Source organism: Microvirga antarctica (assembly GCF_017921815.1).
GTDB classification, from domain to species: domain Bacteria; phylum Pseudomonadota; class Alphaproteobacteria; order Rhizobiales; family Beijerinckiaceae; genus Microvirga; species Microvirga antarctica.
On sequence record NZ_JAGEMM010000001.1, the window covers coordinates 1,468,688 to 1,515,739 of the forward strand.

Genomic DNA, 47,052 nt, shown 5'->3' on the forward strand with positions numbered 1-47,052 from the left:
GCCACAACAAACCCCATCGACCAGTTGAAGATCGTCGGCAAGCCCACAAACCGCATCGATGGTCCGGCTAAGACAACCGGCACTGCCACCTACGCCTACGAGTGGAAGCACCCTGATCTGAAGCCCGCCTATGGGCACGTGGTGGGTGCCGGCATCGCGAAAGGACGGATCGCGTCCATCGATCTGGGTGACGCCCAAGCCTACCCGGGGGTGCTCGCTATCGTCACCGCCGAGAACGCGGGCAAGCTCGGTAAGAGCAAGCGAAATACAGCAAAGCTGCTCGGTGGCCCCGAGATCGACCATTATCACCAAGCAATCGCAGTCGTCATCGCCGAGACTTTCGAGCAGGCAAGGGCCGCTGCTCAGCTGGTCCGGGTGGAATACATTCGGGCCGAGGGGTCATTCGACCTTGCCCGCAGCAGGGATTCCGCACCGGATGTACAGAACGCGGCGACCGGTGACTTTCTGGCTGCATTCTCCGATGCGCCGATCCAACTCGACGAGACCTACACGACCCCTGATCATTCTCATGCGATGATGGAGCCGCACGCTTCGCTCGCGGCCTGGGACGGAGATAAATTGGTCGTTTGGACATCGAACCAGATGATCGACTGGGGAAGAACGGACCTCGCCGCAACGCTTGGAATCAAGAAGGACAAAATCCAGTTCATTTCGCCCTATATCGGCGGCGGTTTCGGCGGAAAACTCTTTCTTCGCGCGGATGTGGTGCTGGCCGCGCTTGCTGCTCGCGCCGCCAAGCGACCAGTCAAGGTGGCGCTCACGCGACCCTTCATCTTCAACAACACCACTCATCGTCCTGCCACGATCCAGCGCATCCGTATCGGGGCCGGAAAAGACGGCAAGATCACCGCCATCGGCCATGAAACTTGGTCGGGCGATCTGCCGGATGGCGGCCCCGAGACCGCAGCAGAGCAGTCGCGGCTGCTCTATGCCGGGGCAAACCGCATGATGGCGACCCGGCTTGCTCTTCTCGATCTTCCAGAAGGTAACGCAATGCGTGCGCCTGGAGAGGCCCCCGGCCTCATGGCGCTCGAGATCGCCATCGACGAAATGGCGGAGAAACTGGAGATCGATCCGATCGAGTTTCGCATTCTCAACGACATCCAGGTGGATCCGGAAAAGCCGACGCGACAGTTCTCACAACGCCAGCTTGTTGCGTGCTTGCGGCAAGGCGCAGAGCGCTTTGCGTGGAACAAGCGAAATCCCAGGGCTGGACAGATTCGGGACGGCGAGTGGTTGGTGGGCATGGGCGTTGCTGCGGCGTTCCGGAACAATATTCCGATGAAGTCGGCAGCTCGTGTGCGTGTCGACAACCGCGGGATCGTCACCGTCGAGACTGACATGACGGACATCGGGACGGGCAGCTACACAATCATTGCGCAGACGGCAGCGGAGATGATGGGTGTCGGGCTGGACATGGTGACAGTCAGCCTTGGCGATTCGGCTTTTCCGGTCGCGGCCGGTTCCGGGGGGCAATGGGGCGCCAACAGTTCGACGGCAGGCGTTTACGCCGCATGCGTCAAGCTGCGTGAGGCGCTGTCGCACAAGATGGAGTTCGATCCGTCGGATGCGGTCTTTGCCGATGGAACGATCAGTGCGGGCAACCGGCGATTCACCCTCGCAGAGGCAGCCGGCGAGACGGGTGTCGTCGCCGAGGACATCATGGAATATGGGGACCTCGCCAAACGCTATCAGCAATCCACTTTTGGGGCGCATTTCGTGGAAGTGGGCGTCGACACCGCGACAGCCGAGATCCGCATCCGGCGCATGTTGGCCGTCTGCGCTGCAGGACGAATCCTAAACCCTAAGACAGCCCGCAGCCAGGTCATCGGCGCGATGACCATGGGCGCGGGAGCGGCGCTGATGGAGGAGCTTGTTGTCGACAAGCGTGTGGGGTTCTTCGTCAATCACGATTTGGCCGGGTATGAGGTTCCCGTTCACGCGGATATTCCACACCAGGACGTCATCTTCCTCGATGAGACGGACCCAACCTCGTCACCCATGAAGGCCAAGGGAGTTGGCGAGCTCGGCATTTGCGGGGTCGGAGCAGCCATTGCCAATGCGATCTATAACGCCACTGGCGTGCGCGTGCGCGACTATCCCATCACCCTCGACAAGCTCCTCGATCAGATGCCGGCGTAGGGATCGGGGATCCAAGGGAAGCCATTGACCCTGGCGACACTGAGTGCGGCGGTTCCATCAAGGCAGGCCATTCGGAGTGCCTTAGAATACTCTGTGCACCCAACCGTGGCCGTCGGCTGCGCGACTCCTTTGGATATCCACCAGAGCAGTGCGGAGTTCTTCGGTCTGCAAACCGGATCTGCCGTTTCCGATGGTGAAATCCCCCTCGTGCGACCGGACGGTTCCGATAGGCGTGAGAACCGCAGCTGTTCCGCAGGCGAAGGCCTCCCGAAGGCGGCCGCTGGCCGCATCGGCACGCCATTGATCCAACGAATACGGCTCCTCGCGAACGGTGATCCCCCGGTCCGCCGCAAGGGTGATGAGGGAGGCGCGCGTGATGCCGGGCAGGATGGTGCCGCCCAGGGGTGGGGTGACCATGGAGCCATCGTCGAGAATGAAGAAGACGTTCATGCCGCCCAGCTCTTCGACCCATTTTCTCTCAACGGCGTCGAGAAAGACCACCTGATCGCAGCCGTGACGGCTGGCTTCCGCCTGGGCCAGCAGGCTGGCAGCATAGTTGCCGCCGCATTTTGCAGCGCCCGTGCCGCCGGGCGCCGCGCGGGTGTAATCCTGGGAGACCCAGACGGAGACTGCATCCGCTGTCGTCTTGAAATAAGCGCCGACCGACGACGCGATGACGATGTAGAGATATTCCGACGAAGGTTTGACGCCCAGGAAGGGCTCGCTCGCGAACATGAACGGACGCAGATAGAGACTGCCGTCGCCATCCGGGATCCACGCGCGATCGACCTTGATCAGCTCATCCAGCGATGCGAGGAAAAGGGATTCCGGGAGGGCGGGCATCGCAAGACGGCGCGCCGACTCCTGGAAGCGCCGGGCATTTTCTTCAGGCCTGAAAAGGGTCGCTCCGCCATCCGCCGTTCGGTAAGCCTTCAGGCCCTCAAAAATTTCCTGCGCGTAGTGGAGAACGGCAGCCGCTGGGTCCAGGGGGATGGGAGCACGCGGTTCCACCTTTGCGTCGTGCCACCCCTGCCCGTCCGTATAGCGGATGGTCACCATGTGATCCGTGAAAACCCGCCCAAACCCAGGGTTGACGAGCAACGCTGCGCGATGCTCCGGCGAGACCGGGCTGGGATGCGGCTGGTGTGTGAACGGAAGCGGCAGGGGCTGGGACATGGTCTCTCGGCGAGGTTCTGATAGCGGCAGGCAGGTGACGCCCGCGGATGGGGTGACGATGGCTCTCGCCCGCTTGCCGGGTCGCCGTCAAGAGCTAGCATAGCGCTCCAGAAGACGATTCCAGGTCAGCCGGCGCTCTTGCGGGCACCAAATCCAGCAACTCTCCAGTCTATCGTGGCTCGGTGAAGCAGGAGGCTGGACCTTATGAACTTTGGGCTTCCCTATCAAGGTCCCGGGGGCCGACGGGCCCTCAGCCCGGCCTGTTCAACAAAACAGATCCCGTCCTTCACGGCGATCCGCCGAAGGCGCTTCCGCCTCCACAGGCGCAAGAGGTGAACGATGCGACGTCAAGATTGACGATCGCGCAGAGATCTGCCCACACGCCTGCGGAATGAGCTTGGGGTTTTTCGGACCGCCCGACCAGACGAAGGGCCGCATCCCGCCGCTCGGCGGCGGCTTTGGGGGTCGCCATAGTCTCCATCACGTCACCGAGGGAAGACGGTGCGTATGCGGCCTTGTCAAAGGCGCGGGTGAACACGTATTCCTGCCGCCACGTGGGAGCCGCGCCATTTTGCAGGCGATCGAAATCGGCAGTCTGCCAGGTTGAAAGATTGGTGGCCTCGCCGCTGTCGCGATCGTAGTCGATCATGTGAAACCCGGGATTGTTTCCGAAAATCGGGCTGATCGCCGGCGCAATCTTGTCAATCAAAACAGGCTTTCCTGCATCCATCACGAGGCGATAGCTGTCTCGGTGCGTGTGACCGGAATAGCTTGCCCGTATGGTCCCGGCGAAGACTCGCATGAGCGTCGAAAATTGCGACGCGAAAGGCTCCTTCAGAAATCCCGTCACACGCGCAGGGCATGAATCACCGGGATCGTGGCTCGAATCATACGAGTCGATGCCGACGGGAATGTGATGAAGGAGCCAGACCCGACCGCCCCTCGCGCGCTGTTCAACGAGGTGGCGCTCCAGCCAGTTCATCATGGCGCCGGCGGCCTCGAGGCCATTTTCGCCACAGGCATTGCGATAGTCCGCTGACCAGACCACATCGTTGAGGACAACGATGGTCGTGTTCGGCAGGGTCGGGTGACGCATGCTGTAGTAGCCGGCCGCGCGATAGGTCTGCTCGAAATCCTTGGCAACAAGATGCGCGCCCGCCAGCTCGCGCACGATGTCCAACGTGGCGGCGAGAAAAGCGCCTCCCGGTTCGATCCTGTAATCCCCGCAATCGGAATCGTTGTTTCCCAGCGCCACGACAACCGGACGCCCCGGCACAGCCGCCTGGAGCGATGTCCCGACATACGAAACCGTCTTGAGCGTGAGGGCCCTTATGTTCTCCGACGCGGGTGACGCCCCCACGGCCTTCGCGGCCAATTCCTCGAACTCATGGGCAAGAAAATCGCCCGGCACCAGGAGGAAATCGGCGTCTGCGGCCGCTCGTGACAATGCAGCCATGGCCGATTCGAGGAGCGCCGCGTTCGTGTCCTCGCCTCGGCGAGACAGAACCGAAATGCCAGGAGAGCCCAAGATGGCGCGCCACTTCTCAGGTTCGGAATTCGCCAGTGCCTTGGCCAGGGTTGGGGTGGCGAAGGGATTGAAATGAATATCCGAGACGACCGCAAACCGTCGGATCTCCGCTGCCGAGGCAGATCGGGGAGCTGTCAAGCCAAAGCCGATCAGGGCGGAAAGCAGCAGCGCGCCGATGGTGGGGGAGATCTGAGGCATGGAGATCCTGTACGGCATTGTCTCACCCAGCCCAAGCCCGTCCTAACGCTGATTGCTTGCCCCTGACGCCAGATCGTTAGTGACGGGCTCACGCCATCGTCTCTTCCAGAAACTTGAATCTGACGCGTACGGAGTTCAGGCTGCGATAGAAGGCAACAAGGTCATTCCAGGGCCGGGCCAGTCGCGTCAAGCCGCTCAGAGCGGCAACGACAGTTCCAACGTCAGTGTCCCCGTTGATGACCAACCAGCCACCAAGAACAAGTGTCCCGACGGTCCCGAATGCGGTGCAGGCATTGAGCGCCGATTTCATCGACAGTTTGAGGAGATGAAAGCGCTTCTTTGCTTCATAAACTCCTTCGAAGGTCGCCAGCACCTCATCGTCCTGCTCGATCCCGACCGCACTCACGGCAAGGTCGCCTCCTGCGCGCAGCAGTTCGAGATTGGTCCGAACGACACGGTTGATCGGCTTCTGAATTGCCACGATGATGAAGAATTGCGGAGCAATCACCGCCAGAATGAAGAGCCCGAGAATCGGCTCTCCAGCTCCGATATAGAGCAGGACGCTCAGCAGTGTTCCGATCTGCACGAGCGGCCCGGCAAAAGCGTCGCCGACGAAATGGCCCACCTTGTCGGCTTCCCCCGTCAGCATACTCACGAGCGTGCCTGGCGCGAGCTTGGGCGGCGCACCACTCGCGCGATGCTCCGCATAGGCGGTGTAGATCCTTCGACGAATGCGTCGAACGATCGACTCACCCAGCATCGCACTGCGGTACTTCAGAAGCCCTTTGACCAGAATCGTCACGACGATTGCCGAGGCATATTGCGCGCCAAGGAGCAGCACGGCACTGAACGAGATGCCATAGGTGAGACCGTTGACGAGTTCCTTCTGGAAATGCAACGGCGCAGCCGCAAGGGCGGAGACAATGATCGATAGCCCGATCAACGTCACCTGGGAGCGTCCCGAAAGCTGCCAGATGCGGCGGTAGAAACTCGCAGCCTCGTTGTTGTTTTGGTTCGGGTCATCCCACGGCAACGTCAATTCCTCATGGAAACTATTTCGATTTGACCAGTCCGGAGAAGCCCGCAACGGCGAGCAGACTCAGCGCCCAGCCGACAATCGTCTGGAAATAGAAGTAGTTCAGCGCGATCGGCCCGAAGGGCTTGGCCGGGTCCGGCCGCCAGTACTGCATCTGCCCGATTTCAAGAACGGGCAGAAGTGTGTCGAGTGAGTACATCCACGCATTGAACTCAGGATAGCTCACCGCCTCTGGCTGCTCATGGAAGCAGGATAACTGCGTCTGATCTTTTGCAGCACGCCCGCTGACGAAGCTCTCGGTGCCGGGCATGAAGCGCTGGTCAGATCGAGCGACCGAGCACATGGTCCATTCCGTGGATCGCAGGACAACTGGACTGTTCGGTTTGAGAGCGCTTTGCCTTTCAGCGACACTGAACACAATGACCCCGAGGCTCCAGAACATTGCCAGCCACAGGAATGCCATCAACGGTTGGCGACCGTACCGGACCGTGATCGCCAGCATCCCGTCTTTTGCAGCCAGCAACCATCGCCAGACGGAGCTCTTTGTGCGCGCCCGGCGCGCGCGGCGCTGCAGTCGCTCCTTTGTAATCAACACGGCGCGCGCGTCGTCGTCGTGGCCCATTTCCCGAAACACCGCCGAGAGCTGCTCATAGGGCTGCGGCCAGAAATCCTCGCCCCACCGCTCCGGGACTTGAAGCCCCAGCCAGTCCAGCCGGCTCGCGGCATCGACCGGCCCGCCGATGAAGGCGCCATAGCGGCAACGGTTCATCAGCAGATCGCCCTTCTGAGGCCAGCTCTCCCTGTCGTCGTCGATGGCGCCGATGGTTGCAGCGGTCAGGTTGATGGCGCCCTGCACGCTCACACCCCGCCGCAGGAAGAACGCGCCCTCGATAGTGGCGCGATTCAGTTTCAGCGCATCGCCATCCGGTTGCGCAAGGGTCGCACTCGAACAATCGACATCGCCACCAAATCGCGCGCCTTCCGCGCGGATTTCACCCATCACCGTCGCGCCGCGCAGGGCCAGATCCCCGCGCGCCTCGATCCCGTCGAGGTCGAGAGCTACCGCGCCCGGGCGCTCGATCGTCAACCCGACCCCGTCAAAATCTGACCCAAGCCTCGCGCCGGTGAGAGAAATGCCGCCTCTGAGCCGGGCGCCGCGCAGAAGGACACCCCCGCGCGCCTCAAGACCGCCGGCACCGATCGCCATACCGTCGGGCCATGCGATGGTCGCCCCGTCACATTCCAGATTTCCGCCAAGTCTCGCCCCGCGCAACCGAATCTCTCCCGAGACTGTCGCGCCGCGCAGCGAGAGGTTTCCGCGCGCCTCCAATCCCTCGCCCTCGAGCCCCGGGAATGCAGAGCCATCGAGGAAGATGCTGTCGATGATTGCCGAACGCAGCACTGGCGTCGCGTCGAAGCGACAATCCTTGAGACCGATGTCGTGGGCAATGCGACACCCCTCGAGATCGAGGACGCCCGTCACGAAGGCGCCGCTGACGCGAAGGCCCTTCTCGTGTGGCCGCGCTCCCTCCTCGCCCCCCAGAATGAGGAACCGCAAGAATTTCGCACGCAGCACACGCTCCGGGGTGGCCTCCTCCGGCCGCAGACCGTCGCCCAACCGATCAAAATCGCCGGTTCGCAGCAATGCGACGACTTTCTCTTCCGCCTGGCTCAAGGGCTGAAAGTCGGCAAGGCTGGACGCGGTCATGTGACGGCCGACTTGCGGAATTCAGCCGGCATTCGCAGCGCGCCCGCTGATGAACTCGCACGAGAGCGGTGCCGATCCTTCGCCACAAGGCGCAAAAGATGTGTCGGAGCCTGGTCGACCAAGGGCGGCAAGCCTGCCTGCCACGGACGCTGTTCGGGCAGGGAGCACTTTGACCACCTGGCCTGGATGCAGTGCCTGAGAGCCCGCAACCACAACGGTCTCGCCGGGCTTGAGCCCCTCGGATATCGTCACATCGCTAGGCCCGTATCGCAGCACCACGACCGGGCGGAGAGAAACCCCCATTGTCACCGGGTCGACCACCCAGATCGCTGGGTCTTGTCCCGATGCGGTCAAGGCGCTTGCCGGGACCGAAATCACGGTGGCAGAGTCGAGGGCCATTCGGCCGACAACACTCGCGCCCAACGCCATCTCACGCGGGGGAAGATCAAGACCCACCCTGACCCGGAACGTCCGGGTCGCCGGATCTGCCTGGGTTGCCACTTCGCGCAGGCGTCCCGTGGCCATCACGGCGGGGTCGGACGCCAGTGCAACCCTGACAATGGGATCCCGCGGAGTGGAGCGCAGCATGGCTGCCGGAACATCGAAGACCGCGTCTCGGCCATTTGCCCGTGCGACCTGGAGAATCATCTGTCCTGGCCGGACAACTTCGCCGGGTTCCGCCCCGCGTGCAGTCACGATCCCTTCCGCGTCAGCCCGCAACTCGGTAAAGCCGAGCCGGTCTCGGGCGGTTTCCGAGCGCGCTTCCGCATCATCGAGTTGAGCCTGCGCGGTCCGCAGGGCCTGTTGCGCCTGATCGAAGAGCGGGCGGGTGGTGAATCCCTGCGCCATGAGTTCCTCCTGGCGCGAGAAGGCATTGCGGGCCTTCGTGACCTGTCCGCGAGCCGCCGCCTCAGTTGCCTCGGCAGCCCGGACGTCGTTCGCTTCAGTTTGCGGATCGAGTCTCGCAAGGATCTGGCCGGCAGAGACGTGATCGCCAACATTAAGTGGCCGATCGAGCAGCTTGCCGCCAATCCGGAACGAAAAGGCGACCTCGTTCTGCGCCTGTATGTCACCCGAGAAGACGACGTCGTTATCAATCGTCCCGGGTTTGACAACAAGGACGTGAACAGGACGGGGCCCGGGTCGCTCGGCACCGGCATCACGCTCGCAGGCTGTCATCGACAGGACAGCAATCCCTATCAACCCCAGGCGGGACGCCTTGAGGCGCCAAACCCATCTTCTCCCGCCGTTCTCAGGACGGTCTTGTCTCTTGGCCGGGATCATGACGACATTGCCCCTTCCGGTCGGACGCCGGGAGCGACCTTCTGCTCCCGTGCCGACTCCCCTCGCTCGAACCAAGTGACGTAGAGCGTCGGCAGAAACACCAGGGTCAGAACCGTCGCCACAAGAAGGCCACCCATGATCGCAAACGCCATCGGGCCCCAGAAGACAGTCGGGGCGATCGGCGTCATGCCCAACACTGTCGAGATCGCCGTCAGCATGATAGGGCGGAAACGGGAGCTGCTCGCATCGACGGCCGCTTCCCGAACACTCTTGCCGCTGGCGCGCTCCGCGTCGATCTGACCGATCAGAATAACGGCATTCTTGGTGATGATCCCCAGCAGCGCGAGGATGCCGAGAAGCGCAACGAAGCCCAGCGGCTTACCAGACAGAAGCAACGCGCCGACAACGCCGATGATGCCGAGAGGGGCGACGCTCAGCACCATCAGAAGCCGCTGGAAGCTGCGAAGCTGAACCATCAGGACCGTCAGCATAATGAACAGCATGAGGGGAACAACGGCAACCACCGACGCCTGGGATTGCGCGCTCTCCTCGACGGTCCCGCCTAACGCCACCGCATAGGATGGCGGAAGGGTCTTGCGCAGATCCGCGATGCCGGCTGCGAGGTCTGCCACGACCGTCTCCGGCAGCTGTCCAGGCTTGACATCGGCCTGGACCGTCAACGTCGGAACGCGATCCCGGCGCCAGACCAGAGGGTAGTCCTGCTGATAGGAGAAGCTGGCGAACTGCGACAGTGGAACGGTGCGTCCATTGGGCAGAGCGATCTGGATCGTCTCGAGCGTCGATAGCGAGATGCGCTGCTCGTCGGTTGCGCGAGCGATGACATCCACGAGGTAGATATCGTCCCGCATCTGCGTGACGGAGGCACCCGAGACGACAGTGCTAAGCGCAGTGGCAAGCGCCTGCGAGCTGAGGCCAAGGCGCCTGGCTTCATCCTGATCGATGCGAATACCAAGCTCTCGCGACGGTTCGATCCAGTCAAAGTTGACATTCTCGGTATGGCGATCGCCCGCAACCACAGCGGCAAGACGCAGGGCGATATCACGGACGACTGCCAGGTCGGGCCCGCTGACCCGATACTGCACGGGCCAACCCACCGGAGGGCCGAGCTCGAGCGGATAGACGCGCGCGACGAGGCTCGGAAACTCCTTGGCCAGGAGGGCTTCGAGCTTCACATGCAAGCGGTCTCGTGCGGCAACGTCCTTGGCGACAATGACGGCCTGACTGAAGAAGTCATTCGGGAGCTGCGCATTGAGCGGCAGATAGAATCGGATTGCGCCCTGGCCCACATAAGTGCTCCAGCGCTCGACATCCGAATCATCCTTCAGAAGCGAATCGAATTTCTTGGCGACATTCTGGCTTGCGAAGATCGAGGCGTTCTGAGGCAAGCGAAGGTCGACAAGCAGTTCAGGGCGATCAGAGGCAGGGAAGAATTGTCGCGGAACCAAAGGCAATGCCAGGAGAGAGATAACGAACAAGGCAATTGTCCCGCCGATGGTCAACCACTTTGCGCCCATCGCTGCATCGAGAACGCCCCGATAGATCGCCATGACGCGGCCGGGCGATGACGGGCTGGATTTCGCCTTCGGGGGCCGGAGAAGCCACACGCCCAGCAGAGGCGAGAAGATGACAGCGACAAACCAGGATACAACGAGCGCGATGCCGACCACCGCGAACAGCGAGAATGTGTATTCGCCGGCCGAACTCGCCGCAAAGCCTATCGGGACGAAGCCGGCGATGGTGACGAGCGTCCCGGCCAGCATCGCGAAGGCAAAGCGTCGAAATGCGTACGTGGCTGCACGCTCCCTGTCATCCCCTGCCGCGAGACGGGTCATCATCGCGTCAGTCGTCGTCATCGCGTCGTCGACGAGGAGCGTCAGGGCAATGATGAGAGCACCCAGCGAGACACGCTGCATGTCGATGTCGACAATGTCCATGACGGCGAACACGACCGCCAGCGTCAACGGAATCGACAGGGCAACAACCAAGCCGGGACGGACGCCCAGGCTGATGAAACTCACGACCAGGATGATCGCGATCGACTGCCACAGGGAGGCCATGAAGTCCGCAATAGCATGCTCGACCGTCGAGGATTGGTTCGCGACCAGCCGAGCATCGATGCCGAGTGGCAGGTCCGCTGTGATCGCCGCCATGCTCTTTGTGATATTCTCGCCAAGCGCCAGGATGTCACCGCCATCCCGCATGGCGATACCCAGACCGATTGCCGGCTGCCCGTTCACCCGGAACAGGGGCTGGGGCGGGTCTGAGTAGCCCCGATGCACGCTCGCGATGTCTCCCAGGCGGATCACGCGGTCCCCCACTGGGAAATTGATGTTCAGGATATCGAGCTCGGATTGGAACGCACCGGATACCCGCAGAGAGATCTTCTCGTCATCCGTCTGAATCGTTCCTGCAGGCCGGACCGCGTTCTGGGCCTGAAGAGCGCCGAGGAGCGTTGCCCGGTTTATCGCGAGATTAGCCAGTTCCTTTACTGAGAACTCGACGAAAATCTTCTCGTCCTGCGCGCCAATGATCTCCGCTTTCGAGACATCCGGGATGAGAAGGAGCCGCGAGCGGATCTGTTCGACATGGTCGCGCAATTCGCGATGGGTGAACCCATCGGCAGTGAAACCGTAGATGGTTCCAAATGTATCGCCGAAGCGATCGTTGAAGCCGGGGCCGATGACGCCTGCAGGAAGGCGCAGGCGAATATCCGCCACGAGGTTGCGAACCTGATACCAGGTGTCGTGGACCTTCGCGGCAGAGGTGTCGCCTTTGAGATTCACGAAAATGGTCGTGACCCCAGGGCTGGTGTAGCTGCGGAGGAAATCGAGGTTTGGTGTTTCCTCGAGTTGCCGCTCGAGGCGCTCGGTCAACTGCTTCAGCGTATCTTCCAGCGTCGCGCCCGGCCAGGCCGCAGAGACGACCATTGTCTTGATGACGAAAGCCGGATCTTCGCTTCGCCCAAGTTTGAAGTAGGACGCCACGCCTGCAATCGCGACAACCAGCATCAAATAGACGACCAGCGAACGATGCTTGAGAGACCACTCGGACAGGTTCAGTGCCATCACAGATCCGTCCCGGACAAGCGCACCAGCTGGCCCTCCTTGAGAGAATTCACGCCTGCTGTGACGACCACATCGCCCGCAGTGAGGCCCTTGGCGACAAAAGCCGTGGCAGGGTCGACGCGTGCCAGCTCAATTTTTCTCAGCGAGACAGCGCGTGTTTTCGCGTCAACGACCCAGACGGCGGGCGATTGCCGGTCTGCTGTCAGGGCCGTCGTCGGGATCGGCAGCAGCTCACCGTCATCAGCTTTCATCGTAATGATGACTGTCGTGCCCAGACGGAAAGCTGCGGGCGGATCCGCGAGGCCGACACGGACTTGAAACGTTCGGGTGATGGGATCCGCCTGAGGTGAGATTTCGCGGACGCGTCCGGTTGCGATCAATTTGGGATCATCCGACAGATGAACCGAGACGGGAACGTCCGACAATGACGATCCGAGGAGCTGCGAGGGCACGTCGAAGACTGCATCTCGTCCCGCTGTCCGCGCCAGCTGAATGACCATTTGGCCGGCCTGTACGACCTCCCCGGGTTCGGCGCCGACAGCCGTGACGATCCCGGGCCCGTCGGCTTCAAGTTCCGTGAAACGCACCCAGTCCTCAGCATTCTGAAGCTGTGCCTTTGCAGCAACCACCTGCGAAAACGCCGCCTTTCGACCTTGTGCCGCGGCTTCAAAGTGAGCCTGTGACGTGACGCCGCGCTCCAGGAGATGGCGCTGACGGTCGAGATTATTCTCGGCCTGGGTCAGGACGCCTTCGGCCGCCGAGGACGCCGCCCGCGCCGAGCGAAGCGCATTGAGCTCGTTCTCAGGATCAAGCCGTGCCACGATCTGACCGGCCTTGACCTGTGAGCCCACATCAACGGCCCGTTGAGCAAGGCGCCCGGAGACGCGAAAAGACAGCGCGGGTTGATCCTGTGCCTCAATCCGACCTGTGAACGTTTGGGCGGATTGCGGAGATTGCTTCTGAACCGTGAAGATGCGAACGGGTCGCGAAACAGCGACTGGTGCGTCCGGTTCTTTTTGGCAGGCGGCCAGCAGCAAGAGGCCTGCAGCAGCGATCGCCACACGGGCCCGACCGCTCCGATCTGCGAGTTGGAATCCAGGCAACATCATCCCACCATATCCGATCGGACTTTGAGCAAGCCCACGGCCATGGCGATGTAGGCAAGACCGGCAACGGCCAAGGCGATCCCAGCCATGGCCCCGGGAGTCGTCACGCTTGTGAAGGGAAAGCGAAAGACGAGTGCCACGCTGATTGCGATCGAGATCAAACTGGCGGCGCAAAGCCAGCCCCAACCTTGCTCGCGCCGAACCCTAAGCGAAAGACCCAACAGCGAGAAACCCTGTGCCAGCACGACGATTGCCACCAGGAGGGTGACGGCAGCGGCGCCCTTCATGGGATTGAGCCAGATGAGAAGGCCACCCACAATCTCTGCAGCGCCGCACAGCAACTGCCAGGCAAACCCTGCCCATCCTTTGACCTGGAAAGTCTGGATGACGGTCACGGCACCGGCGATGGCAAGTGCGATTCCCAGCACCGTGCTGGTCGCAATGGTCGACATGGTGGGCACCGAAACCGCGGCGATTCCGCAGAAGAGAAGCACCAATCCCAGTAACAGAAACCCAACCCAGCGAAACCGAAGCGCCAGTGGACCGAACTCACCGGCTTGCTTGCCGCGATCGAGGTTTTTCATCCTGCCATTGCACCTGTCTGGTTGCGAAGTGCGCCAGCATCAGCCTCGGGGGTCAGCCATCTTCTCAACAGAGACCCCGGCCGGGACGGCCGCATGTATCCGGAAACGCTATCAGCAGGTCCTGCCTCGGGGATGAGTTCACCATCTCAAAACTATGCTGATTATCCCAAACTTGCATGAGCGTTAGACCGCCTCCGCCCGCATGGGCTTTCTGGCTCCCACACCAGTGAGCGCCGCACACAGGAGGAGAACGCCAATGCCCGCAACAGCGGCCATCAGCAGGTAGGTATGCTCTCCCTCGCTTGGGTAGAGCCGACCGCTCACCATGATGAGAATCGCCATGAGGCCTGCCCAACTCGCGGCGAGCCAACCCTGGACCTGAGCCTGCATTCCGGCCGGCGCAAGACGGGACAAGATCAGGATACTCCCGATATGGGTCGCGCCGAACGTGAGACCGTGGCTGAGCTGAAGAACTGACAGCGGAAGGATCCCTGGATCCAGCGACATGCCGAGCCACCGAACGATTGCCGCGCCCCCGCCGAGAAGCACCAGGATGGAAGGGCCGGCCGCACCCACCACGAGACGGCCTGCCACGGCAAGAACGACGATCTCCGAGACGACACCGAGCGCCCACAGGAAACCCGCCGTGCCGCTGGAGAGACCCTCGCTCTGCCAATGAAGCGTGCTGAACGCGTACACCGTGCCGTGGCTCGCCTGGATGGAAGCAGCGCCCGCGATGACCAAGCCGATGCGCCACAAACGCGGTGTTGACGCGCCGTCTGCCGGCATGACTTCTTCGGGGGCTGATGTGGGAAGCCGCAAAGCGGCCATGGCAGCGATGACAGTCGCGACTGCGGACACTGTTAAAAGGCCGATAATAGCGGCTGGGGACAGCCAAAGCAGCAAAGTCCCCGCGGACAGGTTCGCAACCGCGAAGGCGACGGAGCCCCACAACCTCATGCGGCCATAGTCGAGCTTGCGCCCAAAACCGCCGCTGGATGCCGCCAAGCCGATTGTATCGGCGAGGGCGATCAATGGTCCCTGGGCGAGCGCGATGATGATGACGAGACACAAGATGGACGGGAAGCCGCTCGTCATGGCGAGAAACGGGGTCCCGACCATCACGATTGTGGCGCAGGCGAGCAGGGTCGACGGCGTACGGCGATACCGGTCGGCGTAGGCGGTCACGAGCGGATTGGCGAGTATCCGCGCAAAGAGTGGGGCCGCCACCACGAGGCCGATCGAGAAATCGTCAAGGTCTTGTGCGCGCAGCCAGATGGGGAAAAACGGGAGATTGATTCCGAGCTCGAAGAAGAGCGCTGCGTACAAACTTGAAAGGCGCAACCTTGCGGATGCCATGGAGAATCTCTCGGCGCGCGCGTTCTCGATAAGGCTCTGCCCTTTCAGGAAGCCCCCTTGGACAATGCGGCGCCATCGGTCGGAATATCCGAGGCAATCTGCGTTTCAAGCAAACTTTTGGCCAGCGCCAGCTCTCTCGCCTCGCTTGGACTGTATCCATATTCCAGTTTGAACGCCCTGCTGAAGGCCGAATGATCAGTAAAGCCGACTTCCGACGCGAGCGCACTGATCGGCTTCTTCAGCTGGGACTGCGTCAGCCGTCGATGGGCCTCGGCCAAACGTTCCTGCTGGATGGACCGCGCAACGCCTCCACTGCTCTCGAAGATACGATAGAGTTTGGAGCGGGAAACAAACACCATCTGCCCCAGTGTCTCCGGACCGAAATCAGCGGAAGCGAGGTTCTGCCGCACGATTCGGCGGGCACGCTCTCGCAGGGCGACGACGATCGGCTTCTCCGCTTCTGCGGTCGCATCGGAAGTCGCGGCAAGACACGCCTTCACGACCGCGCAGGTCGCCGCACTCAATCCTGCCAGGTGGTCCCGCGAGACCGAAGGCAACTCTCGGGCCAGAACCGTGAGGTAGTCCGTGAGAATGGCGCTCTGCCAGGATTTCAGAACCGCCCCATGGGCAAGGTCGAGCGATCTCGCTTCAGCTCGAAAAAGATCGCGTGACAAGTACAGCGTCACGACCTCTTCGTCGGCTCCCTCGCCCTCGAAAGGCTTTGTCAGTGATCGGAAACTGATCTTCTGTGACGATCCGCTGGGCGAACAGTGGTCCGGACCCTTGGAGAGAACAAGGCACCAGTGGTCCATGTGGGATTTAGGTAGGTGTCGCCACCGCCTTTGGGCAGTCGAAGGGAGGGATGTCTGCGACAACGAGATCCCTCCAAGATCCCACGACAGATAGTCGACTTCGAATCCCTGCACATGATTGTCGACAAGCGAGATATCTGAAATATGAGACATGAAGCTTCGCCACGCCTCGAATTGCTGGAAATCGGGCAATGGCCGCGTGGAGAACCGATCAGGAGAAAGGCTCGCGTCGTTTACCGAGCTTTGATCGATGTGCTGCATCACTGTTCCGCCCTCGGTGTTTAGGGCCACGCTCTGTCATCACTCGAGAACCTGCAGATACTCCGGGCGGTCCCACACGTGGCCGGACGCACATCAACGGAGAATAGGGTCAAGAGAATTCGACCTACAAGTTAGTGACGCACGGTCACTAAATTTAAGGTCTAGTTTACACCGGGTCAATCGAAAAAAAATCCTACTGCCTCCTATACTGCCTCTAAGGAGCGCCGGGTCTGTGTTTTTGGTCCCGGTTCGCAGTCAGCGTCGGTCGCGCAACCGGGATTCCAAACGCAGATGGCGTCAGATTCCGAGAGCGTGAGGCCTTCCCAGCGGGCACAGGCGCCGACAGACCTGTCGTATGTGCGAGGGCGATATGGCAGGCATTTCAACGCGATTGAGCCGCACTGTCGATGATGAAGAAGGGTGTGGCAAGGACTGTGCCGGCAGCGCCGATCACGTCGCCGGCGACAAGCGGGAAAGATGCATCGGCATCGGTCATGACTTGTCCATCGATCAACCGGTCTCCGATCAGCCGGACAATCACCGGGCTCTCGGCGTATAGACTGTGGTTGATGCGATCGCCTCCACTCAATGCGCTGAGATCGATCACGGTGACACCCGGCAGATCGGCGAGCTGCTGCTGATACGCCTCACTTGTCAGATCGACGGCCCCTAACCGTGTCATGCCGCCAGATATAAGACGTGACAGCCGAAGAGCGCGGTCGTTCTGCGAGACGAAGAGCGTCACCCGCGGCCGTCGGGGGCCAATATCCTCCAACTGTCGGCGGAAGACACCGATATCCAGATCGGGCGAGGCAAGAATGAGATTTTTGATCTTCGATGGCACACCGCGATCCTGCAACGCGATCTGGCGCAAGGCTTCGACCGCCAGCCATCCCCCCATGGAATGGGCCAGGATCGTGATCTCGCCAACGGAAGGGCTGCTCGCGGCGGCGCGAAGGAGACGGGCGAGGTCCGAGCGCGAGTAGGTGGCGTTCTGATGGTCCAACTTGTAATCCAGGAGGCGACCCCGCGACGGCCACGAAAAGAGCACCGGGGCTGCGTCAGCATCGGAGTCGTGCGCGAGTTGCGCGAAGCGAAAAGTCGCGGTGTCAAAGCGGGTGTTGAACCCGTGGACGAACACGAAGACCCGTCGCTTCTTCCCGCCGGCCTTCTTGAACCAGTCGAGAAGGCGATCCTCGGGGAGTGGCGTAACGGACGAAACGACGAAATCGGTCGACGGGTCGCCCGGGGTGTTCCGGGGCCACTGAACCGATCCCACAGGGCGGCCTTCCGGAAGCGATACGGTGATATTGGCGTAAGAGACGCCTGCGCCGCGCCCGCCCCCGAACAGGACACCCGGGTCCTCGGCAGGATCCCGCGTTGTGGCTGCAAGCAGATCGACAACCGTTGTTTTGGCTGGCACATCGACGGGAAGAAGCATGCCGCGCGGGTGGCCGGCGCACGCTCCGAGCCCGAGGACCGCAAGTGCGGAGATCAGCCCTGCCAGTGATTGGAGCCTGTGACGCAAAGCTGGACCTCAAACTTGCCGATTAGGCTGTTGCCGACGGATTATAGACCGCCCGCCTGACGCAAATCCACTGAATCGCCGGATTAGAGGACCATAGAACACTGTCCGGAGGAAGGACCAGGCTGCCCTTCTCCGATCACCAGTAACCAAACTTGTGCGGACGTTCGACCCTGTCCACCGCCAGAGCGCTAACGTTTGTCGGCCGAACCCTTGAGACTTTGGTCAATGGCTGCGTCGATCCGCGTGATGAGAAAGGCGAAAAAGGGATTGGACGACAAGCGCAGGAGCGTGTCCATGTCCACGATCAGCGCCCCGCGCTCCCCACGGGGCGCGATGGAGCCCAGCGAAACACCGAAGGTCTCGGTGCCCTCTGGGTCAAGCCCATAGAGCGGATCGCTGACCGGAAACGGAAGCGCCACGTGGGAGAGTGAAAAGACATCCCGCGGGTAGGCAAGACGCAGGTCCTCAATGTTTTCGGCCGTTGTGCCGGCGTCCACGATCCGTGCCACGACCTCGCCGGTGTCAGGGGCTGCATTGGTCACGACGGAGGTTCTGAACCGGCGTGGTGCCTCCGGTAACAGGCGCGACAGAAAGGTGTCGCTGGTGGCACGAAACAGCGGGCCGAACTTTGCGGAGCGATTGAGGTCGAAAAGCACGATCTCGCTGTCATTGGCCGGAAGCTGAAGATACAGCGCGGAAATCACCGCGCGTGTGCTGACGGTAAAGTCCATGGTTGACTGGAATGTCAGCACGGGTGGAAGCCGTTCAAGCTGTCCATCGCGGGCGGCCCGGAGGATGCTGTCCTGCAGCGCCGCTGTCAGACGATGGGACTGGCGCGCGCCGTTGACGGGAAAGGAATTGTATTTGAAGGGGTTGAACTCGGGCAAAATGCTGAGCCAGGCCGCCTTGGCAAAGGCCGGCAGGATCGCCGGCAAGGCTGCGAGCCCCGCAAACCGCGCAAAGCTCGTGACGCCGATCATGGGAGAAATCAGGACGATGCGGTCGGGCTTGGCCAATGTCCCGTCGCTCAGTGCATCCAGCGCATATTTCATCGCCAACGCTCCCCCGTTTGAGAAGCCGACGATATGAAGCGGAACGGAGTTGCCGACGCGAGCGCGCGCCTCGCGAACAGCGAGGCGGGTTGCAGCCACCCAATCCTCCCATTCGACGTCGGTCAGCGCACCAGGCACGGTGCCGTGTGCCGGCAACCGAATGCCGACGGCCAGAAATCCCCGTTCTCGATAATGGTTGGCAATATGGCGAAGGCTATAAGGAGAGTCAGTGAGGCCGTGCAGGAGAACAACCGCACCCTGGGACGGACCAACGGGCTCGAGTTCGTACGATCGATTCCAGTCCTGCGCGAAATGTCCGGGATAGACAGGACTTCCCTCGAAGTAGCGGTTGAACGAAACCCGTTCCTCGACGTCGAGTTTTTGAGTGACCTTTGCCCGTATGTCGGCGAAGATCTTCGCCTCGGCCTCTCGGTACCCCGTCCAGTCAGACCGATCGAGTTCCGCGACGCTCAGCTCGTGGGGGACGTATGTATGCCACGGCTCGAGCGCGGCTCCCCTCTGTGAATCATATGCCCGCACCGCAAGGAGCGTCAGACAGATGACAATCAATATCACGGAAAGACGCGTCGCAAACCTGATGATCCTCGCGGGCATGTTCCACCGTCCCCTCGCCCCCTGCCGGTCATTACCAGCAGTTTTCTCTCGCTCGAAGGCACGACGCCCGGCAAGATACCGATAGGAAGACGAGTGGCTGACGACACCCGTCTGGTCAAGTCGGATCCCTCTCGAGCGTTGGCACTGAGCGGCGGCGCGTGTTAGCCAGTGCTGACGCAGGGATGATTCCGGTGCTTGATCCACGACTCGGCGATATCGAAGACGATGCTCTGAGCACAAAACGCCGCTCATTGTTTTCGCTCGCGGGGAGCCTGCTCGCCGAGGTCAGCTTGCCCAAGTTGGTGCTCGCATGGATCCTGCTGGTCGGGCTCCCTTGCCTCACGCTCGGAATAGCGCCGCTTCTCATCTCGGCGTGGTTGTCAGCCATTTCGTCGAAGGCTTCGGCTGTGCTGACCGGAATTCTTCCGGTTTTCTTCGTGGCGGCTTTGGCCGGTGTGGGGTGGTTTGGCGGACGCAAGCTCTTTCGAATGGCGGAGAGCAGCTTCTGGACCCTGAATGCTCTGGCCGTTCAGCCGGGATATGTGCTGTTCCGTGAAGGCCTGCGCCACCTGGTCGGGCGCGTGCGGCCATTTTCCGCCAACACTGCGCATGGCCCCAAGATCTATGCCGCCACGGCCGCGGGCGCCGGCCTGGCGATCGGCGTCGCCGCCCTGTTTGTCATTGGCCTGGCATGGCCGTCCTCTCGCTGGGTCGGCAGTCTGATGGACTTCGCGTCTCCGTACGAGGTCATGCGCATCGCCTTGGCGAACAGCGCCATCCTCATCTCGGCCTATCTTGCAGGCGCGTCGCTGCTCTGGGGCGTGGCCGATGCGTCCATGGCCCAGCCACGTGACCTCACCGTCTTCGCCGAGGATACGCGGGGCGGACGCCATTTTCGCATCGCACATCTCTCCGACATCCATATGGTGGGCGAACGATATGGATTCCGGATCGAAAGCGGGCGTTCCGGTCCACGCGGCAACGACCGGTTTCGGCAGACGCTTGCCGAGCTGAGGCGGCTCCACAACGAGGATCCGCTCGACGTCATTCTCATCACGGGAGACCTGACGGATGCAGGCCGCTCCGCCGAATGGGCAGAGTTCTTTGACGCCCTGGCGCCGTATCCGGAACTGGCCGAGCGAATGATCGCCCTGCCTGGGAACCATGACGTCAACGTCGTCGACAGAGCAAACCCCGCCCGCCTCGATCTCCCATTGAGCCCGAAGAAAAGACTTCGCCAGATCCGAAACGTTGCGGCGCTCGCTCGCCTCCAGGGCTCGCGGGTCCGGATTGTGAACCGAAATGGGATGACGCTCGGAACGACCCTGAACGAAGCGCTCGAACCTCGGCTCGCCGACATAGCGGCATTTGCCGATCTGGGATCGATCCGGCTCTCACAGAAATTGGGAGACCTGTGGGACGGCATTTTTCCGATGGTGATGACGCCGGCGACCGACAATGGCATGGGCGTCGTCATTCTGAATTCCAACGCCGAAGCGCACTTCTCCTTTACAAACGCGCTCGGCCTTGTCTCCGTGGAGCAGACGCACGCAATGGAAGCGGCGATTGCGGCCTATCCCAACGCTGGGTGGCTTGTCGCCCTTCACCACCATGTCGTGGAGTATCCGCAGCCCGCGAAAGCCCTCTCCGAGCGAATTGGGACGGCTCTTGTCAACGGCAGTTGGTTCGTCCGTCGCCTTCAGCGGTTCGCCAAGCGCGTGGTCGTCATGCACGGCCACAGGCATGTGGACTGGATCGGGGAATGCGGCGGCCTGCACATCCTCTCCGCGCCTTCACCTGTCATGGAGGCGACCAACGACATGGGGACATACTTTTACATCCATACGATGAGAGTTAGTCAGGCAGGCGTAGGTTTGTTGAAGCCACATCGTGTCACCATGGCGGGAACGCCTGTCACCTCGCCAACAGACGGCATCGACCCCGGCCTGGAGAGCCTTTGACAAATCTGGCTGTTGGCTCGCGTTGTGACAGCGGGAACGAACAAAAGGACTGAGAGCCAGTCGTCTTGCCGTCGGGCAGCAATCAGGCCTTGGCCGGCTCAGGGCCACCCAGGAGATCCGCGGCCCAGCGACTGGACGGATGCTGGTGGCAGATGGTCAGAATTGCGATGACAATAGGCACGCCGATAAAGGCGCCGGCGATCCCCCAGAGGAATGTCCAGAAAAAGACCGCAAGCAAGACGATGAAGGGCGATATGGCCAACGCCCCGCCGGCGATCCGGGGCTCCAGGTAACTGCCGACGAGAAACTGGATGAGGTTCAGGCAAGCAAAGACGATGACGGCCGTCTGCCACGATTCGAATTGCGCAATGGCAAACAGGGTCGGGAACACCGTTGCGACCAATGGGCCGATGAAGGGAATGTAGTTCAGCGCAAAGGCAATCACGCCCCACTCCGCAGCGAGCTGCAAATCAGCCAGATACGCAAAGCCCCAGACCAACCCACCCGTCATGATGCTCATGAGAGTCCGAACGATCATATAGCGCCGAAATTTTACCGCGGTTTCGTACCCGCCGGTCAACAGGACCTTCCCGATCTCCCTGTTTTTCAGGCGCCGCAACTTGTCGGCAATCGTATCCACTTCGAGAAGCCCGAGGATCACATAGATCAGGACGACCAGAGAAAAGCTGAGGGTTGCCCTGATCCGTGTCGTCAATTCCTGGAACAGGCGGATCAGCCATCCAACGTTGAAGTGGTCTGCCCACATCCCTGCCACAGCAACACCGTGTCCATCGAGCCAGTCCGCCACCTGCCCGTAAAGCATCTGGAATCGCGCGGCATCATTGACAAGGTGCCGTCCCACCCTCCCGAAGCCCCAGACGATGATCGAGGCGAAGATCATCACGATGACGACGGTGGCCAGAATGCTGATCGCCAAAGCAATCAGCTTTGGAAACCTGGCTTGCAAGGCTCGCTGAACGGGCCACACGAGCGCAATGATAAACAGTGCGAAGGCGAGTGGCGCGAAGACGGTTCGCGCGAAATAGAGCGCCACGATAATCAGGATCGCAGTACACACCCCTATCATGGTGATGAGCCCCCGCGTGCTCGTCAGAGGCATGGAGTCGCGCATATCGGGACACTTCCTGGTGAAGAACGATCTGATTGATCGATATGGTAATTCCCGGAGGAGCCAGGAGGCAAGGCAAAACAGGTTGTCGTTTGTCTGAACACTGCCAGTCCCAACAATACCCATCACAGCCGGTACGGTGCCATTTGGTCGACGTTGACTGGAAATCTGCGCTCCGACCTGCCGATCTGTCTCAGGTGCGCAACTGCAGATGCGCATGGCAGCGTGCGGCTTTCAGGGAACAGCCCCGGCGGAGCACCCGCTCCGTTCGAGCGACGCCGACCGCTAGTTCAGACGTGCGCCGTCTTGATTGTCGAAGACGTGCAGAAAACGGGGATCTCCCTTCACCGAAATCACATCGCCCGGCTGGATCTCGCTTGTTCGGGTGAATTCGACGGTCATGGCGCGCTCGTTGCCGATGTCGAGATAGCCGTAGGTTTGACCCCCCAGCCGCTCGACCATGGAAATCTCTCCGGTAAACCACGCCTCGGCGGGATCGCAAGCCACCAGATCCTCAGCGCGCAGACCAATCGCCACCTCGTCTCCGGGTTTGATCGTCATGTCGCTCGTCACATCGACACTGAGGGCCGTCTTGCCGACGTCGATTGAGACGTTGCGGGTCGAGCGGTCGGTGATCCGTCCGGACATCATGTTCATCGTCGGACTTCCAATGAACCGCGCGACGAAAAGGCTGGCGGGACGCCGGTAGAGGTCGAGCGGACGTCCGACCTGTTCCATATGCCCGGCATTCATGACGACAATCCTGTCCGCAAGCGTCATCGCCTCCACTTGGTCGTGGGTGACATAGACGGTCGTTGCCCGCATCCGCCGATGAAGTTTCGCGATCTCGAGACGCATCTCCACGCGCAACGCAGCATCAAGATTCGAAAGCGGTTCATCGAACAGAAATGCATCCGGATGGCGAACGATTGCACGCCCCATCGCCACGCGTTGGCGTTGCCCGCCCGAGAGCTGCGCCGGGCGCCGGTCGAGAAAGGGTCCAATCTTCAACACGTCCGCTGCTTCATCGACTCGTCGCTTGATTTCAGCAGCTGGCTCGTTTCGCATGCGCAATCCAAACGCCATGTTGTCTTCGACCGTCATATGCGGATAGAGCGCGTAGTCCTGGAACACCATGGCGATGTTGCGCTCTGAAGGCGTCAGCGCATTGACAACCTTTTGGCCGATCCGCATCTCGCCTGACGTGATTTCTTCGAGTCCTGCGATCATCCTCAGAAGAGTGGACTTCCCGCACCCGGAAGGGCCGACCAAGACTACAAACTCGCCGCTGGCAATGTCCAGATTCACGCCATGGATGACCTCAAGATCCCCATACGACTTTCTCACGTCCCGCAATGCGATGACCGACATCTTCCAGCCTCCCTATAGACGTCGACGCCTGGCGGGCGTGCGTGTCATTCTTGGCGTTCTGCGGCTCTGGTCGTGATGGGGTACCGGCAGCACCCGACGATCAGGACGGTTCTTGACATTAATATCGATATCAATATTGATAATCAGAGAATTTGGCAACAGGCGAAAGTCGGACTGATGCAAGAGGCCAACCCGCGCCGCTCTCTGCGTGGATTTCATCACCGGCCCATGAAATCCGCCGCGGCATTTCACGCCCTGAAACACGATATCATGCTCGGCGATCTCGCGCCTGGAGCCTCCCTGGTTGAGCTTGAGCTGGCGGCTCGGTTTTCCTGTAGCCAGGGCACTGTCCGCGAGGCGCTCCTGCAGCTGCAGGAGGAGGGCCTCGTTCTTCGGCAGGGGCATCGTGGCACGCAAGTCTCCGATTGCACGACTGACGAAGCCATTGAAATGTTTCGCGTGCGACAGCAGATCGAATGCAACGGAATCGCCAGGGCAATTGCGCGAAAAGGCCGAAACCTCGTCGGTGATCTTCGCGCGCTCATTGACGAGATGACCTCAGCGGCGAAAGCCGACGACGAATTGCAACTGGCATCGCTCGATCGTGATTTCCACCGCAGATTGTTCCAGGAGGCCAACCTACCCGCCCTGGACCCAATTCTGCACAGATGCCTGGTGCACAACCACCGCTTCAAGATTTCGAAGACCGGAACGCTGCGCGACCTGACCGCGACAGCCGAGCGCCACTGGCCCATTCTGGACGCCATCGACAAGGGCGACATCCCGTCGGCCTCGGCCTGTCTTCAGCACCATATTGCGACCATCGTCGATTTTGGCCCGATCGTTTTTCCGGACGCCAACCAGTGACCGCCGCTCCGAAGCCGTTTTCATCTCGCCTCGCGCCGGAGATGCAACGGCTGTTGCAGGTGGTTGCTGATGACAGCGGACCGCCGGTGGATCCGACGACGCTTCCGGCCAGCGAAGGGCGCTCTCTCTCCGAGCAGGCCAATCTTCGCTGGAACCGCGACCTGCCTGACATGGCGAGCGTCACCGATATCGTCGTACCGGCCGATCGCACCCTCGGTTCGGCCGATTGCCGCGTGCGGATCATGTCGCCTCATCGCGCGTCGGATGGAGCAATTCTGTTTGTTCACGGCGGGGGATTTGCCTTTTGCAGCCCGCAGACCCACGAGCGATGCGCGCGCCTCCTTGCCATTGAGAGTGGACTTTCGGTCGTCGTGCCGGACTATCGGCTGGCGCCAGAGCATCCCTATCCGGCCGGACTCATGGACGTCATTGCGACGCTTCGCGCCTGCCTGTGGGCGCCTCAATCAACAGGCGCGCTCAAGGGCGACATTCTCGTCGCAGGCGATTCCGCCGGCGCGAATCTTGCTCTCGCTGCCCTGATCCACGAACACCGCGAGGGCCGCCAGACGGCAGCAGGCGCATTGCTCTTCTACGGTGTCTACGCGGCGGATTTCGAGACCCCGTCCTATCGCCAGTTCGTCGATGGGCCTGGGCTGACGACCGGCAAGATGCAGCGATACTGGGACTGGTATGTTCAGGACAGCAATCGCCGCCTGGATCCTCTGGTTTCGCCTGTTCGCGCAAGTGATGACGCATTGCTCGCACTGCCGCCCCTGTACCTCATGGCCGCAGGGATCGATCCCTTACTGTCGGACAGCCTTCACCTCGCCGCGCGGCTCCAGTCACTCGGTCGTTCGGAGCGTGTGGATGTCGTCCCCGGCGTGGTGCACGGATTTCTTCAGATGAGCAGCGAACTCATCGCAGCACGCCAAGCACTTGCGGATGCGGGGTCGGCCGCACGGAGGATGACAACCAACCGACAGCCTTGAGTTTCAAAAACAAGATCAGGAGGAAACACAATGAAACGACTCATGAAGACGATCGGTGCCACCTGTGCGCTTCTCGCAGGACTAGCCATCGGAACCGCAAGCGCCGAAACGGTTCGGTTCTGGTACCACTTCGACAATCCCGAGAACCCCATGTCGGACCTCGTCAAGAAGTTCGAAGCCGCAAATCCGGGCATCACCATCAAGGCCGAGAACGTTCCCTGGAACAGCTACTACGACAATCTCTACACATCGATTGTCGGCGGGGACGCGCCCGATGCGGCGATGGTGAAACTGTTTGCGCAGCCGCGCCTCATCGAGATGGGGGCTCTTGAACCGATCGGGCAGCGCATTGACGCCTGGGCCGGAAAGGCGGACCTCCTGGATCATCTGATCGATCTCAACAAGGGATCGGATGGGAAGCAGTATTATCTGCCGATCCAGTATGTGGTTTTGTATCTCTATTATCGCGACGACCTGCTCAAGACCGCGGGCCTCACACCACCCAAGACGTGCGAAGATTTCCGAACTGTCGCGAAAGCGCTGACAAAGGCCCCTGAGACTTACGGTTTTGGCCTGCGCGGTGGCAAGGGCGGCTGGGATCAGTGGGGCGCCTTCGTGTTGTCTCAGGGTGCCAAGCTCGAAACCGGCGGATTGACCACGCCGCAGGCTGTGGCAGCCAACCAGTGGGTCATCGATCTCTTCCAGAAAGATAAGGTGATTCCTCCCTCGGCACCCAATGACGGGTTCCAGGAAATCATCGCCGCTTTCAAAGCCGGCAAGACGGCCATGACAATCCATCACATCGGGTCGTCGAATGACCTGGTGAAAGCCCTGGGCGACAAGGTCTCGGCCGTGCCAGTCCCCGCCTGCAATGGAAAGTCGTGGACTTCCTATGGCGATGAGTCACTGGCCGTCTTCTCCTCGTCAAAGGCCAAGGATGCCGCGTGGAAGTGGATCGCGTTCCTCGCAGAGGGCGAGAACAACGTCGCGTTCAACAAGGCCACAGGGCAGATGACCGTGACGAAGAGCGGCTCGAAGGATTGGAAACTGCACGAGCGCCGGTTTGTCGACGCCACGGTCAACTCCCTGCCCTTCGCGGCTGTTCTGCCGCAGAGCACGGCAACCGCGGAGTTCGTCAACACGGCGTGGCAGACTGCCATGCAGCAGGCGCTAACCGGGCAGATCACATCCGAGCAGATGATGAAGCAGCTCGAGGCATTGTTCAAACAGTAGACGCCATCGCAGATCTCCGTCGCCGAAAGACGCGGCGGCGGAGATCGGAAAATCTGTCTCTGTTTCAATTATCATAGCCTCCCATCGTTCGATCCCGCGGACAGCACGAGAGCCCCCGATGTCAGCGCATGCCTCAACCATGACACTGAATTCCAGATATCCCGTGCCATGGCAGCGCAGGATCCTGCCCTATGTGTTGCTTGCCCCCGCAATTCTCGTCGTCCTCGTGGTTGTCTTTGTGCCGATGGTCGAGGCGGTGATTACGAGTCTCTATGACCTCATCCTGTGGAAACCCAACGCGAGCCGCTTCGTCGGCTTCGGGAACTACATCAAATTATTCGCCGACCCCGTTTTCTGGGTTGCGTTGGGCAACACCGCGCTGTGGATCGGCCTGACTGTTCCTCTCCAAATGGGTCTTGGACTTCTGACCGCACTGCTGCTCAATCGCGAGTTCCCTTGGCGCGGACTGGCGCGCGCGCTGGTGATCATTCCATGGGCGCTGTCGAGCGTCGTCATCGCCCTGATGTGGCGTTGGATCTATGACCCCAACACGGGCGTACTGAACGACATTCTCCTCAACCTCTCGATTATCCAGTCCGGCATTCCGTGGCTTGCCGACCCGAAGACTGCCCTCTACGCCGTCATTGCAACTCTCGTCTGGCAGGGCTTTCCGTTTTTTGCTGTGATGATCCTTGCCGGCCTGCAAGGCATCCCAAGGAGCCAATACGAAGCGGCCTCCATCGATGGCGCTAGCGCCTGGCGCCAGTTTCGTCATATCACGCTCCCGGGCATTGGCCCGGTGCTCGCGACCGCAGGACTTCTGCGCGTGATCTGGGTCGCCAATTCCATGGACGTGATCTTCGTCATGACCGGTGGCGGCCCTGGATACGCCACGTACACGCTTCCGCTTTATGCCTTCATCCGCGCCCGCCAGAACCTTGATTTCGGCTATGGCACGGCTATCGCTGTTACGTTTACGGTGCTCCTGGGGAGCATCGTGGCAATCTACATCTTGAGGACGATGCGCGAGGTCGAGCGATGAACAAGCCTTCGGTCCTCCGGCGGATCCTCACAACAGACCTGCCCGTCTTGCTCATCGTGCTGCTCGCGCTTGGCCCCTTTGCCTGGCTGGTGCTGACATCGCTGACGCCTTCGGCCCAGATCGCGCAGTCGGGCGTTTCCGTTTCGCCTTCGGGCTGGGGCGTTGACAATTACGTGCGGCTGTTGCGGCAGACATCCTTCGTGGCCAATATGGGGCATAGTCTCATCGTGGCACTGGGTACGGTCGTGCTCGGCCTGACGGTCTCGGTGACTGCGGCCTACGCATTCTCACGGTTCCGCTTTGCAGGCCGCCGGCTGATCATGCTGCAGTTTCTACTCGTCAACATGTTCCCGGTGGTGCTGCTCATCCTGCCTCTGTTCATCCTCATGCGGCGGTTGGGACTTCTCGACACACATCTCAGTCTCATCCTGGCAAACGCCACGGTCGCCATTCCCTTCGCCGTGTGGATGCTGACGAGCTATGTCGGGGCCATTCCCAAGAGTCTTGACGAGGCTGCCATGATTGACGGCTGCTCGCGGCTGATGGCATTGCGCCGGGTTGTCCTGCCGCTCGCGATGCCGGGCATCATCTCGACGGGCATCTACATCTTTATCACTGCCTGGAACGAGTATCTTTATGCGCTCACACTCGGCGGGCGCACCGTCCGCACGGTGACGGTGGCAATCCAGACCCTCATCGGCGAGTACCAGATTGAATGGGGATTGCTTGCGGCCGGTGGCGTTGTCGGCGCGCTCCCGGCGACGCTTCTCTTCCTGATCGTTCAGCGACGTCTCATCGGCGGCCTCACGCAAGGGGCCGTCAAAGGATGACCCAGCAACGCCCGCCCGACTTGCCTTCACTATCATTTCAGGATCAGACATGAATCCCGTCGGACTCATTTCCATGCAGTATGCACGGCCCTTCACAGCCGAGCACTTCCCCCTCTTTGAGACAATGCGGAAGCTGGGCTTCGACTTTGTCGAACTCCTCGTTCCTGAAGCAGGCGAGCTCGATCTGCCGGTTGCGCGGCGGGCGCTGAGCGATGCGGGGCTCTCCGTTGTTCTCGCTGCCCGCGTCAATCTGGAGCGCAATCTTTCCTCCGCAGACCCCAGATGGCATCAGGCCGGCATCGACTATCTGCGCTATGCGATCGACACGGCCAAGGCGCTCGGTGCCTCCATCGTGGGCGGGCCGCTCACAGGAAATCCCCTCGTCTTTGCAGGTCGCGCTCCGCAGCCTGTTTCGGAAGCGGAGCGCCTCGACCGCAAGGAGCGCTGTGTGGTCGGTCTGCAAGCCGCTGGTCGCCACGCACAGCAGGCAGGGATCACGCTTGCGGTCGAGCCGCTGAACCGCTTTGAGAGCGACGTTCTCTGCACGACGCAGCAAGCCGTCGAATTGCTGGACGCTGTCGGTCACCCGTCGGTTCAGCTGATGCTCGACACCTTTCACATGCACATGGAGGAGGCGTCGATCCCCGAGGCCATTCGCCTCGGCGGCAAGAGACTCGTTCACTTTCAGGCAAACGAAAACCACCGGGGCTTTCCGGGCACCGGCTCGACCGACTGGGTTGCCGTCGGCCGCGCGCTGCATGATATCGCCTATGACGGTCCCATCTCGCTCGAACCATTTCGACGCAACGACGATCGCTTCGGCGTGCCGTTCGCCCAATGGCGCCCTCCGCACGAGGACGAAAGCGAGCGACTTGCCGCTTCAGCCGCGTTCATCAAATCTCACCTTCTGCTGACGGAATTCAGACGATGACACTCAAGATGGGTTGGATCGGATGCGGGGTCCACGCGACGCAGATGCTGCTTCCGCAGCTGGTTCGGCAGGACGTCGAAATTGTGGCGTTGTGCGATATCGACGGAAAGCGCCTGTCTGATGCGGGGCGCCAGTTCGGCGTGAAGAACCTCACCACCGACGCCGCGGCTTTGATCGCGACCGGGGGCCTTGATGCTATCGGCATGGCGGTAGGGCCGGATCAGCATCTTGCATTTGGCAGGGCAGCCCTGGAACGCGGCCTCGGGGTCTTCATGGAGAAGCCGCCGTCAGGCTCCGCCGCAGGCGCGCGCGAACTTCGCGAGGCCTCAGAGCGCGCCAACAAGCCTCTCCTTGTGGGCTTCATGAAGCGCTACTCGATCGGCAACAAGATCGCTCACAATATCCTCAAGTCCGGGAACTTCGGCCCGGTCTACGGCCTGACGGGGTATTACATGACGGCGCCTGGCTACTTCGCCGGCAATGTCGATTACACGGGTTTCTTCCTGCATCACTGCGTCCACTACATGGACCTGCCCTCGTTTCTCGTGTCGCCCATCCGCGGGATGTCTGCCCACAAAGTCGAGAAGTCACCTGGCCGCCTTCTCTTTCACGTTCATCTGGAATTCGAATGCGGGGCAATTGGTACTATCGCCATGGGGACCATGCAGTCCCGCGGAACGCCAGTGGAGCGGATCGAGGTGATGGGAGACCACCAGCGCATCGAGATCGAGGACGTGATCGAGGTGACGTGGCATCGCAACCCTGCGTTCAAAGCCGACGACCCTCGTGCCTTGCTGACGGGAGACCAGGACACCCTGACGTGGAAGCCGAACTTCACGGCTGCAGCAAATGAAGATTTCAAAGGTTATCACGCGCTGATGACCGACGTGGTCCCGGCGCTTCAAGGTGCAGAGACGGCCGCACCCACCATTCACGACGGCGTGGTGGCCATGGAATGGCTGGAGACATTACGGAGCAAACTCGAGCTCTAGTTTAGCCGACAGAAGCGTGCCGCAGTCGCTCGGCAAAAGGGCGTGAGTTCCGGCTCGACCGGATTCACGCCGTCGTCAGAAGTACGTCTTGACCGCGTCGACGACGCGGTAGTCGTCGTCCACCACCATCAACAGTGACCACTTGTCGAACGTCGTGCACGGGTGGCCAATGCCAAAGCCAACCATGTCGCCAACCTGAAGCGGACTTTCGCCAGGCGTCCCCAAATGGCAGTGCTGGTCATTGAGCGCGAGCACCGCATGGCCTCGGGGCATTGGCTCCGGACACGTCATCGTTCCTCCCGGCCTGAACCATCGCTCGGGAACGGGAAGGCCATTGTCAAAACCGACGTCCCGCTTTCCCATGGTGAGGATCGACCGTCCGCGCTCGGGTCTGGACTGCACATAAGCCCAGACCTCCAGGGCCGGTTCCAGACCACCACCAGATGGCAGGAGCAAGCACGTCTCGCTGACAATCCGCCGGAACGCGCTGGCATAACCGAGCGAGTCATGGGTGAGGTAACATCCAGACCGCAGGACGCGCAGGACCGGCCTGCGAAAAACCACATCCCGGAACTGCTCGCCGACCCTATCAAAGAACGATGAGCCGCCGGCGCTCAACACGACCGGTTCTCCGGGCAAGAACAAACCTTCCGCTTCGGCCGCGTCAGCAACGGCCGCCACTTCGTCGATGAGGTGGCCCGCCGATGCCGGATCTGGCAGCAACCCCTCGAAGCACTCGAACCCGGACAAAACAAGGCCCGGCGATGCTGCAACCGCGCGCGCTATCGCCATGGCTTCATCACGCGTGCGCGCGCCGGCGCGGCCGCCGTCGAACCCAATCTCAACGAGAACGCGCAGCCGGTTGCCTCGCGGCGGCGGAAGGCGCAAGGCGGCCTCGGCCAGAAGCGCAACGCCGGTCCGACTATCGGCCAGGCAATAGAGTTCGAACCCGTCGTCCTGCTGCAAGGCGCGAAAGCAGGCATCAAGCGCCTCTTGGCCCACGGGCTGGTTGGCAAGCAACACGCGGCGAACCCCGAACCGGCGGCACACCTCCAGCTGCTGCACGGTCGCGACCGTCATGGCCCAGGCTCCGTCCGCAATCTGCAGATCGAAGAGTTGAGGCGCCATGGTCGTCTTGCCATGTGGCGCGATCAGCAGGTTGTTCCTTTCTGTGAACTCGGCCATCCACGCGCTGTTCGCGGCAAGCACGTCTCGCTTGAGAATGGCGGCCGGAAGCGGGAGATCGCCGTTCAGCAGATTCCAGCGTTGCGCTGCGATGTCGGTGATCCGCACCGCGTCGAGTCCGAAGGGCAGACCCTTTGTTGCGGGATCGAGAACCGCCTCTCTGAGCGCCGCCAAGTCGAGCGGTGGCAGACGCCGCGCCGCCTTTTCCGATACACCCATGGGTCAAGTATCCCGCGACGCACCAGGACCTGCGCCATCATGAAGACTACCCTGTGCGTGATGGACAGGGTAGGGGTGCTGGCGGATCGGTCCACACCAAGGTCAATGACGACGGGTCGTGGCGCACGACTTCCGGGCACCCTCGCCTGCCCGGCCCCGCGAGCCAGTCGCCATCGGCTTCGAATCCGAAGTTTTCGCCGTCAGCCCTTGGACGCCGCCTTCCGGGAGCGCTCGTCCGCGACGCCCTTGAGGATCTTGTCGGTGATCCCGATCATATCGCCCTGTTTGGCACCGGCGCGGATGCGATCGAGATTCGGGCCCTGAACGGACTGGCGCTGCAAGGCCATCTCGGCGAGGTAGCGGGCATCGTCCGGCGGCAGGAAGATCACGCCGCTCTCGTCTGCCAGTACGGCGTATCCCGGCAGGACGGCCGCCCCGCCGACGCAGATCGGCACATTGATGGCGCCGCCCATGCCATAAGGGTGGCATGTGATCGGCGAATAACCCGAGATCCAGCCCGGGAGATCGTATTCCTGCCATTTGGACGATCCGGTCGATGGCCCGTCGATCACCACGCCAACGGCGCCACCGACTTTCGCCGCCAGGGTTGTGCCGCCACCCCAGCAGGAATTGTGGTTGTCACCCAACCGGTCGATACAGATGAAATCGCCCGGACGCATCATACTGAAAAGGTGGCTGATCATGCCGGAATCATGGCCCGGCACCGCGACCGTCACCGCGGTGCCGACGACCCGTCGTTCCGGCATCACGGGCTTGATGGAGCCATGCGCAAAGCCCCAATGCCGATGATGGCCGATCGATTCCGTCCGGCACTGGGCGAGGAGATCAAGGACGTCCTGATCGATCTGTTTGGGCATCTCGTTGATTTCGTACATCGTGAGATCCTTCAGTTCTGGACGCGGGTTGTCGAGGCTCCGTCCACCACGAGATTGGTGCCGGAGATGTAGGCGGCCGCGGGGCTGGCGAGGAACACGACCGCGTTGGCCACCTCTTCGGGCTTGCCGAACCGCCCCATGGGATTGAGCTTCAGCATGCGCTCGTAGCGCTCTGGCTCATTCTGCCGCCGCCGGTCCCAGACGCCGCCTTCGAAATAGATCGAGCCGGGGGATACCGCGTTGACGCGGACATTCTTGGGAGCAAGGAAGGCGCTGAGATACTTCATGTGCGCGAGCATGGCGGCCTTCACGGCCGGATACGGTGTCGGCGGTCCGTAAACCTGGACGGAACCGGTGGTATTGACGATCACCACAGAGCCAGCCTCAGACTTCTCGATGAAAGGCAGGGCGGCGTCAATTCCAACGACGGTTCCGCGCATGTCGACCTCGAAGCTGCGCTGCCAGGTTGCGTCGTCATTGACCGTACCGAGCGCGCTGACATTTGACACATAGATGTCGATTCCGCCGAGAGCATCGGCCATCGCCGCCACCCAACGCCGCAGCGATTCTGGATCCGACACATCCACGGACTCGGCATGAACGACACAGCCCTTCGCGCGCAGCGCTTCGGCGGTGGCTTGAACGCGCACGGGGTCGCGCGCGCAGATCGCCAACTCCGCCCCTTCGGCAGCAAACAATTCCGCAATCGCGCGGCCGATTCCCTTTGTGGCGCCGGTCACCAGGACCTTCTTGCCCTTGAGGTCGAGTTCCATCGTCATAAGTCTCCGCTATGGGCGTTATGGGCGGACATGATGTCCGGATCGTAGAGGTGGCATTCAAGGCGGTGTCCGTCGCTCACGATCGAACGCGGCGCGACGCGCGAGCAGGGGGCGAAGGTCCGGTTGCAGCGCGGATGGAAATGACACCCGCTCGGCGGATCGATCGGATTCGGAAAGACGTTCGACAGGCCGAGATCTGGCAACCCGAGGGTCGGATCGGGCGTCAACGCGGATTCGAGGAGCGCGATGGTATAGGGGTGCTTGGGCGCGCGGAAGAGATCCTCAACCGAGGCCTCCTCGACGATCCGTCCCAGATACATCACAGCGACGCGCGAGGCGATGTGTTCCACCACGGCGAGATTGTGCGTGATGAGGATGTAGGTTAGTCCGAGTTCCGTTCGCAGATCCTGCAGGAGGTTCAGGATCTGTGCCTGCACCGACACATCGAGGGCTGACGTGGGCTCATCGCAGACCAGCAGTTTCGGTGCGATGATGAGCGCACGGGCAATCGCAACCCGCTGGCGCTGTCCGCCCGAGAGCTGGTGCGGCAGGGCGTTCACAACGCGCCTGGGCAGGCCGACGAGATCGAGGATCCGCAGGAGCTTCTGCTCGCGCTCGACGTGATCGCCGATGCCATGGACGATCAGCGGCTGCATGATCGTGGCGCCGACGCTGCGCCGGGGGTTCAGGGACGAATAAGGGTCCTGAAAAACAGGTTGGACCTGTCTGGCAAATTCCTTTCGACCTAATGAGCGCACCGCACGCCCATCGAGAAAGATTTCGCCGCTCGTGGGCGGGTGGATATTCAAGATAGCATTGGCCAGCGTCGTCTTTCCCGATCCGGACTCGCCCACGATCGCCAGCGTTTCGCCCGCATGCGCGACAAGATCGACCTCCTGGACCGCCCGAAGAGGTTTCCGGCCCGCCATGAAGCCACGTGACACGCTGAACGTCACATTGATCCGACGAACGTCGATCATCGGTTCGGCGCTCATGACAGCGCGCCCCCCTGATGGGCGGCCTCCTCGAGATAGGGCCGCCTGCAACGCCACGCCCGGCCGGCAGACGGCTCCGTCAGCGCCACGTGACCGAGCGCGCAATCCGGCACGGCGCGCGAGCAGCGTCCAAAGAACGAACAGCCCTCAAGGTGGTCCGTCAGGCTTGGAACGGTTCCCGGAATCGCCGCGAGCTTTCCGCCCCGCTCCGTCTTGCCCGGCACCGGAATCGCCGCCAGAAGCCCTCGGGTGTAGGGATGGGCCGGTGCGTTGAAGACCTCGCGGGCGGTTCCGGTTTCGACAAATTCTCCCGCATACATGACCGCGACCTTATCGGCGGTGCGCGCCACGATTCCGAGATCGTGGGTGATCAGGAGGATGCTGAGATTGAACTCCGTCTGAAGGTCGCGCAGGAGCCGCAGAATCTGTGCCTGAATCGTCACGTCGAGAGCCGTTGTCGGCTCGTCGGCGATGATCAGGTCGGGACCGCACATCAGGGCCATCGCGATCATGACACGCTGTCGCAGACCACCCGAGAGTTGGTGCGGATACTGGTTCAGTCGCTCCGACGCTGCAGTGATTCCGACCTTCTCGAGCAGGTAGACGGCCCGCGCCCGGGCATCGCCCCGGGCTGCCGCCGGGTTGTGCCGACGATAGGCTTCCTCAAGTTGGTTGCCGATCGTGTAGACAGGGTTGAGGGCCGTCATCGGCTCCTGAAAGATCATGGCGAGCTTGAGCCCGCGCAAATCCGACATGGCGCGGTCCGACAATCCGTCGATCCGCGCACCGTCAATGCTGATGCCATGGCTTTCCCGCCGTGCCGTGCGCGGCAGCAACCCCATGACGGCAAGGGACGTCATCGACTTCCCGCAGCCTGATTCGCCCACGATGCTGAGCGTCTCGCCGCGGGCAATCTCGAACGAGATTCCACGGACCGCATGGACCTGTCTGTCGCGCGCCCCGATCCGCACATGAAGATCGTCGACCTTGAGCAATGGTGCCGTCATCTAGCGCTCCCTGCTCTTCTGCAATCCATCGCCGACAAGGCTGGTCGACAGCACGAGCAGAAACAGTGCGGCGCCCGGAATGGCGATTGCCCACGGAGCGAAGAAGATGTCTTCCTTGGCTTCGGCCAGCATAAGTCCCCAGGAGGGGGCGGGCGGCGGAATGCCGAGACCGAGGAATGACAGCGACGCTTCGAGGAGAATTACCTGTCCCATCTCGACAGTGAGAATGACCGCGAGGGGTGCTGCGAGATTGGGAAGGATCTCGGTGAGGATAATTCTCAGATCGCTGGCGCCAAGGGCCTTGGCGGCCTTGATGAAATCGCGCTTTGCAATCTGCTGGGTGACGGTGCGCGTCACGACAGCAGCCCTGTCCCACAAAAGAAGACCGGCGATCAGGATGATCATCTGCAGCGAACCGCCGAATGCGGCCACCGCAGCGAGCGCCACGAGGATGACCGGCACCGCCAGTCGGGTCTGAATGAGAAAATTGGCGGCGAGGTCCACCTTGCCACCGAAGTAGCCGGCCGAGATGCCCACCACCGATCCGATGAAGCCTGAGATCGCAACGCTGACAAAACCGACAATGAGCGAGATCCGCGCCCCATACACCAGCCGCGCCCAGTAGTCGCGCCCCACATTGTCCGTGCCGAACGGATGCGCCATGGTGGCCTGCGGATCACCCAGGAACCACCCGTTCCAGACAGGCGGCAACCGTCGGCTCATGATGTCCTGATCGTAGGGATCGTACGGCGTCAGGTAAGGCGCAAAGATCGCCGCGAGCACGATAAGGCCGAGAATCAGCATGCCAAGGACAAGCCCGGGCCGCTCGACGATGACTCGTGCAAGCCGCCCTCGGCGACGGGTTTCCCGCAACGGGATGGGTTCACTCGGCTGCATCATGCGATCCTGATTCGGGGATCAAGCCACGCGTTGAGGATGTCGGCGAACAACGTGAGCAGGACGTAGAAGAAGGCCGTCACCAGAACCAGGGCCTGAACGACGGGCAAATCGGCGGATGAAACCGATTCCCAGGCCAGATAGCCGATGCCCTGCATGGCGAAGATAGTCTCCACAATGACGGAGCCGGACAGGAGATAGCCGAACTGAACGGAGGCAATCGACACCACCGGGATGATGGCGTTGCGCAGCGCATGCTTCACGAGGATGGTGGGCGTGCGAAGGCCCTTGGCCCGTGCTGTGCGGATGTAGTCGGCCTCCAGCACCTCGAGAAGACCGGCACGGGTCAGCCGCAGGATCGCCGGCATGGCGAAGAAACCCAGGCAGGCAGCCGGAAGGATGTAGTGGACGAAACTCGTCGAGCCCGACACCGGCAGCCATCCGAGTTCCACACTGAAGACGAGAATGCCCAGAAGCGAGAGCCAGAATGTCGGAACGGCCTGCGCGACCAGAGCGGTGAGCACCGCGAAGCGGTCGATCATCGAGTTGGGCCACAGCGCCGCGAACATGGCGAGCGGCAGCGCCAGCGCGAGACTGAAACCGAGCGCAAGACAAGCCAGCGTGAACGTGACCGGAAAGCGCTCAAGCACCACCCGCGCGACAGGCCTTTGCTGGCGGTAGGACATTCCGAAATCCCCCCGAACAGCATGGCCGAGCCATTCCGCATATCGCTCCACCACGGGGCGATCGAAGCCGTAGCGTTGCCGCACGGCCTCCACATCCGTCGCGGTGGCGCCTTCGCCCGCGATCGCGATGGCCGGATCGCTGGCAATGTTCGTGAGCGCGAACACCGCCATCGAAATGGTCAGCATGATGGCGAGACCCAGGACAGCCCGCTTCAGGGCGTAGACCATCATGGCCTGCACCCTGAAGCTGTCATGGCGTCAGATCCCCTTACTTCCATTTTGCAAAGTAGAAGCGCGGGTTCTCGTCGGCATAGAGAGGCACGTCGAGATCCTGGGTGTAGGCATAGACGTTGGGATGCGTCCACATGGAGAGCCAGTACACCTTGTCGGAAATCCGCTTCAGCGCCTTGTCGTAGAGGGCCTTGCGCTTTTCCGGATCCACCGTGGTGGCTGCTTCCTTGACCCAAGCGGTCAACTCCGCATCGCGGGCTGCATCGTAGCTGTCGCCGGCGAAGTACACGTTCATCGGACCAGCCGTGTCATTGATGGACAGCCAGCCATTGTCCTGCAGGTAGAGCTGCATTTCACCCTTGGCGAGACGCTCCTGCGCGGCCGGATAGGGGATGTAGTTGATCGTCGTCTTGATTCCGACGACATTGAGGAAGCCTGCAACCGCCGCGGTCCAATCACGACTGCGGAAGGCCTGCAGGTCGAGCGTGACGCCGTTCGGATAACCGGCCTCCGCCAGCAGTTTCTTCGACAGTTCGGGATCGTACTTGTACTGTGTCACCTCCTGAGTGCACCCGAACTGGGTCTTGTAGCAGGCCGACAGCGGCACGTTCGCGCCATCGCCCACCATGCTCTTGATGATCTTGTCCCGGTCGATGGCATGAGCAATCGCCTGGCGCACGCGCACATCTGCCAGCGGATTCTTCGTTGCGGTTTCGCGGGTGTTGAACGTGATGAAGCTGAGCCGCATGGTCTCGACGGATTTCACGACGATCCCCGGCCGAGAGGCAAGTCGGGCAGCCTGGTCGGAGGCTACATTCCAGATCCAGTCGGCATTGCCGCTGAGAATCTCCGCGATCTGCGTCGAGTTGTCCGGAATGACCCGATAGGCCATCTTCTTGATCGTCGGCTGACCCTTCGGGCTGTCCTTGAAGTACTTGCCGGTGAGTTCAATCGAGATGCTCGCGCTCGGCGTGAAGCTGGTGACCTTGTAGGGGCCCGTGCCGACAACCTTTTCAACCGCAGGCGCCTCGCCGTTGGGACCGTAAAGGTTGTTGGGCAGGACGGGCAGCAGCGACGACAGATACTCAAGCGCGACCGGGAACGGTTGCTTCAGGAACAGCCGGAAGGTGAGCGGGCCTGTCTTCTCAGCGCCCTTGATCCAGTTCACATTGGTGGGAACGGGGATCTTGGCTTCGGTCTTGGACACACGGTTGAACGTGTAGACGGCGTCATCGGCCGTCAGCGGCGTGTCATCATGCCATTTGACGTCATCGCGCAGCGTGAATTCCAGCGTGGTGTCGTCTACCCACTTCCACTCTTTCGCCAGAAGCGGCTTGTACTCGCCACTCTGCGGATCCCGCCAGATCAGCGTGTCCCAGACGAGCTGTCCGTTGATCACGAGAGCTTCGCGGGCAGTGTTGTAATAGGGATCGATGGAGTCGATCGGGTAGCGGCTGATCCATCGCAGGGTGGAATCCGCCTTGTTGGCCAGCGCGGGCTGCGCGGCGAAGGCGGAGGCCATGAGCGCCGTTGCGGCGAACAATGTCCTGAGTCGTGATGCAACTCTCATTCGTGTCACTCCTGGTCTCGTTATGCCTGATGTTGGTCGCTGATTGTCGTCTGTGATCGTTGTCATCGTCCCACCGCATAGTCCTGCATTCCCCGCGCATTCGCGGCGGACTTCAGAATCACGTCGTTGCCGGCCGTCTCGCGACCCACTGCGCAGAGACGCCCGAGCGACCACTCGGCCGCCCATTCGATCCGGTGCCCCCTCGCCTCCAGCGCTTTGCCCACATCCTGTCCGAAGCGCTTCTCCAGGATGACCGAGGACGGCTTGAACTCGCGCGGCCAGAAGGAACTGATCAGATGACCCGTGTGAAAGGCTGGCGCATCGATAGCCTGCTGAAGGTTGAAGCCATGATGCAGGTGACGCAAGAGGAAAGCGATCGACCATTGTTCCTGCTGGTCGCCGCCCGGGGTTCCAAAGGCCAGGGAGGGCGCGCCATCCTTGGCGACCATGGTCGGCGTGAGCGTCGTGCGCGGTCGCTTGCCGGGGGCTAGCGATGACGGCAACCCGTCCACGAGCCAGAACATCTGAGCGCGGGTGCCCAATCCAAAGCCGAGTTCCGGCACGACGGGACTTGCCTGAAACCATCCCCCTGACGGCGTGGCCGCAACCATGTTGCCAAATCGATCCGTCACGGCGATGTGACAGGTGTCGCCCCGGCCATACGGATCGAAGCCGGCGAAATCCATCGCGGCCTTCTTGCGGCCTTCGGGATCCTTGGCAAAGGTCGGCTCGCCCACCCCTGGCGCGGAGGAGAACGAAGCGCCGAGAAGATGGCGCGGGGGCAGCTTCGGCTCGCGTCCGAGCGGCGAGCCCGGGCGGAGTTCCGCGCTGCTGGTATCGCCCACGCAATGCCGCCGGGACTCGAGATAGGAATCGCTGAGCAAGGCATCCACAGGCGACGTGTCGTCGCCGAGCCACGCGTCGCGATCGGCTAGGGCGAGCTTGCCGGTTTCGACGACGAGGTGGATGAAATCGGCGCCGAGCGGATCGAGATCGCCTACGCCCGTGCCCTCGAGCAATCCGAGCCATTCGAGAAAAGCCGGCCCTTGTGTCCAGGCTCCGCATTTGAATACCTCGACACCTGCGTAGTGACGGGAAACAGGCGCCTCGTATGTGGGTTTCCAGGCCGCCATGTCGGCGGCCGTCAGAAAGCCCGTGTGATGCCGGCCGGTGGAATCAAGCACAGGGACGGCGGCTGCGCGCTCGATCGCTTCGGCGACAAAACCTTCATACCACAGATGATGTGCCCGCTCGATCTGCACCTCGCGCCCTCCGCCTTCGCTCTCGCGCAGGATCCGTTCGAAGGTTGCGGCGAGCGTCCTGTTGCGAAACAGGTGCCCGGCAAGCGGAGGCGCGCCGTGGGGCAGATAGATTTCAGCCGAACTCGTCCATTCGGAGCGGAACAGGTCTTCCATCGACGCCATGGTCTGGGCAACCCGCGCGTTCAGCGAGAAGCCGCCCCCGGCAAATTCGATGGCGGGTCTGAGAACCTCTTCCAACCGCATCGTGCCGTGATCGCGCAGGAGCATCAGCCACGCGCCGAACGCGCCCGGCACGCAAGCGGCCAGCGGCCCCGTGCCTGGAACCATGTCGAGGCCGAGCGACCGGAAGGCATCGATGGTTGCCCCTTGCGGCGCAACGCCCTGTCCGCAGATCACGTCGGCCCGTTTCTGCTGCGCATTCCAGAGCATGATCGGAACCTCGCCGGCCGGCCCATTGAGATGGGGTTCCAGAACCTGCAGGGCAAACCCCGCCGCAACGGCGGCATCGAAGGCGTTGCCGCCGTTCTCCAGCATGCGCATGGCAGTCGCGGCAGCGAGCCAATGGGTCGCGGCCGCACAGCCGAACGTCCCGCGGATTTCTGGCCGCGTTGTGAAGGCGCCGTTGCTGAAGACCTGCACCAACGCCTATCTCCCGGGGTTGAAGGTGGAATTGGTGGTCAGCGGCACATGCGTCCGGCCGCAATGGGACCCTCCCGACACATCCACCAGCGTCCCTGTCATCCAGGCCGCCTGGTCGGACGCGAGAAATGCCACCGCATTGGCCACATCGTCAGGTCGGCCGGTGCGCCGCAACGGCGTTCCCTGCAGCATCATGTCGATGTAGGGATGCTCCTCCGTTTCGCCCGCGATCACAACCCGATCCAGAACGACAGAGGGCGCGACAGCGTTGACGCGGATCCCGTAGGGTCCGAACTCGATGGCCATCACCTGCGTGAGCATGTTGACGGCCGCTTTCGAGGCCGCGTAATGCGCACTTCCGGCGCGCGCCGAGCGGCCGGCGCCGGACGAGATGTTGACGATGGAGCCCTTCACATTGCGCTCCATCCATTGCCGCGCATAGGCCCGACCGACCAGCATGGTGCTGCGGGCATTGAGCGCGAAGATCCGATCCCATTCCTGCACACTCATATCGACGATGGCGCAGTTGGCATATTGTCCCGCACAGCTCACCACCGAGTTGACCGGCCCGAAGAACGCCTCTGCGTCGGCGACGATACGATCGACCTCCGCCTCGTCGGTGACGTCCCCGGTGACGACAGCAACGCGGGGCAGACCCGCGTTGCCGAGCCTTTCCGCGAGCGCGGTCGCGCCCTCGACGTTGCGATCCACGACAACCACCGAGGCGCCCTCCCGCAGGAAGGTCTCGACGATTCCGCGTCCCAGCAGGCCTGCGCCACCGGTGACGATCGCCGAACGGTCAGGGAGCAGCATCGGCTTGTCCTTTGTGTGTGTCGCCATCAAGAGCAATCAGACAGGTGCGCACGGCGTCGCCTGCCTGGAGCAGCGCCCAAGCGATTCGGTTCTGCGCGCGCGTCAATGCCACGGTGGCGAATTTCTCGGCGTCGGAGCCGCGCTCGCTCGCGGCAAGCGTGGCCAGCGGCGAAAGCGTCGCGTAGGCTGCGACGGCCAGCGCCGGGTCATGCTCGAACCGATCTCCGATTGTGTGCTCGATCGGAACAAGTGCGCGCGACACTGCCATGAGGCACGCATTGATGGCAGCGGCTTGCTCAGTGGTGACGTCGCCGGCGGCGATGTGATTGAGGATATCGAGATCCGCTTTGAGCGCATCGGCGCGGGCGCTCATTGGCGACAGGTCGAAGCGACCATCGACCAAGCGACGGTCATGCTCCAGCCTCTGCTGCAATGCGCCCACATGGGCGGCGTAATCGAGCGGCAGCACGGTGCGCGACAACAGAGCCCAGACCACGTGGAGATAGATCTGCGTGTCGCGGATCGCGATGGACACGTCCATCTTGTCGAGGGTATCGTCGGGCGTGTGCCACCACCAACCCGTTCCCGCACCCTTACGCCCAGGGCCGCCAAACAGCATCGCGGCAGCAACCGGCGCATCTGACGCCGGCTGCTCGCCAAGGCTCGAAAAAATGGCCGGGACGCCGATTCCCCAGAATGATTGGTCGCCGGCCCGCGCGACGCGGTGGCCCGCGAAATCCTGATCGGCATGCTGTCGCACCGCCTCGCGTGCGAGGCTCACCAGCTCTGCGTCGGCCTGCGCGTCAAACAGGACCACGTTGCCCCGCGCGCCGGTCGAATCGATGTTCACATGGGCAACGGCGCGGCGGTGGATCTCTTCCCAATGCGTGTCGGCATACCAGGCCGAGCTGGAATATCGCCCTTGCGAATGGCCGGACCAGAAGATCAGGCGGAGCCCTCTCAACCACTGGTCGCGGTGAAGCGCACAGAGCCGGGCGACCTCGATCATGGTGGCATTGGCGCCGCCATTATCCATCACGCCGTAGTGCCAGGTGTCGTGATGCCCGGTGAACATCACGAATGGATCCGTCATCCCGCCCGCAGGCGCGGGGAGTTCGGCCACGAGAATCGGTGTCTTGCGCCAGCCGGTATCGACGGCGGCATGAAGCGAAATCTCACAATCCGGATCGGCCATCAACCGCGCCTTCAACTGCTCGCCCACCGTCTTCGTGACGCTGACGACGACAGTCACCGGGAGATTGGGAAGCGTCTCGTGCGAGGGGTTTCCCCACACTGGCGAAATGCACATCTCGTGGCGGTGGTCATGCGGGGACACGTGGATCTGACCGATGGCACCAGCCTTTGCGGCCCGCATCGCGACTGGCGGTGTCGCAATTCCGTCGACGATGACGATCCGTCCCTGAACGTCAGTCGATGCGAAATCTCCCGGCGCGCCAGCGCCGATGACGATTCCCCGGCCCCTGGTTCCGACCGGCAGCGTGCTCTGTGAAAACGAGTGGGTGATGCACGCAAGGCGTTCGCCCGCGATCTCGATCGAGGCCTCGCGCGGCAGGCTGATATAGGCGTCGTGGAGAATGAGGTCGGTGCTGTAGCCAAAGCCGTCGAGGCAGGCGCGGACATAGGCCAGGCTCGCGCGTTCCCCGTCGCTTCCAGCTTCCTTGATCCAGCGCGAAAACTCCACGAGATGGCTCTGGAGTTGCGCGCCGTCGACGTCCTCGATCATGCTCGCGAAAGTGCGGTTCAACGTCACGTGGATGACCTAGGGTTTTTGACCCGCTGATGGATTGTTCCTCAACGGCAATTTGCAGTGATTACAATGTTACGTCGGACAATCGGTAGAAATTGCGCATTTCGCTAATACGTACCAATTCAGTTGCGCAGTCAACACCAAGAAGTGCTTAATCACTGCGCATTGCGTTGCGAAATCAGGCAGTCGACGGCTTGCATTAGCGACGGCCTTGATCGATTGTGCTTGCGAACAACGGACGGATAGGCAGGTCTTGGATAAACTCGATCAACGCATCATCAGCGCATTGGCGGAGGATGGTCGGCGTTCCTATCGGGATATCGCGCGCGATCTCAACGTGTCGGAAGCCTCCATCCGGCAGCGGGTCAGCCGGCTCACAAGCGACGACCTCATCCGCATTACCGCTGTCGGCAACTTGCAGGCGCTGGGTTTCGATGTCGTGGCGATGGTGCATTTCAAGGTTCTGCCAAGTCGCATCGAGGAATACGCGCAGCTCATCTCCGAGTATTCGGCGGTGCGGTTCGTTTCGATTTCGCTCGGCAATGCCGACATCATTTTTCAAAGCCTGCACACCAGCATTCCCAGCCTGCATGATTTCGTGCGCAACGAATTGCCGCGGCGCATGCCGGATATCATCGCGACGGAAATCTTTCCGCTTGTGAAGACGCTCAAGAGTTCGTGGACGTGGGAAGCCTGGTTCGATCTGCAGAACCAGAATTCATAGAAACAGGGAGATTGACGTGATTGTCGAAAAGCGCACTTACACCATGCATTCGGGCATGATGAAGGATTACCTTAAAGCCTATACGGACGGGTCGTTTCAAAATCTGCAGCAGCAGCTCGGCCATTGCGTCGGCTTCTTCACGTCGGAGACCGGGCCGATCGAGCAAGTCACCCAACTGTGGGCCTACAAGGACTGGAACGATCGCGAGGCGCGCCGGGCCGCGCTCTACAGCGATCCGGCTTTCATCGACCGGGCCAAGGACATGTATGGGCTGATCAAGGACAAGGACAGCCAGATCCTGAAGCCTGTGGCGTTCGCCCCGCTGTCTTTCGTCCGGACGCCCTAAGGGACCGGGACGGAGCGGACGTCTGCGAGAGCTCGCTCGACTGCCGCCTCCGCATGCAGGCCGGTCGTATCGAACAAGGGGACCTGGCTGTCTTCCGGCTTCACCAGCAGCATGATTTCGGTGCAGCCGAGGATCACAGCCTCGGCCCCTTGCTCGACGAGGCGTCCGATCACCGCGCGATACACCGCTCGTGAGTGGGGCTCGACCCGGCCCTGGACCAGTTCGTCGTAGATGATGCGATGGATGGCCGCGCGGTCCTCGCTTTCGGGAACAAGCACATCGAGACCGAATCGGTTCTGCAGGCGTCCCTTGTAGAAATCCTGCTCCATGGTGAAGGCCGTGCCGAGCAGCCCCACACGCCGGAAGCCCGCAGCCTCGATGCGCTGGGCGGTCGGATCGACAATATGAAGCAGCGGGATGTGGACCGCGGCCGCGACCGTGTCGGCCATGCGGTGCATGGTGTTGGTGCAGATCAGGAAGAAATCGGCCCCGCCGCGTTCCAGCCGCCGGGCCGCATCGATCATCAGCTCCGCCGCCTCATCCCAGCGTCCGGCCTGTTGCAGGGCTTCGATCTCGCCGAAATCGAACGACCACATCAGGCACCGCGCCGAGCGCAAGCCGCCCAGCCTGTCGCGCACCCGCTGGTTGATGATGCGGTAATATTCGGCCGAGCTTTCCCAACTCATCCCGCCGATCAACCCGATGACCTGTTGCTCTGGCATGGTGCTCTCTCCGATCGCGATTCCCTGCTGCTGATAGGGGAGGTTCCACCCTCGAACAAGCACGCCGGGTTTCGGTCAAAGAGCCAGATGTCACGCTCCTCGGCAATCGGGGCGGAATATCACGTCCGTGGCTCGAACGCGACTGGCACGTTCACGACGCCATGGCGTTTTTGGAGGGCGTGACCCGGGAGACCCTTTGGTCCCGCGACGAATCAGGTGGAACCTGCATTTCACGGAGACGGGGTCAGTGCTTGCCGGAACCGGGGCAGCCGGTGCCGCATTAGCGACGATCGCCAGAAGCGTCAGAGCTGTTGATCCGAGGAATATTGGGTGGTGGAGGCAGTCTGTAAACAACCGTTCTCCCCCTACCCTTTCCCTTCTCAGAAGGAAATGTACAGGGAAGCAATAAATTGATTCCATCTAACAGTGCGCAGCAGTCTCGAACTGAGCGAGAACGGCCGCAACCGGAAAGCCCCCTCATCGAGACCATCCTTCTCCGTCAGGCCAAGGAGGCCCTCCGGTGCCAACCGCGAACAATCGACAGCCTGCTTGATCGCTATGAGCGACTGGCGGGCCGGTGGATCGACCGATCGGACGTGCTCCCCGAGGAGAATCTTGCGCTCCTGGAGCGGATCCTCGGCTCTTCGGGGCATCCCAGCCCGCAACCTGTTCCTGAAGATGGAAAGGCTGAGGAGGATTCGCACCATCACTAATCGCTCGCGAATCCTGCGAGCCATCCTATGGCAGGAGTTGTCGGCCTTCAGCTAGAAAGTCTTTGCCAGCCCCGAACCCGGAACGCCCTACTAGCACAACTGGCACATCGACCATCTCAGTTGGCGGCTGATGCGGGTTGCGCGTGGCGATGTACGCCGCCTCATCATAAAAGTCCCGCCCCGCTCGATGAATTCGATTACCGTCTCAGTTGAATTTCTTGCCTGGATAAAGGGGCGGATCCAATCAAACGCATCATCTGCGTTTCTTACGCGGATGACTTTGCTCGCAAGCTATCCGTTGACACTCGTACCATGATCGAGCGCCCGTGGTACCAAGCGCTGTCTCCGCACCTGCAGCTGACATCGCGGCATCCACGCAACACCGATCTCATGACGACCTTAAGGGGATATCGATTTGCAGCCGGCATGGGTGGTTCTATCCTGAGCCGCGGCGCCGATCATTGCGGCGGACGATCCAATCAATGCCTCAGATACGCCATCCGAAACGAAAGTCGCCGGGTCAATGAGGCCTTCGACAACACCCTCGTCACGCGCTTGAATGACAAGCACGGTGCGATCGTGATCACTATGCGACGGCTCCATCACGACGATCTGGTCGGCCACATGCTGGCTAGGGTCAGGACTCATTGGCTATAGCCAGAAGATGACGGTGGCGGCGAGGGCGATGGCTGAGAAGAAGACCGTCGGGCATCGATCGTAGCGTGTAGCGACACGACGCCAGTCCTTCAGGCGTCCGAA

The 47,052-nt window shown here is 61.7% G+C and carries 38 protein-coding genes and 1 pseudogene (1 of these 39 running past the window's edge); 12 read left to right on the forward strand and 27 right to left on the reverse strand.

Going from position 1 to position 47,052, the window contains the following annotated elements; translation table 11 throughout:
• Positions 1-2,163, forward strand: partial view of an aldehyde oxidoreductase molybdenum-binding subunit PaoC gene (gene paoC, locus J4G32_RS07150; RefSeq protein WP_210485399.1) — the 3' portion only. The gene continues 18 nt to the left of window position 1, outside the view; only the last 2,163 of its 2,181 coding nucleotides appear in the window; its start codon lies off the left edge, out of view; it ends in the stop codon at positions 2,161-2,163.
• 81 nt (positions 2,164-2,244) lie between these two features.
• Here the strand turns inward: paoC and J4G32_RS07155 are convergent, their stop codons facing one another.
• The 12 genes from J4G32_RS07155 to J4G32_RS07210 all read right to left on the reverse strand — a co-directional run bounded on the left by J4G32_RS07155 (position 2,245) and on the right by J4G32_RS07210 (position 19,496).
• Positions 2,245-3,339, reverse strand: coding sequence for a branched-chain amino acid aminotransferase (locus J4G32_RS07155; RefSeq protein WP_210485400.1), 1,095 nt, complete (start codon positions 3,337-3,339; stop codon positions 2,245-2,247).
• A 286-nt stretch (positions 3,340-3,625) separates the two neighbouring features.
• The gene (locus J4G32_RS07160; RefSeq protein WP_210485401.1) at positions 3,626-5,065 is read right to left on the reverse strand and encodes a metallophosphoesterase; all 1,440 of its coding nucleotides are present in this window, start codon (positions 5,063-5,065) and stop codon (positions 3,626-3,628) included.
• A gap of 88 nt (positions 5,066-5,153) precedes the next feature.
• Positions 5,154-6,098: an ABC transporter transmembrane domain-containing protein gene (locus J4G32_RS07165; RefSeq protein ID WP_210485402.1), complete on the reverse strand. Its 945-nt coding sequence runs from the start codon at positions 6,096-6,098 to the stop codon at positions 5,154-5,156.
• A gap of 19 nt (positions 6,099-6,117) precedes the next feature.
• Positions 6,118-7,809: a hypothetical protein gene (locus J4G32_RS07170; RefSeq protein ID WP_210485403.1), complete on the reverse strand. Its 1,692-nt coding sequence runs from the start codon at positions 7,807-7,809 to the stop codon at positions 6,118-6,120.
• 21 nt (positions 7,810-7,830) lie between these two features.
• Positions 7,831-8,988 carry an efflux RND transporter periplasmic adaptor subunit gene (locus tag J4G32_RS07175; protein ID WP_246504793.1) on the reverse strand — a complete coding sequence of 386 codons (1,158 nt, stop codon included), beginning with the start codon at positions 8,986-8,988 and terminating at the stop codon, positions 7,831-7,833.
• 101 nt (positions 8,989-9,089) lie between these two features.
• Entirely contained in the window at positions 9,090-12,179 is a 3,090-nt protein-coding gene (locus tag J4G32_RS07180) for an efflux RND transporter permease subunit (protein WP_210485405.1), read from the reverse strand.
• Positions 12,179-13,288 (reverse strand): efflux RND transporter periplasmic adaptor subunit, encoded by a 1,110-nt coding sequence (locus J4G32_RS07185; RefSeq protein ID WP_343232599.1) that lies wholly within the window; start codon positions 13,286-13,288, stop codon positions 12,179-12,181. Before J4G32_RS07185 ends, J4G32_RS07180 begins: the two co-directional genes overlap by 1 nt.
• Positions 13,285-13,869, reverse strand: coding sequence for an HdeD family acid-resistance protein (locus tag J4G32_RS07190; protein ID WP_210485407.1), 585 nt, complete (start codon positions 13,867-13,869; stop codon positions 13,285-13,287). Before J4G32_RS07190 ends, J4G32_RS07185 begins: the two co-directional genes overlap by 4 nt.
• Positions 13,870-14,052: 183 nt before the next feature.
• Entirely contained in the window at positions 14,053-15,228 is a 1,176-nt protein-coding gene (locus J4G32_RS07195) for an MFS transporter (RefSeq protein WP_210485408.1), read from the reverse strand.
• 44 nt (positions 15,229-15,272) lie between these two features.
• Positions 15,273-16,301 (reverse strand): helix-turn-helix domain-containing protein, encoded by a 1,029-nt coding sequence (locus J4G32_RS07200; RefSeq protein ID WP_210485409.1) that lies wholly within the window; start codon positions 16,299-16,301, stop codon positions 15,273-15,275.
• Positions 16,302-16,683: 382 nt separating this feature from the next.
• A complete protein-coding gene (locus J4G32_RS07205) occupies positions 16,684-17,829 on the reverse strand; it encodes an alpha/beta hydrolase (RefSeq protein WP_246504794.1) in 1,146 nt (381 codons plus the stop codon).
• 188 nt (positions 17,830-18,017) lie between these two features.
• On the reverse strand, positions 18,018-19,496 hold the full coding sequence (locus J4G32_RS07210) for an alpha/beta hydrolase (RefSeq protein ID WP_210485410.1): 1,479 nt from the start codon (positions 19,494-19,496) through the stop codon (positions 18,018-18,020).
• Positions 19,497-19,678: 182 nt separating this feature from the next.
• Between J4G32_RS07210 and J4G32_RS07215 the strand changes: the two genes are divergently transcribed.
• Complete coding sequence (locus tag J4G32_RS07215) at positions 19,679-21,457, forward strand: metallophosphoesterase family protein (RefSeq protein ID WP_210485411.1); 1,779 nt, start codon at positions 19,679-19,681, stop codon at positions 21,455-21,457.
• Between the two features lie 82 nt (positions 21,458-21,539).
• Here the strand turns inward: J4G32_RS07215 and J4G32_RS07220 are convergent, their stop codons facing one another.
• A complete protein-coding gene (locus J4G32_RS07220; protein ID WP_425515499.1) occupies positions 21,540-22,589 on the reverse strand; it encodes an AI-2E family transporter in 1,050 nt (349 codons plus the stop codon).
• Between the two features lie 282 nt (positions 22,590-22,871).
• Positions 22,872-23,957, reverse strand: coding sequence for an ABC transporter ATP-binding protein (locus J4G32_RS07225; RefSeq protein WP_210485412.1), 1,086 nt, complete (start codon positions 23,955-23,957; stop codon positions 22,872-22,874).
• Positions 23,958-24,032: 75 nt separating this feature from the next.
• On the opposite strand from J4G32_RS07225, the gene J4G32_RS07230 reads away from it, so the two are divergent.
• The 7 genes from J4G32_RS07230 to J4G32_RS07260 all read left to right on the forward strand — a co-directional run bounded on the left by J4G32_RS07230 (position 24,033) and on the right by J4G32_RS07260 (position 30,841).
• Positions 24,033-24,824, forward strand: coding sequence for a GntR family transcriptional regulator (locus J4G32_RS07230; protein ID WP_246504795.1), 792 nt, complete (start codon positions 24,033-24,035; stop codon positions 24,822-24,824).
• Positions 24,821-25,813: an alpha/beta hydrolase fold domain-containing protein gene (locus tag J4G32_RS07235; protein ID WP_210485413.1), complete on the forward strand. Its 993-nt coding sequence runs from the start codon at positions 24,821-24,823 to the stop codon at positions 25,811-25,813. The genes J4G32_RS07230 and J4G32_RS07235 overlap by 4 nt, the downstream gene beginning before the upstream one ends.
• 30 nt (positions 25,814-25,843) lie before the next feature.
• Entirely contained in the window at positions 25,844-27,046 is a 1,203-nt protein-coding gene (locus J4G32_RS07240; RefSeq protein WP_210485414.1) for an ABC transporter substrate-binding protein, read from the forward strand.
• Positions 27,047-27,185: 139 nt separating this feature from the next.
• Entirely contained in the window at positions 27,186-28,088 is a 903-nt protein-coding gene (locus tag J4G32_RS07245) for a carbohydrate ABC transporter permease (RefSeq protein ID WP_246504796.1), read from the forward strand.
• Positions 28,085-28,918 carry a carbohydrate ABC transporter permease gene (locus J4G32_RS07250; RefSeq protein ID WP_210485416.1) on the forward strand — a complete coding sequence of 278 codons (834 nt, stop codon included), beginning with the start codon at positions 28,085-28,087 and terminating at the stop codon, positions 28,916-28,918. The genes J4G32_RS07245 and J4G32_RS07250 overlap by 4 nt, the downstream gene beginning before the upstream one ends.
• Positions 28,919-28,967: 49 nt before the next feature.
• Positions 28,968-29,849, forward strand: coding sequence for a sugar phosphate isomerase/epimerase family protein (locus J4G32_RS07255; protein ID WP_210485417.1), 882 nt, complete (start codon positions 28,968-28,970; stop codon positions 29,847-29,849).
• Positions 29,846-30,841 carry a Gfo/Idh/MocA family protein gene (locus J4G32_RS07260; protein WP_210485418.1) on the forward strand — a complete coding sequence of 332 codons (996 nt, stop codon included), beginning with the start codon at positions 29,846-29,848 and terminating at the stop codon, positions 30,839-30,841. Before J4G32_RS07255 ends, J4G32_RS07260 begins: the two co-directional genes overlap by 4 nt.
• A gap of 75 nt (positions 30,842-30,916) precedes the next feature.
• On the opposite strand, the gene J4G32_RS07265 is transcribed toward J4G32_RS07260, so the two are convergent.
• The 11 genes from J4G32_RS07265 to J4G32_RS07315 form a co-directional block, all read right to left on the reverse strand.
• Complete coding sequence (locus tag J4G32_RS07265; RefSeq protein ID WP_343232600.1) at positions 30,917-32,050, reverse strand: alanine racemase; 1,134 nt, start codon at positions 32,048-32,050, stop codon at positions 30,917-30,919.
• A gap of 395 nt (positions 32,051-32,445) precedes the next feature.
• Positions 32,446-33,141 carry an RraA family protein gene (locus tag J4G32_RS07270; RefSeq protein ID WP_210485420.1) on the reverse strand — a complete coding sequence of 232 codons (696 nt, stop codon included), beginning with the start codon at positions 33,139-33,141 and terminating at the stop codon, positions 32,446-32,448.
• Between the two features lie 11 nt (positions 33,142-33,152).
• The gene (locus J4G32_RS07275) at positions 33,153-33,920 is read right to left on the reverse strand and encodes an SDR family NAD(P)-dependent oxidoreductase (protein WP_343232601.1); all 768 of its coding nucleotides are present in this window, start codon (positions 33,918-33,920) and stop codon (positions 33,153-33,155) included.
• Positions 33,917-34,915, reverse strand: coding sequence for an ABC transporter ATP-binding protein (locus J4G32_RS07280; protein WP_210485421.1), 999 nt, complete (start codon positions 34,913-34,915; stop codon positions 33,917-33,919). Before J4G32_RS07280 ends, J4G32_RS07275 begins: the two co-directional genes overlap by 4 nt.
• Entirely contained in the window at positions 34,912-35,922 is a 1,011-nt protein-coding gene (locus tag J4G32_RS07285) for an ABC transporter ATP-binding protein (RefSeq protein WP_210485422.1), read from the reverse strand. The genes J4G32_RS07280 and J4G32_RS07285 overlap by 4 nt, the downstream gene beginning before the upstream one ends.
• Positions 35,923-36,819 carry an ABC transporter permease gene (locus J4G32_RS07290; RefSeq protein ID WP_246504797.1) on the reverse strand — a complete coding sequence of 299 codons (897 nt, stop codon included), beginning with the start codon at positions 36,817-36,819 and terminating at the stop codon, positions 35,923-35,925.
• Positions 36,819-37,736, reverse strand: a complete 918-nt coding sequence (locus tag J4G32_RS07295) for an ABC transporter permease (RefSeq protein ID WP_210485424.1) — start codon at positions 37,734-37,736, stop codon at positions 36,819-36,821. Before J4G32_RS07295 ends, J4G32_RS07290 begins: the two co-directional genes overlap by 1 nt.
• A gap of 37 nt (positions 37,737-37,773) precedes the next feature.
• Positions 37,774-39,306 carry an ABC transporter substrate-binding protein gene (locus tag J4G32_RS07300; protein ID WP_210485425.1) on the reverse strand — a complete coding sequence of 511 codons (1,533 nt, stop codon included), beginning with the start codon at positions 39,304-39,306 and terminating at the stop codon, positions 37,774-37,776.
• Positions 39,307-39,368: 62 nt separating this feature from the next.
• Positions 39,369-41,207 (reverse strand): gamma-glutamyltransferase family protein, encoded by a 1,839-nt coding sequence (locus tag J4G32_RS07305; RefSeq protein ID WP_343232602.1) that lies wholly within the window; start codon positions 41,205-41,207, stop codon positions 39,369-39,371.
• A 6-nt stretch (positions 41,208-41,213) separates the two neighbouring features.
• Complete coding sequence (locus J4G32_RS07310; RefSeq protein WP_210485426.1) at positions 41,214-42,020, reverse strand: SDR family NAD(P)-dependent oxidoreductase; 807 nt, start codon at positions 42,018-42,020, stop codon at positions 41,214-41,216.
• A complete protein-coding gene (locus J4G32_RS07315; RefSeq protein WP_210485427.1) occupies positions 42,007-43,791 on the reverse strand; it encodes a M28 family metallopeptidase in 1,785 nt (594 codons plus the stop codon). The genes J4G32_RS07310 and J4G32_RS07315 overlap by 14 nt, the downstream gene beginning before the upstream one ends.
• 250 nt (positions 43,792-44,041) lie before the next feature.
• Between J4G32_RS07315 and J4G32_RS07320 the strand changes: the two genes are divergently transcribed.
• Positions 44,042-44,512, forward strand: a complete 471-nt coding sequence (locus tag J4G32_RS07320; RefSeq protein ID WP_210485428.1) for an Lrp/AsnC family transcriptional regulator — start codon at positions 44,042-44,044, stop codon at positions 44,510-44,512.
• 16 nt (positions 44,513-44,528) lie between these two features.
• A complete protein-coding gene (locus tag J4G32_RS07325) occupies positions 44,529-44,858 on the forward strand; it encodes an NIPSNAP family protein (protein WP_210485429.1) in 330 nt (109 codons plus the stop codon).
• On the opposite strand, the gene J4G32_RS07330 is transcribed toward J4G32_RS07325, so the two are convergent.
• Positions 44,855-45,580, reverse strand: a complete 726-nt coding sequence (locus J4G32_RS07330) for an aspartate/glutamate racemase family protein (protein ID WP_210485430.1) — start codon at positions 45,578-45,580, stop codon at positions 44,855-44,857. The two genes, J4G32_RS07325 and J4G32_RS07330, sit on opposite strands and share 4 nt — an antisense overlap.
• Before the next feature lie 1,025 nt (positions 45,581-46,605).
• Here J4G32_RS07330 and J4G32_RS07335 point away from each other — a divergent pair.
• Positions 46,606-46,950, forward strand: a complete 345-nt coding sequence (locus J4G32_RS07335; RefSeq protein ID WP_210485431.1) for a hypothetical protein — start codon at positions 46,606-46,608, stop codon at positions 46,948-46,950.
• Here J4G32_RS07335 and J4G32_RS07340 read toward each other — a convergent pair.
• A pseudogene (locus J4G32_RS07340) lies at positions 46,945-47,052 on the reverse strand (IS5/IS1182 family transposase); the annotation flags it as partial. The gene J4G32_RS07335 and the pseudogene J4G32_RS07340 overlap by 6 nt on opposite strands.

Excerpts from the sequence above, each read along its gene's own strand:
- J4G32_RS07180 (WP_210485405.1), bottom strand. The coding sequence starts at position 12,179 with ATGGCACTGAACCTGTCCGAGTGGTCTCTCAAGCATCGTTCGCTGGTC.
- J4G32_RS07250 (WP_210485416.1), top strand. The coding sequence starts at position 28,085 with ATGAACAAGCCTTCGGTCCTCCGGCGGATCCTCACAACAGACCTGCCC.
- J4G32_RS07255 (WP_210485417.1), top strand. The coding sequence starts at position 28,968 with ATGAATCCCGTCGGACTCATTTCCATGCAGTATGCACGGCCCTTCACA.
- J4G32_RS07290 (WP_246504797.1), bottom strand. The coding sequence starts at position 36,819 with ATGCAGCCGAGTGAACCCATCCCGTTGCGGGAAACCCGTCGCCGAGGG.
- J4G32_RS07240 (WP_210485414.1), top strand. The coding sequence starts at position 25,844 with ATGAAACGACTCATGAAGACGATCGGTGCCACCTGTGCGCTTCTCGCA.
- J4G32_RS07210 (WP_210485410.1), bottom strand. The coding sequence starts at position 19,496 with ATGCCCGCGAGGATCATCAGGTTTGCGACGCGTCTTTCCGTGATATTG.
- J4G32_RS07175 (WP_246504793.1), bottom strand. The coding sequence starts at position 8,988 with ATGACAGCCTGCGAGCGTGATGCCGGTGCCGAGCGACCCGGGCCCCGT.
- J4G32_RS07245 (WP_246504796.1), top strand. The coding sequence starts at position 27,186 with ATGACACTGAATTCCAGATATCCCGTGCCATGGCAGCGCAGGATCCTG.
- J4G32_RS07225 (WP_210485412.1), bottom strand. The coding sequence starts at position 23,957 with ATGTCGGTCATCGCATTGCGGGACGTGAGAAAGTCGTATGGGGATCTT.
- J4G32_RS07260 (WP_210485418.1), top strand. The coding sequence starts at position 29,846 with ATGACACTCAAGATGGGTTGGATCGGATGCGGGGTCCACGCGACGCAG.
- J4G32_RS07335 (WP_210485431.1), top strand. The coding sequence starts at position 46,606 with ATGATCGAGCGCCCGTGGTACCAAGCGCTGTCTCCGCACCTGCAGCTG.
- J4G32_RS07215 (WP_210485411.1), top strand. The coding sequence starts at position 19,679 with ATGATTCCGGTGCTTGATCCACGACTCGGCGATATCGAAGACGATGCT.
- J4G32_RS07170 (WP_210485403.1), bottom strand. The coding sequence starts at position 7,809 with ATGACCGCGTCCAGCCTTGCCGACTTTCAGCCCTTGAGCCAGGCGGAA.
- J4G32_RS07295 (WP_210485424.1), bottom strand. The coding sequence starts at position 37,736 with ATGATGGTCTACGCCCTGAAGCGGGCTGTCCTGGGTCTCGCCATCATG.
- J4G32_RS07200 (WP_210485409.1), bottom strand. The coding sequence starts at position 16,301 with ATGCAGCACATCGATCAAAGCTCGGTAAACGACGCGAGCCTTTCTCCT.
- J4G32_RS07185 (WP_343232599.1), bottom strand. The coding sequence starts at position 13,288 with ATGATGTTGCCTGGATTCCAACTCGCAGATCGGAGCGGTCGGGCCCGT.
- J4G32_RS07280 (WP_210485421.1), bottom strand. The coding sequence starts at position 34,915 with ATGAGCGCCGAACCGATGATCGACGTTCGTCGGATCAATGTGACGTTC.
- J4G32_RS07330 (WP_210485430.1), bottom strand. The coding sequence starts at position 45,580 with ATGCCAGAGCAACAGGTCATCGGGTTGATCGGCGGGATGAGTTGGGAA.
- J4G32_RS07285 (WP_210485422.1), bottom strand. The coding sequence starts at position 35,922 with ATGACGGCACCATTGCTCAAGGTCGACGATCTTCATGTGCGGATCGGG.
- J4G32_RS07160 (WP_210485401.1), bottom strand. The coding sequence starts at position 5,065 with ATGCCTCAGATCTCCCCCACCATCGGCGCGCTGCTGCTTTCCGCCCTG.
- J4G32_RS07300 (WP_210485425.1), bottom strand. The coding sequence starts at position 39,306 with ATGAGAGTTGCATCACGACTCAGGACATTGTTCGCCGCAACGGCGCTC.
- J4G32_RS07310 (WP_210485426.1), bottom strand. The coding sequence starts at position 42,020 with ATGCTGCTCCCTGACCGTTCGGCGATCGTCACCGGTGGCGCAGGCCTG.
- J4G32_RS07220 (WP_425515499.1), bottom strand. The coding sequence starts at position 22,589 with ATGCGCGACTCCATGCCTCTGACGAGCACGCGGGGGCTCATCACCATG.
- J4G32_RS07155 (WP_210485400.1), bottom strand. The coding sequence starts at position 3,339 with ATGTCCCAGCCCCTGCCGCTTCCGTTCACACACCAGCCGCATCCCAGC.
- J4G32_RS07275 (WP_343232601.1), bottom strand. The coding sequence starts at position 33,920 with ATGACGATGGAACTCGACCTCAAGGGCAAGAAGGTCCTGGTGACCGGC.
- J4G32_RS07190 (WP_210485407.1), bottom strand. The coding sequence starts at position 13,869 with ATGAAAAACCTCGATCGCGGCAAGCAAGCCGGTGAGTTCGGTCCACTG.
- J4G32_RS07195 (WP_210485408.1), bottom strand. The coding sequence starts at position 15,228 with ATGGCATCCGCAAGGTTGCGCCTTTCAAGTTTGTACGCAGCGCTCTTC.
- J4G32_RS07230 (WP_246504795.1), top strand. The coding sequence starts at position 24,033 with ATGGGGTACCGGCAGCACCCGACGATCAGGACGGTTCTTGACATTAAT.
- J4G32_RS07270 (WP_210485420.1), bottom strand. The coding sequence starts at position 33,141 with ATGTACGAAATCAACGAGATGCCCAAACAGATCGATCAGGACGTCCTT.